The sequence below is a fragment of the uncultured Hymenobacter sp. genome, assembly GCF_964242765.1.
Taxonomy (GTDB): Bacteria; Bacteroidota; Bacteroidia; order Cytophagales; family Hymenobacteraceae; genus Hymenobacter.
The window spans coordinates 1-57,671 of sequence record NZ_CAXTBM010000019.1 but is presented as its reverse complement, the minus strand read 5'-3'; the positions used below and the strand labels follow the sequence as shown (position 1 = coordinate 57,671).

The following is a 57,671-nucleotide window of genomic DNA, read 5'->3' as shown; positions in this document are numbered from 1 at the left end:
GCTCCTATTCGCGTCTGCCGGTTGATAGTTATGGGTTTGCTATTGTTAATAAGCAAGCCAATAGGCGCCGAACCCTCCGCGCCCCGCCTCACGCAAATACAAGCGGCCCGACAGTTTTTGCTAACCCTGTTACGCGGTGAGTTTCAAGCAGCCCACCGCATGCTCGCACCTGAGGTAGGCTCGGCTCTGACACCCGCTCGGTTTCGAGCGGTGGCTCAGCCACTTTACGAGCAAGGGCGTCGTTTCGGACCTGCCATTGACTTATATAAGCTCGGGTTTCGTCTTCGCGACGGACAGGCTCCACAGTCGTTTGTCGCTTTCATGTTTAAAGCGGATACGTTAACTGCCCGCCCCAAAGTGCAACTCGACGTAACGTTCCGTGACTCCACCACTAGGCAGATACTAAGCTTCGGGTTGATACCGCTAGCCACTCCGGTCCGCTGATTTATCCCGGCCAGGAAATTTTACCCATGGTCACGGCTGGCACCCGTTGCCGGCCAACTCCTATTGAAATGGGTTGACCAGCCACCGCCTCGTTGGCGAGAACAGCAAATAAAAGGGCTTCCTTGGCATCGGGTAGGACGCCTAGTTCTTGGGTTGTAGCAAAGCGACAGTCTGGTAAGTGCCGCCGCAAAGCCGATAGTAGAGTTGGATTGTGAGCCCCGCCACCACTGGCGTATACAGCCAAAGCCGGCCGGTTACCAAACGCCTGGGTAACAGCCTGCGCTACGCTTATGGCGCTTAACTCCGTCAAAGTAGCGAGTAAGTCTTCCAACTTTAAACCCGGGGTGCCGCTACTTGCCTGTGCCTCCCTTAAATATAGTGGTCCAAACAATTCGGGACCAGTGGTTTTAGGCAGCGGAGCGGTAAAGAAAGAATGCTTCAGCAGTGCCTTAAGCAATTCCTCATGCACCTGACCAGCTGCTGCCAAGCGACCATCTTCGTCGTAAGCTAGGTCCGGGCGGTAGGCACGTATGGTGGCGTCGAGTAAAGTATTGCCGGGCCCGGTATCAGTGCTGAAGGCAGCGCTAGCATCTTGGGTGGTGCGGGGCAGATACGTAAAGTTGGCAATACCACCTAAGTTCAGCAGCAGCCGCTCCTCACTGGGGCTGCCAAGCAATAGATAATCACCATACGCAGCCAATGGCGCCCCTTCGCCGCCGGCCGCGAGGTGCTTTTGTCGGAAGTCGCTCACGGTGATTATGCCGGTGCGGACGGCTACATGGTCGCCATCACCAAGTTGCAGGGTGGCGTTGAGGGGAAAATCGGGGCGCTGATGCTGATGGTAGGGAGCGTGGTATACCGTCTGACCATGGCTGGCAACCAAGTCGATGGCGGCAGGCTCGATTTGCCAGTTACGTAGGCAGGCTAACACCATATCGGCATGCAGCAAGCCTAGCCACGGATTCAGCAGCGTCACGTACTCCAAGCTTACTTGGCCGCCCGCAAATACCTGCCGGATGCGGTAGCGTACGTCATCGTCATACGGTACCGTTGCAAACTGCTCTAGCGTTAGTTGCGTGCTTAGCCCATGCCCGTGCACATCACACAGCGCCACATCCAGCCCATCTAGCGAAGTGCCCGACATCAACCCAATGATGCGCCGACTGGGCTGTAAAGCAAGTTGGTAAAGCCGAGCGAGATGCAGATTCATATGTTTTGTACTGTTTACTACTGCCTAGCCATAGCCGAAACAATTTATGTACTCTTTATTGCCACTGGCTGGGCATCAGGCCTTGTTGATGGTTACTTACAAGTTAGCAAAGCCCAACAGCAAACCGCCCTGCTAAGTAATAGCAAGGCGGGTAGTAGGATGCTAAATATCCTCAGGCTTCTTAGGTAAATATGCGTCTGTGGAAGTGTTTGAATGCTTCAAGGAATTGAACTTGGCTTATGGCTACTCGATCCTTTTGCCCGTCATGGCCTGCTTGATAGAGATGTTCATTACCCGCTCTGCATAAGGGCTGGTAAGAGCCTCTAATTCGTCTACTGCTTTCAGAATGGTGTCTTTCTCTTTGGTTTCGAGCGCCTCACGTAAGTTTTGAGTGGCGGCCGCAGTAAGTGTTATTTCATCTTCGGTTAGGTGCAAATGATTTTTCTCCACAAACCGCTCCACTTGGTACAGCATCTGCTCGGCCACGGTGCGCGCTTCAATTACCATGCGGGCTGCCACGTCTTCGCGGGCAAACGTGAGCGAATCCATGAGCATCTTTTCCACCTGGTCGTCGGTGAGGCCGTATTGGGGTTTGATTTCAACGGCTTGGCTGGTGCCGGAACGTAGCTCAATAGCTTCCACCTTCAATATACCGTCGGCGTTCAGAATGAAATTCACATCCACCTTAGGCAACCCGGCAGGCATGGCAGGAATGCCGCGCAGGTCGAATTCCGCTAGCTTACGGTTTTCACTCACCAAGTCCCGCTCACCCTGGTACACCGATATCTTCAAGTTCACCTGCCCGTCCACGCTGGTGGTGTACTGACGGCCCGCTTTGGTTGGAATCTTCGAGTTGCGCGCAATGATAGGGTCCATAAGGCCACCCAGCGTTTCAATGCCCAGCGTGAGCGGCGTCACGTCGAGCAGCAACACGTCGCGGCGGTTGCCGCCCAGTATGTCGGCCTGAATGGCGGCCCCCAGGGCGACTACTTCATCGGGATTGAGAGAGTTGTTGGCGGGCTGCTGGAAGAACTCGGATACTGAATCATAAACGAGCGGCACACGCGTAGAACCGCCAACCAGCAGCACGGCATCCAGATCCTTCGGCGTGAGCTTGGCATCCGCAAGCGCCTGTCGGCACGAAACGATGGTCCGGTCCACTAGTGGCCTCACCAAGCCGTTGAATTCCGGTTTAGTGAGGCGCAACACAAGGCCATCGAAGTTGGCGCCAAAGTCATCGTGCTGGCTCAGGTATTTTTTCGCGGCCTCGGCTAACAGCCGTAGCTCTTGTTGCAGCGGCACGTTTTGAGTCAGGGTGGACTCTAGCTGATACTGCGTAATCCAGTGGTTGATAATGGCGCGGTCTAGGTCGTCACCGCCCAAATAGGTGTCGCCGTTGGTGCTCAGTACCTCGAAAATACCTTGCTGAATGCGCAGAATGCTTACGTCGAAGGTGCCGCCGCCGAGGTCGTACACAGCTACCGTTTTTTCTTCGTCGGGGGAGAGACCGATGCCGTAGGCCAATGCCGCAGCGGTGGGCTCATTCACTATACGCAGCACTTCCAGGCCCGCCAGGCGGCCGGCGTCGCGGGTGGCTTGCCGCTGCGAATCGTTGAAGTAGGCAGGTACTGTGATAACTGCTTTGTTGACGGGCGTCTTGAGCGCATGCTCGGCGCGGGCTCGCAACTCTTTCAGAATTTCTGCCGATAGCTCGATAGGAGAGTAGAACTTCTCACCGACCCGGATTTTCACTAGCCCTTCCGAATTGTCATCAATCACCTTGTAGCCGAGGTCGGAAGCATGCCCACCGAGGTCTTTGTAACTCTTGCCTAGCAGGCGCTTCACCGAGTAAATCGTGTTCTGCGGCTCAGTGAGTAGATACTCCTTGGCGTCAGTGCCTACAATAGGGGTTTCACCGCCAACTGGAAAATGCACCACCGACGGGACGATGGTACCACGGCCCTGGTCGTTGATGGCCAGCGGCTGCCGCGTATCAGGATGAATGTAAGCTACCAGCGAGTTGGTGGTACCTAAATCGATGCCGACGATGATTTCTTCCTGCTGTATACTTCCAGTGGAAAGGTTGATTGCAACTTTGGCCATGCGTGAAAAGGCAGAGCGCCGGAGCGCGCTAGGTGGGCGAAACGGAACCCGACAATAACTTAACTATCGGCCCGCGCGCAATCGCAAAAATAGCGAAGAAATAGCGGGGCAGTGGTTTCACTGTCTATGAGCTAGTTATTTCAAGGCTAAGTGCAAACGATTGTGCATAATTTAGGGTAAGCAATCCAAATACGGTTGGGCTTGCGTAAGGCTTAAGAAATTACAACTACCTTTTCAGGGCCTTGAATACTTCTGCGTTTTCACTTCGCAAACCACGCTGATTTTCGGGCTGTTACGAACGGTCATTCGCTCCGCTTTCTTCCTATTGCCTCTTCCTGATTTGCTTTTAAACCTACTGGATTTCTGGTGGGCTGGTTACCTATTTTTTCATCTTTCCCCATTTTTATCATGAAGAAAAGCCTTACCCGTCCTATTCTTTCTTTGGCATTCGCTACCACGGCTGTGGCGGGCATGCTGGCTTGGAGTGGACAAAACACCCACTTAGAAGCAAGTAGCCACCGCGAAGCTCCCCTTATTGCCGATGACCCGCTGGCCGACAACACGGACTTATACGCCTTCCGCGACCCGGTCAACTCGGAGATGATCAATATCATCGCCAATTACATACCGTTGGAGTTGCCCCAGGGCGGCCCTAACTACAATACGTTTGGCGAGAACGTCCGCTACGAGATTCATATCAAGAACTCGACGACGGTTAACCCAACGGGTGACAACATTACCTATCGTTTCACCTTTACGCGGACCAACCAAGACCCGACCACCTTCTTCAACATCCGGCTTGGGCAGCAAAACCTGAAAACCACGTACATCTGCGAGAAAAGCGTAAATGGTGGGGCTTTCACAACTATTGTTACCAACGGTGTGGTGCCTCCGCCCAACATCGGGCCGCGCTCCATTGAAAGCGCCGCTGGCTTGAATTCGCCCTACACTACCTTGATGACCAATGCCATTCAGACGGCAGGTGCGGCAAGAGTTTTCTGTGGCCCCGTAGACGACCCGTTCTTCGTAGACCTGGGCGGTATTTTCGATTTGGGTGGCGTGCGTACGGCTAACGCCCGCGACGGGGTAGCCCGCAAAAACACCCACGCTATTGCGCTGCAAATTCCAATTTCTGAATTGCAGAAAGACGGTAAGACCGGCGCAATGGCTGCTAACATTCTGGATTCGGATTATATAATTGGGGTGTGGGCTTCGGCCAGCCGCCCAGCCATGCGCACGCTCAACGTAGACGGTACGCAAACGCACACCGGCAACTGGGTGCAGGTATCGCGCCTGGGTATGCCACTTACCAACGAAGTAATCATTCCAATAGGTGGCAAAGACGGCTGGAATGCCCGCACCCCCGGCGCGGAGCGGGCTTTGGATGACGACTACTTCACCAACCCTGAGCTAGGCCTCTACATGGCCGATAACGTGCCAGTAGCCCCTGCCGCGCCCAAGCCTGCCGGGCAAACCTACTACGGCGAAGCCGTTCCGGGTCTGGCGGCGTTGCGCATTCAGTCCAACTCGCTGCAACTTGGTTTCGACTTCCGCAACGGTGCCGATGGTGCTTCGGGCCTGACGCCTGCGCAGCGGGCTGGTACCGTTTTCGCTGATCCAACGTTCGGGCCGTACTTGCTGCGCGCTGGCAAGCCTCGTTCGGTGGATATTCTACCTATCTTTCACACGGGGGTGCCTAACCTGCGGCCTTATCAACTGGCCACTGGCAAGGCTGGTAATCCGCTGGCAGCTGGCAAGCCGTTCATCAACAACTTCCTGCCCGTTATCGGGGATATGCTGCGCCTGAACATGGCGGTGCCGACCACTCCGCGCAACTCCGCCGCCTTTAGCTCGGAAGGATTGCTAGCCGCTGCCGTTGCTGGTCTGACTGTAGCGCCTTACAACACAAATTCCGACCTGGAATTCATTCCTAACATGGACGGCTTCCCGAATGGCCGCCGCTTGGAAGATGATGTAACCCGGATTGAGTTGCAAGCCGTGGGGGGAGCCGTATTGGCCGCCGTTGGCTTGTGGTACGACGATTACACCGCCGGTAGTGCGAACCCCGTGACAGCGCAACTTGGCAACGTAGTAGGGTTTCGCACGGGTATCGAGTTCAATGACACTACATTCCGGTCGGCTTTCCCTTACCTACAGACTCCCTGGGCTGGCACAACAGCGCAGCGCGTAGCTCTTTCTCAGCGTTCCCCTACGGGCGGTTTAGGCTTGCAAGTGAGTGCTGTGGCATCGGTGCAGGCGTATCCTAACCCCGTGGTAGATCAAACTACGTTCCGCTACGAAGTAGGGGTGAAGAGCAACCTCTCGCTGGTAATTACCGACCTGACGGGCCGGCAGGTAGCCACGCTCATCAAGCCGAAGGAGCACAAGGTGGGTACCTACGAGTACACTTGGCGGGTGCCGGCATCGGTAGCCGCTGGCACGTACGTGGCTACGTTCTATAGCGGCGCTACGGTATTGCAATCGGTGAAGGTGGTGCGCGAGGCGCGCTAGCGTGAAACTATAAACCTGTGAGATGGTGAGTTTGATGTTCCACTTGCGCACATTGCGTGAAAAGAATGTTGAACTCACCATTTCATTGCTTTACCTCATCGCTCTACCTTTTTCGTAACTCAACTTTTACCTGTCCTTGGCTGTGCGTAAATACTTTTACCCCATTTTGCTGGTGAGTTTTGCGGCGGCAGTTGCTGCTCTGTTTGTTTTTCGCAAACCCGAACGGGTTCCGCAGCTCAAAGCGCGCCACGGCGATTTGGCAATAGGCGGCGAATGGGTGAACACGCAGAATGCCGTGGCCGGCCTGCTAGCCAAACTGCGCACCAACCCCGACGACACCAAGTCGGAACTACTGCTGGCGCAGGCCTACATGCAGGAAGCTCGTGTTACCGGTGACCATGGCTACTACGACATGGCCGCCATGGAATTGCTAAACAAGGTAATTCGGAAGGAGCCCCAGAATTTCGAGGCACTGTGTTGCAAAGCTTCGCTCAGCCTTACGCAGCACCACTTCTCGGAAGGACTAGCCTTGGCCGAGGAAGCGGTGAAGCTCAACCCAAGCAATGCCTTTGTCTACGGCTTGCTTTGTGATGCCAACGTGGAACTAGGGCGCTACCCCGAAGCAGTGCGCATGGCCGACAAAATGAACACGTTGCGCCCCGACCTGCGCGCCTACGCCCGCGTTTCGTACCTGCGCGAAATCTACGGCGACTTGCCGGGCGCTATTGAAGCCATGACTATGGCCGCCAAAGCTGGGTTTCCGGGTTTAGAGCAAACGGAATGGGCCCGTATCACGCTCGGCCATTTGTACGAAAACACCGGCGACCTGCAACGCGCCGAACAACAGTACCGAGAGTCGTTGAGTGAGCGGCCAGGTTACTCGTACGCGCTGGCTGGCTTAGGTCGGGTGGAAAAGGCGCGCCGCAAGTATCCGGAGGCCATTGCTTATTTCCAGAAAGCCCGCGCCACGGTGAAAGACTACGCGTTTGCCGATGAGCTAACCGACCTGTACCGCCTCAACAACGAGCCTGCCAAAGCCCAGGAAATGGCCCGCGAAGCCATTGGTATGCTGGCCAATGACGCCCAGGAGGCCGATGATAACGAGCTAATGGGCCACTATGCCGACCGAGAATTGGCTTATGCGTACTTGAAAACCAATGAGCTAGATAAAGCCCTCGAACACGCCAAAATTGAATACGAGCGACGTCCCGACAACATCGATGTAGAAGAAACCCTGGCCTGGGTGCACTACAAGCGCGGCGAGTATGCAGAAGCTGAAAAGCAAATACAGCGCGCCATGCGTATGAAAACCAAGAACCCCACGCTGCTTTGTCGCGCCGGCCTGATTGCCACCAAAACCGGCCGGACCACCGACGGACAGGCCCTCATTCGGGAGGCACTGGCTCTGAATCCTTACCTGAGCCTCGACCTGGCCGACGAGGGCAAAAAGTTCTTGGCAATTAATTAGATAAGACAGACGCCTAGCCTTTGCAGCAGGCAAACAGCAGGCAAAGCAGGTTGGAGAATTTGTTGCCGGTGGTGCGCCGCGGCTTCTGCACTGTCTTTTGCGCCGCCCGCAGAAAGCAATACCCGAACAACTACCACACCGCCAGCACAAGCTGAAACGTATGCTACCTGTCCGCCCACACGTCCGCTATATGCTGCCGCTGCTGTTGCTGCTGCCTGTCCTAGCGAATGCGCACGTGCTGGATGTGGACCTAAGCAAACTCTCCCGTACCGACATCCTCTGGACGTATCTGCAACTAGGGTTCACGCACATTCTACCCCTGGGCCTCGACCATATTCTGTTTGTGCTTAGTATCTTTTTCCTGGAACCGCGCCTCAAGCCCGTGCTCTGGCAAGCTACCGCCTTCACGGTGGCACACTCTATCACGCTGGGGCTGGCTATCTACGGGTTCATTGCGCCGCCCGAGGCCGTGGTGGAGCCTGTTATTGCCCTGTCTATTTTGTTTGTCGCCATTGAAAACATAGTAGTCAACCAGCTCAACCCCTGGCGAGTGGTGGTGGTGTTTGGCTTCGGGCTGATACATGGCTTAGGCTTTGCCAGCGCGCTAACCGGGTTGGGGCTGCCCCGCAGCATGTTCTTCGAGTCCCTGATTTCCTTCAATGTAGGAGTCGAGCTGGGGCAGACAGCCGTGATTCTACTGGCGTGGCTGCTGGTGGGGCGTTGGTTCAGTCAGAAAAGCTGGTACAAACAGCGCATCGTAATACCTGCTTCCGTTGCCATCGGCCTTGTTGCCGCCTACTGGACTGTGGAGCGGGTTTTCTTTTGAGAATACTTATAAGGCCCTAGTGAGTTTGGGTGCTATTGACGCAAATAGAAATTCAAACTCGCTAAGTCGCTATAAACCAGTTCACTATTTCAAGACTTCACCGTCATGCTCCGTAATTGCTTGGTTCTACTGCTGCTCGTGCACTACCTGTTGGTGGTGGGGGCTGGCTTTGTAGGACGGACGGAGCCTGTGCGGCAGCGCGCGGCAGATTACGTGCACAGCGTTAACTGTCAGCAGCAGCACTATCTACAGCTCGACTGCTTCGACCATTGCAACGGCGAGCAGTACGTGCGCGTGAAACCCAATCAGCGCCAGTCGTTGCCACAACTGCTCGACACGGTAAAAGGGCTCGATGTGCACTGCCTGCGCGATACCCCAGTGATAGTTGGAGTGCCCGTTGGAGTAAGCGCCGAAGCGGAAACGAGCGCCGTAGTTTTGTTTCTGCCTACTGGCTTTTCAGGGACCCTCTACGCGCCGCCGCGCTGGGGATAAGAAAGGCACCGGACCTCTGTGGCCGGGCCGCAATAGGCTGCGCTAAGCGGGCCTACTTTCTTATTCTCAGTTCAATCCTACTCCTGCGTGGCTCGCTAGTTAGCCTGCGCTAGGTGGGGGTATTCCGCGGCTATATGAACTTCACTCCTTTACGAATTCTAGTATTCTTGGTGGCTCTGTGTGGGTTAGCGAGAACAACTTCTTTGCGTGCGCAGAATATTGGAACGGCCACCTTGCGCGGTACCGTGGCCGATTCGCTTTCGGGCCAGCCGGTAAGCGGGGTAAGTGTGGGACTCGAAAACCAGCCTAGCGGTACGGCCACCGACGCCCTAGGCAACTTTCGCCTTAGTGGCTTAGCGGCGGGAACGTACACGTTGCGAGTAAGCGCCTTAGGATACGGGGCCCAGCGCGTACCCGTCAGGCTGGTTGCCGGCGAAACCCAAACGCTCAAAGTGGCGCTACCTACCAGAGCGCTAAGCCTGAGCGAGGTGACTGTACGTCAGCCCCGCGACCCTAATCAAAGCTTGGCTGCCATTTCGCACATCGATCAGGTTCTGCGGCCCTTGAATTCAGCCCAGGACTTGCTCCGGCTCGTGCCGGGCCTGTTCATCGCGCAGCATGCTGGTGGTGGCAAGGCCGAGCAAATCTTTATTCGGGGTTTCGATGTGGACCATGGCACCGATTTCGCGGTGAGCGTGGATGGGCTGCCGGTAAACATGGTGAGCCACGGCCACGGGCAAGGCTACGCCGATTTCCACTTCGTGATACCCGAAACGGTAGAACAGTTGAAAGTGTACAAAGGACCGTACACGGCGCGCTTCGGCGATTTTGCCACGGCCGGCGCCGGGGAGTTCTCAACTAAAACCCGCCTCGATAATAGCCAAGTGAAGCTGGAGGTGGGCCAGTTTGATACCCGTCGGGCCCTGGTCATGCTGGATTTGCTAGGCAACAACCGGCACTTGCTTTCCAAGAAATCGGAAAGCGCCTACCTGGCTTCCGAATACTACTTCACCAACTCGTACTTCGATGCCAAGCAGCACTTCAAGCGCTTCAACGGCTTAGGCAAATACACCGGGCAACTATCCGACAAAACGTCGCTCATGCTACTTGGCTCGCATTTCAGCTCGAATTGGGATGCCAGCGGCCAGATACCAGAACGAGGCGTGCGCCAAGGCCTTATTTCGCGCTACGGCAGCATCGATCCTACGGAGGGGGGGCGCACCAACCGCAGCAATGCTTCCGCCGTCTTGACCACGGCCTTACCCCACGATGCCGTGCTGCGCCAGCAGGCTTACTATTCGCGGTACAACTTTGGGCTGTATTCCAACTTCACTTTCTTTCTCAACAACCCCGTTGACGGCGACGAAATCCGCCAAACCGACTCCCGCAACATCTACGGCTACACCGGCACCTACGACCGGGACACGCAATGGGGAAGCCGCACGCTGCACACCACGTTCGGGCTCGGCACGCGCATCGACGCTACCGATGTGGCCTTGCTGAATGCCGTGCGGCGGACGGTAACGGACACCACCATCAGCGGCCGCGTAAACGAGCAGAACATCAATGCGTACCTGGATGAAACGCTCATGCTAACCAACCGCCTGACGGTAAACGCGGCCATCCGAGCGGATCTGTTCCGTTTTCGGTATCGTGACCAGCGCAACGCCGCGGATTCCGTTTCGGGCCGGGCCACGGCGACCCGCGTGTCGCCGAAGCTCAATTTGTATTACCAATTCGCGCCGGAAGTGCAGGTGTTTGTGCGTTCGGGCTTCGGCTTCCACTCCAACGATGCCCGCGGCGTGGTGCGCGACCCGGAAGCCAACGTCCTGCCCCGCGCCATCGGCTACGAGGCCGGCAGCACCTTCAAACCCGTGCCCAGCCTCGTAGTGAACGTGGCCGCTTGGGCGCTGCACTTGCAAGACGAGTTGGTGTACGTCGGTGATGCAGGCATTACGGAAAGCACTGGCCCGACCCGCCGCTTCGGGTTGGATGTGGCTGCCCGCTATCAGCTAACGACCCGCGTATTCGCCGATCTGGATATGAACTACAACCGCGGCCGGCAGGTAGACGCGCCGGCTGGTGCCAACTACATTCCGCTGGCACCTAGTTTTACCAGCATCGGCGGGCTTACACTCAAGGCCCCTAGCGGTGTCAATGCAAGTTTGCGCTACCGCTACATCGACGGCCGTCCGGCCAACGACGATGGCAGCATTACGGCCCGTGGCTACTTTCTGCTTGATGCCGTGCTCAACTACACCCATGCGCGCTACCAGATTGGGGCCACGGCTGAAAACTTGCTAAACGTGGAGTGGAACCAGGCGCAGTTTGCCACCGAAACCCGCCTGCCTACCGAGCCAGTAGGTATTTCGGTAGACGAACTGCACTTCACGCCCGGCACGCCGTTCTACTTGAAGCTGAACGCCAGCATATTCTTCTAACAGGCTATTCCGATAGGCAATGAATTGTATAGGACGGGTTGTCCTTCCGACGCAGGAGGAATCCGGATCAAGTTCTCCTACGATGCTACTCAGATTCCTCCGGCGTCGGAAGGACAACCCGACAACTTGGTAAGCTTGTAGGCGCAAAAGGCAAAATGCAACGCACCGGAACGGTTTCCAAATGGTAACTTGGCCGAATGTTGCAGCGCTTTCGATTCCTAGGTATTGGCCTTGCACTGGCCGTGTGCGCCAGCGGCTGCCAGCTAGCCGAGGGCAACCCGCAAACGGCGCTGGCAGCCGCTCGATCTGGGGCCGAGGCTTTAGCTACTACACCACTAGCCGCTACTGCAACCGAGCCGGATTCGCTGCGCCTCACGCCCCTGCTACCCTTGCCTGCCGTACCTGACTCGTTGCGCCAAGCCGTGCAGATGCTGTATGCTGGGCTAGGCCCAGCGGCGGCCGACCTGCGCCTTGAGGTGCTGGAGCGTGCCTGTGTGGGCTACCTAACCCTACGCCACGCGGGCCGCATCAAGCACCCCAGCGTGCTGGCTGTGGCGGATATGGATTTGCCTTCCTTTAAGCAACGTCTGTGGGTGCTGGACCTAGAAGCTGTCCGCGTGCTGCACCGTAGCCACGTAGCGCACGGCCGCGGCTCGGGGCATCGGCGGGCCTACCGCTTTTCTAACACCATGAAATCTGCTTGCACTTCGCTGGGGTTCTATCGCACCGAAGACACCTATGGCGGCAAGCATGGCCTTTCGCGCCGCCTCCACGGCCTTGATGCCGGCCAGAACTCCAATGCTGAATCGCGCTACGTAGTGCTGCATGCTGCCGACTACGTGAGTGCCGCGTACTTGCGCGAGCATGGGCAAGCTGGCTACAGCCGGGGGTGTCCAGCCTTGCCGCCGGACCAGTATCGCGCTATTATCAAGAGTTTGCCCCAAGGGTCCTGCTTGTTTCTTAGCGGCCCCAGTATGGAGTCGAGGTGGCTGGATGGCGCAGTGGCAGCCCAGCAATTAGCGGCGCACGGCTGGCATTGAGTAGGGAAGATGGCGTGTATGGCACTTGTCATTCCGAGGCACGAGGAATCTGGGTGATGTAGTGGAGTGGCTTAGCTCAGATTCCTCGTGCCTCGGAATGACAAGCCTGCAAGTAATCAGTCACTAGCGCCCGAGAAACAAAGGTGTTATTAGTCAATGACTAACAACGATTAAATAGTAAATAGGGAATTAAGCTTACGCCAGCTATGTTTTAACACCGCAATGCACGGAAATATCTGTGTCAGTGCACCATTCGCACGCACATTGCGTATACTCTTCCCAGATAGCACCTCTTCTCAAAGAGTATTGATCTAAAAAGCAGGGGTAACCCTTTCAGCGCAGATGGAAAAAACAAGCGTAGTATATCGTCAGCGTTTCAAGCGCAGAGCCCGTCGTGTTGCGCGTCGCGTGTTGCCTTTCATGGCCTCGCTGTTTATGGCTACGCCTTTGGCTAGCCCAGTGCTCAACTCCAAGGTGAAAGCAGCTAGCACGGAAGCTAAGTTGCCTACCAACAAAGAGTTGCAGTTAGCTTTCTATAACCAACGCACCCAAGGTTTATACCAGGAACTCGGCCTTGAAAACCAGGGCTTGCGCTTTGATGTATTCGAGAAGGCCTTGACCGGCTATTACAATTTGCAAAGCGAAGGCCGCTTGGCCAACGACAAGCAGTTGCTAACGGTGGTTGACTTCGGCTTGCCAAGCACAGCCAAGCGCTTGTGGGTAATTGACTTAGCGCAAAAACAAGTGAAGTTTAATACGCTGGTAGCGCACGGTCATAATTCTGGCGAAAACGAAGCCACTACGTTTTCCAACAAGAATGAGTCGAACATGAGCAGCCTGGGTTTCTACGTAACCAAAGGCGAATACACGGGCAAGCACGGCCGCTCCCTCAAACTCGACGGCGTCGACGAAGGCTTCAACACCAATGCTCTCGAACGTTCCGTTGTTATGCACGGGGCTGACTATGTGAGCGAAGACTTCATCAAGCAAAATGGTCGGCTTGGCCGTAGCCTTGGCTGCCCTGCACTACCGATGGACCAGAAAGACGAGATAATCGAGGCTGTGAACGGTGGTACTTGCTTGTTTCTGAATGGTCCCGACGAAACCTACTCGTCGAAGTTCTTGAACGAAGACATTGCCATCAATACAATGCTTGCCAACAACAGCTAGTACCAAAAGCTATAACAGAAAGCCCGCCTCTGGAAACAGGGGCGGGCTTTTTTACAACACGCAGTTTACGCCTCGACACATAAGCTCAGTAAGTAGCCACTAACAGGCGTTTTTCGCCGGTGCACAGGAACCCGTTGTGCTCGTGTGTTGCAGGTTGAGCTGCGTGTTACAGTTTTACGCCAAACTTTGCGCCTACACTCTCTAAGTCGCGAACTACAGGGTCGAGTAGAGGAATACCGTCGAGGAGGCGGCGCGCCGCCGTTTCGCGCTCCGGGTCGCCGGGAATAAGAACGTGTTGTCCTTCGGTGGCGCGGGCGTTGCGAAACGTGGTAATCCAGTTGTCCATGTGGGCTTTAAATTCGTCGGCGGGGCGAAAGGCATCCACGCGCATAGCCCCAAAGAAATGGCCGATGCCCTGGCCCACTGGGTCGGCGGGGGGCTGCAAAAATGCCACGAACGGTGGTACCCACGGCCCGTAGTTCGCCCCGGAAAGCACCGCCGAAAAGACATCGACGATACTGCCCAGGCAGTAGCCTTTGTGCGAGCCGGTTTCGCCACCCAGGGGTAGCAGAGCACCGCCAAGCTTCACGGCATCGGCATCATTGGACCCCTGACCGGTAGCATCCTGCACCCACCCATCGGGCACGGGCAGTTGCTTGCGCTGCGCAATTTCCAGCTTGCCATTGGCCGCCGTGGTGGTGGCAAAGTCGGCCACAAAGTCGGGCTGGTTGGCGGCCGGAATAGCAACAGCAATGGGATTAGTGCCCAGCAGCCGGTCCAGCGAGTGAGTAGGCGCTACCAGGGGAGAAGCGTTGGTCATGGCAATGCCAATCATGTCGTGGGCCAGGGCCTTCATAGCGTGATACCCAGCAATGCCGAAGTGATTGGAGTTGCGCACCGACACCCAACCGGTGCCCACCTGCCGGGCTTTCTCAATGGCCACCAACATAGCTTTCGGCCCTACTACCAGGCCCAAGCCCCCGTCGCCATCCACTACGGCCGTACTGGGCGTTTCGTAGGTCACGCCTACGCGCGGAGTGGCATTGATGCGGCCTGCCTCCCACAGCCGCACGTAGCCCACAAGCCGCGCTACCCCGTGCGAATCGATGCCGCGCAAATCGGCGGAAAGCAGCGTCTCGGTGGCCAGCGTAGCATCTGCCTCGGGGCAGCCGATGCTTTGGAAAACAGCTTCGGTAAAGGCGAAGAGTTGATTGTAGGAAAAAGTCATAGCAAAGCTACCGCAAGGCAGCACGTAAGTTCGGGACTTGAAACGGCAACGGTAGCGTTGAACCGCTCCTCTAATAGGAGCCTAAACTTACGTCACTTTCCAGAACGGCCGCCGGTAGCGGCTACTGTTGCTGCTGTTGTTGCTGTTGCTCCCAGGTTACGTACTTGCGGTAGGAGTTGATGGGCACAATCGGCTCTTTCACCTCCTGCACGTACACGGGGTCTTCCAGTTCGGCAGGTTGCACTTGCTTAACCGGGTCACCGTTCTCGATGTGGACCGATACCGTGAGGGTGTGCGCGCCGGTGCCTTTGTAGGTGCCTTTGATGGGGGTGCAATCCGAGAAATTACGGCCGATGGCGATGCGCACGTGCCCGTCGTTGACGATGCAGTTGTTGGTGGGGTCGAGACCGAGCCAGCCGTAGAATGGGATATACGCTTCCACCCACGCGTGGGTAGCGCCGGCACCGCGCACGCCTTCTTCCTTGGGGCACACATAGCCGCTCACGTAGCGAGCCGGAATACCGATTTGCCGGAGCATAAACAGCAGCATGTGGGCAAAGTCCTGGCATACGCCTGCCCGCAGCCGCCAGATTTCATCGGTCGGCGTTTCCACGTTGGTCACGCCCCGTTGGTAGCCGAAATTGTCGTACACGTATTCCGACAGCACCAGCGCATTCTTCAGCGGCTTGTCGTTGCCGTCGACGATGCCGCGCAAGGCGTCCTGGATTTCCTCTTGCAGCGTTGATGCCTCGGGAGTGAGAAAGTCCATGTACGCCACATCGTAGCGCAGGCTAACCAAGTTGCGCCATTGGTCTTCGGCCGAAGCCTCGTCCATGGGGAACTGGATGGGGGTGGTAACTACCTCGAGGTTGGAATCAATAACCAGCTCCGAGTGCGGACTAATCACCGTAAACACGCCCACTTGGTTGCCGAAATAATCGGTGAAAAACGCTACGTCCGGGTTGAAGGTGATGGAGACGTCGTGGTTTTTCACCATCAGCCGGTCGTCTTCCAACGGATAAATCATCAGCTGATTGGCGCAGTCGATAACCGGCGCGGCGTAGGCGTAGCGGGTTATGTGCTTGATTTTGTAGAAAGGCATTTGTAAGCTGTTAGCTGATGGCTGAGGAAAGTCAGAACGTCCTAGTTGGATCGGCTTCAAGCCCTAAAAACTAGCTATTGCCGAAGTAATACTTGTTTAACGCATTGGTGACTTCCAGCAGCTCGTTTCGGGTTTGCAACAGAAACTGATCGAGTAGCGCCTCATTACCAGCCTGAAGGTCGCTATACGTTACGCTGTTTTTCACTTTGCCTACCAGAAAACGCAGTTGCTCGTAGCTAGCAGGCAAGCTTTTGTCTTTCAGCCGTTCGCAGCAGCGCACCAATTGGCGAAGGCTGTACGACAACGAGTGCGGAAAATCCTGGTCGTAGATAATCATGTGCAGCACCGATTGCGTGTCCAGGATGCCCTTGTAGGTTTTCGAGTACAGCTCGTGGCCGTAGAGGGCGTACAGCACGTAGCGCAACTCCGGGGCGCCCATGGGGTGCTGCTCGGTCTGCGAAAAAGCGTGCTGGTTGAGCCGGATGATGTCGGTTGTCTGGATGGCGCGTTCCAGGTACTTGCCCATGTTCAGGAATACGTACCCTTCGTCGCGCGGCATGGTGTGCTGCACGGTCCCGGTGAACAGCAAACCCTGCCGGAGCAGTATGTCCAGGCCCGAGACGGGGTCCTCCATAGTGGCTTGGCGCGCTACTTCTTCCTGCCGGATCGTGTGGTAGTACTCGTTGAGGCTCTGCCACACCTCTTTGGTGATGTGGTCTTGCACGGCACGAGCATTTTCGCGGCCGTGCATGATGTTGTTGTACGCCGACACTGCATTCGACTTGTCGAACACCAAGTGCCCGATAATTTGGGCGGTGTCGCGCACGGTTTCGTTGATTTCCTCGCGAGTAAGGTCGCCGTAGTTGTTCAGCAACGGTTTCCAGCCCAGGTACCGGTGCTCGTCTTGCGAAGTGATGTAGCTGATGCGAACCACTTGCAGCATGGACTGGGTGCGTTCCATGTAGCGGCCCAGCCAGTAAATAGTGTCAGCAACGCGACTCAGCATAGGTGAAGTTGTGAAATGAGCAGGTTAAATCTTTCAGCGAAAGCGGGTACTAGATTATGGTGTTCGTGTTACGGTTGCGGGCCGAGCACCCAAGTGTCTTTGCTGCCGCCGCCTTGCGAGGAATTCACTATCAAGGAGCCTTCGCGCAACGCTACTCGCGTAAGGCCGCCGGGCACGATATCGATGCCGGAAGGGCCATAGAGGGCGAAGGGGCGCAAATCGACGCGGCGGGGCTGGAGCACGCCATCAATGTAGCACGGGGTGGAGGAGAGGCTGATGATGGGCTGGGCGATGAAGCTGCGCGGATCGGCGGTAATGGCCGCTTTGAAAGCGTCCATTTCCTCTCCCGTGGCGCTGCTGCCAATCAGCATGCCGTAGCCGCCCGACTCGTTGGTGCGCTTGATAACCATGCGCGCCATGTTGTCGAATACTAGCTGGCGCTTGTCGGGGTCGTCGAGTTGGTAGGTGGGCACGTTTTTGAGGATGGGCTCCTCGTTGAGGTAGTAGCGAATCATGTCGGGTACGTAGCAGTACACGGCTTTATCGTCGGCCACGCCGTTGCCCATGGCATTCACAATAGCCACGTTGCCCTTGCGGTAAGCCCAGTACAGCCCCGACACGCCGAGCGCGCTATCGGGCCGGAAAGCCAGTGGGTCGATATACTCATCGTCGACGCGGCGGTAAATAACATCGACGCGGGTTAGGCCGCGGGTGGTTTTCATGTACACAAAATGGTCGTGCACAATTAAGTCGCGGCTTTCCACCAACCGAATCCCCATTAGGCGGGCCAGCGTGCTGTGTTCGAAGTAGGCCGAGTTGTAGATGCCCGGCGACAGCAACACCACCGTGGCCTCGCTGGCCTGGCGGTTGCCGAGCGCTAGCAGATTCCGGAACAGCAGATCGGGGTAATCCTTAACGGGCTGCACGTTGTTTTTGGGCAGCAGATCGGGGAAGATGCGGTAGGTGATGCTGCGGTTTTCCAGCATGTACGACACGCCCGAAGGCGTGCGCAGGTTGTCTTCGAGCACGTAAAACTCGCCGTCATGGTCCCGAATCAGGTCGACGCCCGCAATGTGGGTGTAGATGTCGTACGGGACGTGGACGTTCATCATTTCCCGCAAAAACTGCGGGCACGAGTATACCAGCGCGGCCGGAATGATGCCGTCTTTGATGATGAACTGCTGGTGGTAGATGTCTTTGAGGAAAATATTCAGCGCCTTGAGCCGCTGCTTGATGCCCGCTTCAATGCGCACCCATTCCTCGTAGTTGAGGATGCGCGGAATGATATCGAAGGGAAATATTTTCTCGATGCCTTCCCCGCTGCTATACACCGTAAACGTGACTCCCTGGCTCAGAAACAGCTTTTTGGCTAGCTCTACCTTGCGGGTCATTTCCGTTTCCGGTAGGTTTTCAATGGCCGTCACAAAGTTGCGGTACTCGGGACGAATGTTTTCGGTTTGGAACATTTCGTCCCACACGTTGGCCTGTTCCCGGTAGGAATGAAGAAGCGAGGTGGATTGCATACGGCAGAAGAAAGAAGAAAACGGAAAGCCACGAACCCAAAGACAGCAAACTAGGAAACGGCTGCTCTAATAGCAGTTGCTACGCTTGAGTTTGTGAGGGGCTAAGGCAGGAATTAAGTGAATAAAATGCGAAAAGCCTTTTATTTTCTGGTGAACTTCCTGTTTTTTTATGTGATTTTGACCTGATACTGCCATGTGCTTAAGGGGTTAAGTGAGAAATCATAGATTCTATTAATTACCACGGTGTAGCTACCTGCGCAAGCTGTTTTGGGTGCGATACGCAACTCTCTATCTTGGCTTCTATCCGTTTGCCTCAGCATAGGAAAACAAACTTCCTGGCTACCTAGGCTTGCACCCAGCAGCTTTACGTAAGCATCCGTACACAAGTGCAACTCTTGCCTGACCTTCTCTTCCGACCACATGCAACTTTTCAAGTGTACCCATTGCGGCCAACTGCTGTATTTCGAAAACGATAAATGCGAAAAGTGCCACTATCCACTGGGCTTCGAGAGCCAGCAGTTGCAATTGCTGCCCCTCGTACCGGAGCCCGATGGCTATACCTTCCGGCTGTACGGAGCAACCGAGCATACGGCCCCGACTTATACGTACTGTCCCAATCACGCGGAACAAGCTTGTAACTGGTTGGTGCCTACGGGAAACGCCACGCCCTTCTGTACGGCCTGCGCCCTCAACCATACCATTCCCAACCTAGAGAAACCCGAGCATCGGGCGCGGTGGCGACGGATGGAAGTAGCCAAGCACCGACTCGTCTACAGCTTGCTCCGCATGGGTTTGCCCGTAGTGAGCAAAGCCGCCGATCCAAAGCAGGGCCTCTGGTTCGACTTCCTGGCCGACTCCAATCCGGAGGGGGGCGAAAGAGTAATGACCGGCCACGACGAAGGCCTTATTACCATCAACATTGCCGAAGCCGACGACATCGAGCGGGAAATGGCTCGTAAGGCCATGGCCGAGATGTACCGCACGCTACTCGGCCACTTCCGCCACGAAGTCGGCCACTACTATTGGGACCGGCTCATCGACAATACGCCGCACCTAACCGAATTCCGGGCGCTGTTCGGGGACGAGCAAGAAGACTACGGCGAGGCCCTCAAACGCCACTACGACCAAGGGCCGCCCGCCGACTGGGCGCAGCACTTTATCAGTTCCTACGCCAGCAGCCACCCCTGGGAAGATTGGGCCGAAACATGGGCGCACTACCTGCACATCGTCGATACGCTGCAAACTGCCCACGCGTTTGGATTGAGCGTGAACCCGGTGGTAGCAGAAACCCACCACCATCTGCAAACCGTCATCGAGGAGGAGCCCTACGAGCAGGACGACTTCCACCACATCATGGATCAGTGGCTGCCGCTCACCTTCGCCATGAACAGCCTCAACCGCAGCATGGGCCAGCCCGATTCTTACCCCTTCATTATTCGCCCTGCCGTGGTGGAAAAAATGGCCTTTATCCACCGTGTCGTCAGGAAGTAGACATTGTCTGCTTAAGCTTGGAACGTTTAGCCAAGTTAGTTCTAGAACGAAAAGCGCTGGCGTAGGCCGTTTAGCTCTGTTCCATCATTTCGGCCAGCAAGCCTTCTTTCAAGGCGAATGCGGACGTGCGAATACGGGTGATACCGGAGAAGCCCAACACGAAATCAAATAGAACCGAGGCCACCACGAGCATATCCGCCCGCATGGGCAGGATGCCCGGTATGGCTTTGCGTTGCTCGTGGTTGCCACCAAGTAATTGGCGGTAGCTGTCTTGGAAGCTGCTCATAGCTAGTTCGGTGCACGGCGGCAGTTCCGCTTCCGTGCGCAACTGCCCGATTTGCATATCCGCCAGGCTGTCGAAGCTGCCGGAAGCTCCAATCACCGCCACGGGCTGGTACTGTTGCACAGCAGCCACCAACGGGGCCAGCACCATACTTAAATGGGCTTGCTCCGCTGCCACGGCCGTAGCGGGCATAACACCGCTAGGGTCCGGAAAAAACTTGTCGAGCAGTCGCTGCGCGCCAATCTCAAAGCTCTGCTTCCAGAAGATGGTCGTCTCGTCGGCAATAATAAATTCCACCGAGCCCCCGCCAATATCCACTATCAGGTTGCGCTCGTTGCCGAGTGGTACCGCCTGCCGCACGCCTTTGGTAATGAGTTCCGCTTCTCGTTCGCCCGGAATAATTTCCACCCGAATCCCGGTTTGCTCGAAAATAGCTTGCACTAGCTCAGGACCGTTACGCGCCACGCGTACGGCGCTGGTAGCCGTTGCGCGTACTTCCGTCACTTGATGCAATTCAATTTCTTCCTGGAAAGCATCTAGGGTGTGCAAGGCTCGCGCATAGGCCTGTGGGGTAATCTCGCCTTTGCTGATGCCGCCCTCTCCGAGCCGCACGCCTACTTTGGTACGCAGCAACACGAGCGGTTCGGCGTGCGGTTCTTTGGGCAGCTCCACAATCAGCAAGTGAAACGTGTTGGTGCCCATATCAATCAGGGCGAGGCGACGGTGAGAAGGATGCTGCATTATGTAAGGTATACGCTCAACGTAAGATTGGCACTCCTTTCTGTCCTTCCTAAGAGCCGCGCACAACCTTATCAACCCTCAACAAGACGTACACACGCCTGCTATTTTTTCAGGATAAGGTTGCGCGCGGCTCTTAAGAGAGGATAGATGTCTAGTTATTGAACTTGCTTTACGTGGCAAACCGGCAGAACGTACCGAGTGGCAACTTGCGTGCCCCAGCGTCGTGCAGGTAGATTTCTCCAATCTCGCGTTTCTCGCGCATTGCTGGGAAAATCTCGCCTACGAGGTTATCCAAAATCAAAGCGGAGAAACCTAGCGAGTACAAATTGACAAGAAAGAAATGATCGGTGGGGTCAAGCAGCTCTTTACAGAGCTTAAGCATTTCGTTTAGTTCGTCTTCGAGCTGCCATTTCTCGCCGTTCGGGCCGCGGCCGTAGGCGGGCGGGTCGAGGATGAGGCCTTGGTACTTGCTGCCGCGCTTCACTTCGCGCCGCACGTATTTCATGGCGTCTTCTACCAGCCAGCGCACCCCGTCGAGGTTGCTGGCCTCCATGTTGTCGCGGGCCCAAAAGTTCACTTGCTTCACCGAATCCAGATGCGTGACATCGGCGCCGGCTGCGCGGGCAGCTAAGGTGGCGGCGCCAGTGTACGCAAACAGGTTGAGTACGCGGGGGACGGCCGCTTTGCGCTTGCGGGTTTGCTGGTAGATAAATTGCCAGTTAGGGTCTTGCTCGGGAAACAGGCCTACGTGCTTAAAAGACGACATTCCCAGCCGAAACCGCAGCTTCAAGTTGTCGGGCCGCTCGTAGCCAATCACCCACTGCTCGGGCGTGCCGGGCTTTATTTTCCACTGGCCGCGCTCCTGGCTGCCTTTCTCGCGGGTGAACGTGGCGTGGGCGCGCTGCCATTCGCTGGCGGGTAGGTGCGGGTCCCAAATGGCCTGCGGCTCAGGACGGGCCAACAGGTGCTGACCGAAACGCTCCAGCTTCTCGAAGTTGCCCGCGTCGAGCAGTTCGTAGTCGGACCAGGGGCTGGTGGTAAGGAAAGTGTACATGCAGAAACAGGTTGGGCGGCAAAGGTACGTGGAGTTGCTAGTTGGTAGCGTGGTTTCGGCGTAGCGTGCCGCTCGAAGCGCAAGGTTCGCGCTGCCCCACGCTGGCAATTGTCAGTGGTTATACGCTTTGCCATGCCACTTCTCGTATTTTAGACACCCTGCCTTCGCTTACCACATTCAACAACCAAGCAACCCATGTCTGAACCCGAACGCATTGCCGACCAGCTTCGCCGCGCCTTCGACGGCGATGCGTGGTCCGGGCCTTCACTCCACCAAACCTTGGCTGGTATCACGGCCGCGCAAGCTGCGGCTTATCCATGGGCTGGTGTGCACAGCATCGGCGAGTTGGTGCAGCACCTTACCACCTGGACCGTCACGGTAGCGCAGCGGGTTGAAGCTCGAAAACTCACGGAAATGACCCGTGAAGATTGGCCTTCTTTTTCGGTTGCAGTAACTGAAGTAGCCTGGCCGCAAGCCCGACAAGAGTTGCGGGAAGCGCACCAGCACTTGCTTGGTATCACGGAAGCACTGCCAAGTTCGGAACTGGATACGGTGCTTGGCGATGCGCGGGAACGGGCCGATGGTTCTGGCGTATCAATCTACGTCTTACTGCACGGCACCATTCAGCATTATCTTTACCACGCTGGGCAGATAGCCCTGCTACGCAAATTCGTCTGACTCTTTTCCCGTGACACTTTCCTTTCATAAATACCAGGGCACCGGCAACGACTTCGTGATGGTGGACGACCGCGCCCACCGCTTCGACGAAACCAACCACGCCCTCGTGCACCACCTCTGCGACCGGCGCCGCGGCATCGGGGCCGATGGCCTGATCTTGCTCCGCCAGCACCCGGAATACGATTTCGAGATGGTATACTTCAACGCCGACGGCCATTTAGGCTCGATGTGCGGCAACGGTGGCCGCTGCACTGTCGCCTTCGCCAAGCAACTCGGCGTCATCGAGCGCAATACGCATTTCCTGGCTGCCGATGGTTTGCACGAAGCGCAGATAGAAGCAGATGGCACGGTGCATTTGCGCATGCAGGACGTAACTGGCCATCAGCAAATCGAGGAGCACGGTGGTGTGTTTCTAAACACTGGTTCGCCTCACCTTGTGCGTTTCATGCCTGCCAGCACTTTAAACGACCTGAATGTGTTTGCCGAAGGCCGCGCCATCCGCTACGGCGAGCTTTTCCGAGAGCAAGGAACCAACATCAACTTCGTAGAAGTGCCCGAAACCCCCGATTTGCCTTGGCAAGTGCGTACCTATGAACGCGGCGTGGAAGACGAAACGCTAAGCTGCGGCACCGGCGTCACGGCAGTAGCACTAGCGGCTTCGCAGCACGGCGCGCAGAGTCCCGTGCGCCTGCGCACACCTGGCGGCGAGCTGCGCGTCACCTTTGAAGTGAAGGCTGATGGCGCTTTCACCAACATCTTCCTGATCGGACCCGCGCAACGGGTGTTTGAAGGAACAGTAGAAGTGTAGGCAAGCAGAACCCCGATTAAAAAACGAAAAGCTCAATCCCTTCCACTTTATAACTCTCGTTTTTGTCGTTAACTAAGCAGCCGACCCATGAAGATAGTCTTCACGGGTCGGCTGTTTTCTATAAGCACACGGCTGTTACGGTTGTCGGTCGCCGCCGGTAAATTCCAGCATCCAGCCCGGATATTCGGGACTTAGCTTGCTAACCTCATCCAGCTGTTTCAACTCTTCGGGAGTTAGTTGCACGTCCACCGATTTAAGGTTGTCTTCTAGCTGTTCCATTTTCTTGGCTCCGATAATTACGCTCGTAACCACGGGTTGATGCAGCAGCCAGGCCAGTGCTATTTGAGCAACGGAAACGCCTTTGGTTTCGGCCAGAGGGCGCAATACGTCCAAGATGTCGAAGGCTTTTTCCTTATCGACTGGTGGAAAGTCGAAGTTCAAGCGGCGGGCGCCTTCTTCGCTTTGTTGGTCGCGGGTGAACTTGCCACTCAGGAAGCCCCCAGCCAGCGGGCTCCATACCATCAACCCTACTTTCTGGTCTTGCAGGAGCGGCACCACTTCGCGCTCCAACTCACGGCCGGCAACAGTGTAGTAGGCTTGCAGCGACACAAACTTTTCCACCTGATTGTAGGTGGAGTAGCCGAGCGCCTTCATCAGCTGCCAGGCCGCCAAATTGCTGGCCCCGATGTAGCGCACCTTGCCGCTGCGCACCAGATCATCGAGGGCGCGCAAGGTGTCCTCTAGCGGGGTCAGTGGGTCGTAGCTGTGGATTTGGTAGAGGTCGATGTAGTCGGTTTTCAACCGTTTCAGGGAGCTTTCCACTTGGTCGAAGATGTGCTTACGGGTTAGCCCCGCCTGGTTGGGTCCCTCGCCCATCTTGCCGCGCACTTTGGTGGCCAGCACCAGCGAATCGCGCGAGACACCCAAGTTGTGGATGGATTGGCCGGTTAGTTCTTCCGACAAGCCTTCCGAGTAGACGTTGGCCGTGTCGATGAAGTTGATGCCCGCCTCTATGGCGCGCCGTATTTGCTCGTCCACAGCTTGCTGATCCAGCGCGCCGATGGCGGCAGCCCAGCCTCTGCCGCCATAAGTCATTGTGCCCAAGCACAGCGCCGATACTTTCAAGCCGGTGTTACCCAACAGGTTGTATTTCATGATAAGTAGTAAGAAAAGCTGAGATGAATCCTGCATAAGCTGCCAGGTAGACGGGACGATGAAACAAAGCAGAAACTTCACCTACCACCCCTTCGCCCCGATGCATGTAGGTACATTACGTAAAAACCGCTGCAAAGCAGGTTGTTTCGTGAATAAGTTTGTGTTGTATTACTCACATCTACTCGAACTGCTTCGGTGAGGGTGGTTTTATTCTGTGGCTTTCGGCATTTATGCTTCACGACAACCTTATTTTTTTGCGGGCTCTGGAAGCAGAAGACCTCGACTTTCTGTACACGCTGGAAAACGACTCGTCTTTATGGCCCGTTTCCGACGCCGTGACCCCAATCTCACGCTACACGTTGCAGAAATATTTAGATAACGCTGGCGCCGATTTTCAAGAGGTACGGCAACTACGCCTTGCAATTTGCGTGGTGGCCGACGAGCGGGCAGTGGGTACTGTGGACTTGTTTGATTTCGAGCCACGCCACCAGCGGGCCGGAGTGGGAATTGCCGTCTTGCAAAACGAGCGGGGGAGAGGCTACGCGCAAGCAGCGTTAAACCTGTTGAAAACGTATGCCCGCCACACGCTGCACCTGCATCAACTATTTTGTACCATCGGCGCGCGCAATAGCATTAGCCAGAAGCTGTTTGAAAGAGCTGGATTCCAATTCGTAGGCGTGCGTAAGGACTGGTTGCGCACAGCCGAAGGTTGGCAAAATGTGGTAGAATACCAGTGTTTATTGGACATATAAAGGGATAATTAGTAGAAGCGCTAAGGTTGAGCTTTGTCAGTTATATAGAATTATGTATGTATAATAGCGTTCAGCTCAGAAAGTTGTTATTACACTCTGAATATGAATTTTTAATGTAAATCTTACTAATTATAGGCTTATGTGGTTTTATAGTTGAACTTATCAGCTATATTGATTCTCATAATGGCTGTGTATCCTTTTCTTAAGGACTAGCGTATAATCTAGCATCAACCGGGTAGTGACTTTTTAGGCTGCTTTGTAGACCCGATGATGTAACGCTACTTTTCACTTACTACTACTCTATGTCGCTGAATAACCCAGCGCAGGTGACCTCCTCTGCCTCTGACACAAATCTATCCGCTCCTCAAATACCATCCGGACCTTTTCCGGATTTGGTTTGTTTCGCTCATCTTCACTGGGATTTTGTATGGCAACGCCCGCAGCATTTATTAACTCGGTTTGCGCAGTATGGCCGGGTGCTGTACGTGGAAGATGCCTTTGTTCATCCCGATCAGGTAGAGCCTCACCTGGAAATAAAAGAACGGCAGAACGGCGTGAAAGTGGTTGTGGCGCATCTGCCCCACGGACTGAGCGAGCAAGCTGCTGACGCAGCGCAGGCCAAGCTACTAGCCGAGTACTTCAAGAAGGAAAACTTCAAGCAGTACATTTTCTGGTACTATACCCCGATGGCGCTCAACAAGTCGTGGGATTTCCAGCCTATACTCACCATCTATGATTGCATGGATGAGCTAGCCAACTTCAAGTTCGCGCCCGCCGGTTTGCGTGAGCGGGAACAAGATCTTTTCCAGCGGGCCGACTTGGTATTTACGGGTGGCTACACCATCTACGAATCCAAAAAGCTGCAACACGCCGATGCGCACCCGTTCCCGAGCAGCATCGACAAAGACCACTTCGGGCAAGCCCGTCAGTTGATGGACGACCCCGCCGACCAGGCAGGTATTGCCCATCCCCGCATCGGTTTCTTCGGCGTAGTGGACGAGCGCCTCGACATCGAACTGCTGCGCCAACTCGCCGATGCGCATCCTGAATGGCAATTTGTCATCATTGGTCCGGTTGTGAAAATCAGCCACGATGTACTGCCCCGTCAGCAGAATATCCATTATCTAGGCGGCAAAGACTATCTGCAATTGCCTGCTTACCTGCAGGGGTGGGACGTTGCAACCCTGTTATTTGCCGACAACGAAAGCACCAAGTTTATTTCGCCTACCAAGACCCCGGAATATTTGGCCGCTGGCCGTCCGGTAGTTAGCACGCCCATTCGCGATGTTGTGCGGCCTTACGGGGAGCTAAACCTCGTACACATTGCCGCCAACGCCGATGATTTTGGGCGGGCCATCGAGAAGGCCCTTATTCAAAACCAAGATGCAGATTGGCGGCGCCGGACGGATGAATATTTGGCCACTATTTCTTGGGATCTAACCTGGCAGCAGATGCGGGACCTTATGCTGGCCCGCCTCCAGGCCAAAACCTCTGACGCAGCCAACGAAACGGCAGATTCGTCGCTGGTTTCTGTTTCCTGACTTTCTCTCATCCTCCCTAATCCTTCCAAAACACTCTTAGCTTATGTTCGATTATCTAATAGTAGGGGCCGGTTTTGCCGGCAGTGTGCTGGCCGAGCGCCTGGCAACCCGTTCGAATAAAAAAGTCCTCGTCGTAGACAAGCGCAGTCATATTGCCGGCAACGCCTACGATCATTACAACGAAGAGGGCATCTTAGTCCACAAATACGGACCTCACATTTTCCACACCAACTCGAAAGACGTATTCGAGTACCTATCCAATTTCACTGATTGGCGCCCGTATGAGCACCGCGTATTAGCTTCCGTTGACGGCCAGCTAGTGCCGATGCCTATCAACCTCGATACCATCAACAAGCTCTATGGCCTCTCGCTCAACAGCTTCGAGGTAGAGCAGTTCCTAGAGTCGTTGGCCGAGGAAATTCCCGTTATCAAGACGTCGGAAGACGTGGTAGTAAGCAAAGTAGGCCGCGAATTGTACGAGAAGTTTTTCCGCAATTATACCCGCAAGCAGTGGGGCCTTGACCCTTCGGAGCTAGATAAGTCGGTGACTTCGCGCGTGCCTACCCGCACCAACCGCGACAGCCGCTACTTCACCGATACGTATCAGGCCATGCCTTTGCACGGCTACACCCGCATGTTCGAGAAGATGTTGGATCATCCCAACATCAAGATCATGCTCAACACCGACTACCACGACATCATCGACTTCATTCCGTTCAAGGAAATGATTTTCACGGGTCCGGTAGACGAGTATTTCGACTTCAAGTACGGCAAGCTGCCGTACCGCTCGCTGGAGTTCAAGCACGAGACGCTGAACCAAGAAAACTACTTGGAGGCTCCTGTCGTGAACTATCCCAACGACAATCTCTACACCCGCATCACTGAGTTCAAGGCGCTTACTGGTCAGAAGCACCCCAAAACGGCCATTGTGTACGAGTATCCGAAAGCCGAAGGTGACCCGTACTATCCCGTACCGCAGCCCGAAAACGCCGAGCTCTACAACCAGTATAAGAAGCTGGCCGATAACACGCCAAACGTCCACTTTGTGGGCCGCCTGGCTACCTACCGCTACTACAACATGGACCAAGTAGTGGCGCAGGCCCTGACGCTGTACAAGAAACTAACGGAGAAGAGCGAAGAAGCCGTGAAAGCGGCTACCAAACCTGCCATTACCGGTTCTGCTTCCATCATCGATAAGCTTGTACCGCGCGACCCGGCCAAAGGCAAGCCGTAAGCTAGAGTGGTCTGAAGCGTTTCGCAAGGCATTTGTTTGTCTTGGGCTCGCCACTTCGAGCATTCAACCAGGGGCCTTCTGAGGGTTTCATTCGGAAACCTATAAGGTCTTCTGGCCACATAAATAACTCTCCATGAAAGCTGACGATTTCAGTCGGTTAGCAAGCCTGTCATCTGGTTTCCAGGTAAGACCGTGTACGGTCTTACCTGGAAACCAGATGACAGGCTTGCTTTAGGGCCAGGCAACCTCATCACTTCAAGCAGAGCGAAGTGCCCGGCTTAGTTGACACCAAACAAGCGAAACTATGCCCGATAACAAGGTTGAAATGTGGGGTGGCGTAGAATGTACCATCCGCCGGATCGGCAACGAGTACACGGATCAGCTCGTCAGTAGCGGGCACCGTTACCGTCTCGAAGACCTCGATTTATTTGCCGACCTCGGTATCAAGAAACTGCGCTACCCCGTGTTGTGGGAACAAGTAGCTCCCCATAGTCTCGACGAACCCGATTGGACTTGGACCGACGAGCGCCTGAACCGGCTGCGAGAACTAGGCATTGACCCTATTGTAACGCTGCTGCACCACGGCAGCGGTCCGCATTACACGGCACTCCACCACCATGATTTTGTGCCGGGCCTAGCCCGTTTTGCTGGCATGGTAGCCGAGCGTTACCCTTGGATCAACCACTACACGCCCGTAAATGAGCCTCTTACTACCGCTCGCTTCAGTGGTTTGTACGGCATTTGGTATCCGCACGGGCTCGACGATCAAACGTTCGTGCGAATCCAGCTTAACCACATCAAGGGCGTGAAGGCAGCTATGCTGGCTATTCGGCAAGTGAATCCGCAAGCACAGTTGGTTCAGACGGAAGATCTGGGCAAAACCCAATGCACCCCTGGGCTGACCTATCAAGCCGAATTCGATAACAACCGACGCTGGCTGACTTTTGATTTGTTGTGCGGCCGTATCAATGAGCATCATCCGATGTGGGAGTACCTGCGCAGCAATGGGGCCACCGTGGAGGAACTACTGGAACTGGTTGATCAGCCATTGCCTCCCGATGTGTTAGGCATCAACTACTACATCACCAGTGAGCGGTTTCTGGACGAGAACCACCAGTTTTTCCCAGGTCACCATCGGATCAGCAGCCACGAGCGGCCCGATTATGTGGATGTAGAAGCAGTGCGCGTCCGGGCTGTAGAGCTAACAGGCTTACACGACCTGCTTTTGGAAGCCTGGCAGCGCTATCAACTTCCCTTGGCCGTAACCGAAGTGCACCTCAACTGTACGCGCGAAGAGCAGATGCGCTGGCTACAGCAAGCCTGGAATGCCGCCAATCAGATAAAAGAAGAAGGTATTGATATACGGGCCATTACGGTGTGGTCGTTGCTGGGCGCTTATGATTGGAGCTCTCTACTCACCCAACACGGAGCCCATTACGAGAGCGGTGTTTTTGATATGTCGAGTGGGTATCCCCGTCTTACTGCGCTCTATAAAATGGTGCGCAGCTTGGCACGAGAAGGCCATTATGATCATCCATTGCTGCAATCTAAAGGGTGGTGGGAGCGAGAAGAGCGTTTTCATTTCCACCATCATTGTCCTACCCACCAGACCACCTAAAGCCATGCAAATACTTCCTCCCAATGAGTTGTCAGCGAATCTTTTGCAGCCTGTTCCCCAGCCGCTGCTGATTACAGGTGCTACCGGCACGCTCGGCAAAGCTTTTCAGCGCATATGTTTCACTCGGGGCATTGAAACCGTAATTTTGAACCGCGCTGAGCTTGATATCACCGACGTGCTTTCGGTTGAGAAAGCCCTCGCCAAACACAATCCGTGGGCCGTAGTAAATGCGGCCGGCTACGTGCGGGTAGATGAGGCCGAGAAAGACTTCTTGCGGTGTTACCGCGAAAACGCCACGGGCCCCGCTATTCTGGCCGCTGCCTGTGCCGCTCGCAGCATCCAGTTGCTCACCTTCTCCTCCGACCTCGTATTCGATGGCAACAAGTCGTCGGCGTACGTGGAAAGCGACCAGCCCCGCCCCCTGAATGTGTATGGCAACAGCAAGCGCCTCGCCGAGCGCGACGTGCTACTGCAACAGCCCAACGCCTTGGTGGTGCGAACCAGCGCCTTCTTCAGTTCGTGGGACGAGCACAACTTCGTGTATGCCGCCTTGCGTGCTGGCCAGCACAAGCAAGCTTTCCAAGCTGCCGACGACGTGCTTATCTCGCCCACCTACCTACCCGACTTAGTCAACGTGTCCCTGGACTTACTCATCGACGAAGAGAAAGGCGTGTGGCACCTAGCCAATCAGGGCGCCTACACGTGGGCCGAACTAGCGCGTCTTGCTGCCGACATGGCAGGTATCGATCAGTCGTTTGTGTTGCCGTGCTCGATGCAAGCCTTGGGGCTGCCGGCCGCCCGGCCTTCCTACAGCGTATTAGGAAGCAAGCAAGGCAACCTGCTTCCTGCTGCCGAAGACCGCCTGCACGAGTGCGTCAGCCAAATGATGAACAAACTGAACCAAGAGTCTGAGGAGCTGATTGCCTTGGCTTCGTAGCAGTTGCTGCTAGTTTTGCGCCCTCGATTAGGTGCGAGACGTTGCTTACTACTCTTCTGGGTGAACAACTGAAATTCATCTTTCAGCACTTAGAATCCCATCCAAAAACCTGACAACCTTTCTTTCGTGGAAACCCCGCACTCTTTTTGAGGTAGCGGGGTTTCGTCGTTTTCAGGACTAGCGTGATGCATAAGCAGTATTGCTCCGGGAGTTTCCCGAAAAACGACGTAAATTTGAGGTACGCCCTCGCGTTTCAGCTTAAATAAACTAGCATGTTTGATTTTTTAGGGAAAACCGTCGCCAAAATTTTCGGTACTAAATCGGACCGGGACTTGAAGGAGATTATCCCCTACGTGGCGCTTATAAATGCCGAATATGCCAAACTGGCACAACTATCTGACGACCAGCTGCGCGAGCGTACCAACGAGGTGCGTGCTCGTATTGATGAGCGTTTGAAAGGCATCGACGATCAGATAGCTGCGCTGCACGCTCGGGTCAACGAGGATACAACCCTCGATATCGGACAGAAGGAACAACTCTTCGATCAGATTGATGAGTTGGAAAAACAGCGCAACAAAGACTTGGAGCTGGTGCTCTTGGAGGTGCTGCCCGATGCGTTTGCTATTGTGAAAGAAACCGCGCGGCGCTACAAGGAAAACGGCCAACTCGTAGTTGCCGCCACCGATTACGACCGGGACTATGCCTCGCGCAAGAAGAACGTCCTCATCCAGGGTGACCAAGCCATTTGGTTGAACAAGTGGGTGGCCGGCGGTGCCGAAATCACTTGGGACATGGTGCACTACGACGTGCAGCTGATTGGTGGGGTGGTGCTGCACCAAGGCAAGATTGCCGAAATGGCTACCGGCGAAGGCAAGACGCTGGTTTCGACTCTGCCGGCTTTCCTCAATGCGCTTTCCAAGCGTGGTGTGCACCTGGTAACCGTCAACGACTACCTTGCTAAGCGCGACTCGGAGTGGAATGCGCCCCTGTTCGAGTTCCACGGCATCACCGTGGACTGCATCGACAAGCACCAGCCCAACACCGATGCCCGACGCAAGGCCTACGCTGCTGATATTACTTACGGCACCAACAACGAATTCGGCTTCGACTACCTGCGCGACAACATGGCGCGCGACCCGCAAGAGTTGGTGCAGCGCAAGCACCACTTTGCTATGGTCGACGAAGTGGACTCCGTACTGATTGACGATGCTCGGACCCCGCTCATCATCTCCGGCCCCGTACCGCGTGGTGATGTGCACGAGTTCTACCAGCTCAAGCCCCGCATTCAAATGCTGGTAGATGCGCAGAAGAAACTAGTGCAGCAGTATCTGGTGGAGGCCCGCAAAGGCATCAAGGAAGGCAAAGAAGGCACCAAGGAAGGCGAGCCTGGCTTGGCCTTGTTCCGCGCCTACCGTGGTCTGCCCAAGAGCAAGCCGCTGATTAAGTTCTTGTCGGAAACCGGGGTGCGGGCCGTGCTGCAAAAGGTGGAGAACTTCTACCTGCAAGACAATGCGCGCCAGATGCCGCAGGCCGATGCGCCGCTCTACTTCACCATTGATGAGAAGCATAACCAGATCGAGCTAACCGAAAAAGGCATCGACCTGATTACAGCGCAGGGCGAAGATCCGCACCTGTTTATAATGCCCGATATCGGGATGGAAATTGCGGCGCTCGAAAACAACAAAACGCTCACCAACGAAGACAGGCTGCACCAGAAGGAGCAGCTCATGCAGGACTACCAGGAAAAGAGCGAGCGGGTGCACACCGTGAACCAGCTGCTGAAAGCCTACACCCTGTTCGAGCGCGACGATCAGTACATCCTGACCGACGACGGCAAGGTGAAGATTGTGGACGAGCAGACCGGCCGCGTTATGGAAGGCCGCCGCTACTCCGACGGTTTGCACCAGGCCATCGAGGCCAAGGAAAATGTGCGCGTAGAAGACGCCACGCAGACCTACGCCACCGTGACCTTGCAGAACTATTTCCGCATGTACCACAAGTTGGGCGGCATGACGGGCACGGCCGAAACCGAAGCCGGCGAGTTCTGGAGCATCTACAAGCTCGACGTGGTGGTGATACCCACCAACCGCGGCATCGACCGCAAAGACGAGCATGACAAGGTGTACAAGACTGTGCGCGAAAAGTACAACGCCGTAGCCGAGGAAATTCAGACCTTGGTGCAGGCCAACCGTCCCGTACTCGTCGGTACCACCTCGGTGGAAATATCCGAGTTGGTAAGCCGTATGCTGAAACTGCGCGGTATTCCGCACCAAGTGTTGAACGCCAAGCAAAACCAGCGCGAAGCCGAGATTGTAGCCGGCGCGGGGCAACCCGGCACCGTTACCATTGCCACCAACATGGCCGGCCGTGGTACGGATATTAAGTTAAGAGGCATTGCCAAGGAATCAGGCGGACTGGCTATCATCGGCACGGAGCGCCACGAGTCGCGCCGTGTCGACCGCCAGTTGCGCGGGCGGGCCGGCCGTCAGGGCGACCCAGGTTCTTCGCAATTCTTCGTGAGCTTAGAAGATAACTTGATGCGCCTCTTTGGCTCCGACCGGATTGCTAAGCTCATGGACCGTATGGGTCTGGAGGAAGGCGAAGTGATTCAGCACTCCATGATTACGTCGAGCATCGAGCGGGCGCAGAAGAAAGTAGAGGAAAACAATTTCGGCCAGCGTAAGCGTCTGCTTGAGTACGACGACGTAATGAACGCACAGCGCGAAGTAGTGTACAAGCGCCGCCGCAACGCCTTGTTCGGCGAACGTCTGGAACTCGATATCTGGAACATGATTTACGACGTAGCCGAAGACGTGGTAACCAGCCACAAGATTTCCGGCGACTACGAAGACTTCAAACTGGCCATTCTGCGCATTTACGGCTACGACACCTACATCACCGAGCAGGAGATGAAAGGCTTGGCTGCTGGTCCGCTCACGCAGAAGCTCTATGATGAGGCGCTCGGTTACTACCACAGCAAGAACGACCACATTGCCAGCAACGCCATGCCACTCGTCAACGACTTACTGGCGCAGAATGCCCCGTTCGAAAACGTAGCCGTGCCGTTCACCGATGGCCGCAAGCAGGTTTCGGCCGTAGCCAACCTACGCCGCGCCCAAGCCACGAGTGGACACGAAATCATTCGGAGCATGGAGAAAGCCGTGGTGCTATCGACCATCGACACTGCCTGGACGCATCATCTGCGCCAGATGGACGACCTTAAGCAGGTGGTGCAAAACGCCGTGTACGAGCAGAAAGACCCACTGTTGGTGTACAAATTCGAATCGTTCGAGCTGTTCAAGGGCATGATTGGCAAAGTGAACGAGGAAACGCTGGCCTTCCTGTTCCGTGCCGACGTACCGGTGCAAGCTGGTGCTGAGGGTACCAACGACCCCGAATTCTATATCGAAGACGAACTGCCTACGCCGGCTCCTATGCCTAAGCTGAAAGCCGAAAAGGAGGTGTCGTCGGTATCGTTGGGCGCCGGTCCTGAAGATATTGATCATGAGGCCGCCGTTGCGGAAAAGCAGCAGCCAGTACGGGCTCAGAAAGTTGCTAATCGCAACGAGAAAGTGAGCGTGCAATACATGGACGGCCGCATTCTGCGCGATGTTAAATACAAAACGGTTGAAGACGACGTGCTCAACAACCGGTGCGTATTGGTAGATATAGCCTAGAAACTCGGCTAAATAATTGCTTCAAGCGGGAGCCGGTGAAAGTCGCCGGCTCCCGTTTTATGTTATATACAGTCTGATAACCTGCTTAAGTACGTACATAAGTTGAACTGCCGCGACCTAAAACTCACGGCTAAATCCCTCGTTACATTACCTTTAGTGATATGAATATTGCTCCTCACATCGACCACACGTTGCTTCGGCCTGATGCCACCCCCGAGCAGATCAGCCAACTTTGCGCTGAGGCCGCGGAATACCACTTTGCCAGTGTGTGCGTACCGCCGTGCTACGTACGGCACGCAACCGAGCAACTGCGTGGCTCCGGAGTAGCCGTTTGTACGGTAGTGGGGTTTCCGCTAGGGTATCAACTGGCCAAGGTGAAATTTTTTGAAGCCCACCAAGCCCTGACAGAAGGTGCCATTGAGTTGGACATGGTTATCAACATTGGCGCGCTAAAGGCCGGCCACCTAGAAGAAGTGGAAGAAGAAATTGGGCAACTAGCCGAGTTGTGCCACCTGCGCGGAGCGTTGCTGAAAGTGATTATTGAAACGGCTCTGCTCACCGAAGACGAAATCGTACTGGCCTGTGAACTGTGTGAGGAAGCCGGCGCTGACTTCGTCAAGACTTCCACCGGATTTGCTAGTCGGGGCGCTTCGGTGGATGACGTTATGCTGATGCGTCAGTCATTACCCGCCAGTATTCGTATCAAGGCCGCTGGCGGAATCCGGACCCGCACGGCTGCATTGGCTTTGCTGGCCGCTGGCGCCGACCGAATTGGCTCGTCTAATAGCCTAGTTTTGCTTCACGAAGATGATACTACCATTACTGCGTAACGTGTTGTTGCTTTCCACATTGTTTGCCCTTGGTGCCTGCGCTACCACAGCCCCGGCGGCTAGCAGCACCACAACTTCCGCTGATACTACCAAGGCCCGTACTCCCCAAACAACCCAGGCGGCTCCTGCTGAGGATTTAAGCCGGTATCGGCCTGCTTTTCCCGCCCCTAAGGAGCCTATTGCCCCGGCAGCTAGGCCTGTGATAGCACCTGCCAACCATGTAAACGCGCAAATCGAACAGCGTCTGCGCGACCAGGCTTACACCAACCAGAATGTGAAGTATGCTCAAGGCTTCCGCATTTTGGCCTACGTAGGCTTGGAACGCGAAACGGCTATGGCCGTCCGCCGAGCCATCATCAGCCGCTACCCCGACGAAACAGATTATCTGACTTTCAAGCAGCCTGTGTACCGCTTACACGTCGGCGACTACCTGACGCGCTTGGAGGCCGAGCAAGCTATGTCGCGCATTCGCCCGCTGGCCCCAAAAGCCGAGTTGGAATCGGTACAAGTGCTCTTGAATAAGACGGCTTATTAAGGAAATGGCTACTCTCAGTTGGCAAACTGATGGCGCGGGCTCTTGCGACCAGCCGGGTTAACTTATCTTGCGGCCTCATCCAACTTACTCACCAACCAAGACTTGGTGTTACTAGCTATGCAACACCTGCTTTCTCGCATCAAAGCCCTGGCAACTGAAACGGCCGCCGACACGGTAGCATTGCGCCAGCACTTACACGCCAATCCGGAACTCTCGTTTCAGGAGTTTAATACCATGGCTTTCGTTACGGCCGAGTTAACCAAGATAGGGCTCGCGCCCCAGCCAATTGCTACTACCGGAGTTGTGGCGCTCATCGAAGGACGCAACCCGAGTATTCGCACAGTTGCCTTACGCGCCGACATGGATGCCTTACCCATCACGGAGCAGAACAACGTGCCCTACAAATCCACCAAGCCGGGGGTAATGCACGCCTGCGGTCACGATGTACATACTTCGTCGCTACTCGGCACGGCTCGCATTCTGACGCAGCTACGCAACGAGTTTGAGGGCACTGTGAAGCTGATGTTTCAGCCGGGCGAAGAACTGTTGCCGGGGGGAGCATCTTTGATGATCAAAGAAGGCGTCCTTGAGAATCCTAAGCCTGCTAGCGTGCTTGGTCAGCATGTCTTTCCAATGCTGCCTGCGGGACAGATAGGCATTCGGCCGGGCCGCTACATGGCCAGCACCGACGAACTGTACCTGACCGTTCGCGGCAAAGGCGGCCACGGCGCCATGCCCGAGATGAACCTGGACCCAGTGCTGGTAGCCGCGCACCTCATTGTGGCCGCCCAGCAAATTGTGAGTCGCCGGGCCAGTCCGAAGATGCCTTCCGTGCTTTCCTTTGGAAAGGTTATCGCCAACGGCGCTACCAACGTTATTCCCAATGAAGTTTACATAGAAGGTACCTTCCGCACTCTAAACGAGGACTGGCGCAACGAGGCCCACGAACATCTGCGTCGTCTCTGCGAGGGCTTGGCTGATTCGATGGGGGCAACCTGCGAGTTGGAAATCCGGCGGGGCTACCCGTACCTGGAGAACGAGCCGCAACTAACCGCCCGCGTCCGTGCCGCCGCCGAACAATACCTAGGGGCCGAAAACGTAATTGAGCTCGATCAGTGGTTGGCCGCCGAAGACTTTGCCTACTTCTCGCAAGCCGCGGACGCCTGCTTCTACCGCCTCGGCACTCGTGCCATTGATGGTCGCTTTGCTTCTTCTGTGCACACGCCTACCTTCGACGTCGAGCCTAAATCCTTGGAAACGGGGCCCGGCCTTATGGCTTGGCTTACGTTGCAGGAACTAGCCAGCTAATAGCTTTTCGCGCTGTTTATCGTCCTTAATCTATTTGCAGTGCATTATATATCTAGGTTCCTGTGGGTTGCTGGTGGAGTACTTTTGGCTAGTGCTGCTACCGCGCAACGCCGCGGGGTAAATGACTTGTTGCTGGTGCCGGAGGCGCAAGTAGAACTAGCTCTCAAAGGGGCCGATTATGTGCTGGCAGGGTTCAACCTAATAGCATCGCCCGATGGAGGTGCCACGTTTGCTGGTGGTCAGTTGCGGTTGGGCTACGAACACTTCTGGAGCCAGCAATGGAGTGCCGGCGCTACATTTCGTGTGCTAGGTGGCAGCAATTATAGCTACGGCGACATTTTAGGCTTGGAAGGAAACATCACGCCTGGCTTGCTCGTGCGGCACAGCGGCAAAATTGGAGCCTTTAACTTCGGGCAGCGCCTCGGGTTGGAATACGCCACTACGTTCGACGTATTGGGTAGTAGCAACGAAGATCGTGCCCTCACCCGACTGCGCCTTGATATGGACCGAATGTTTCCGTTGGGCGCGAAGCTGGCTCTGCGGCCCCGGCTTGCCTACGAAGCCGTGACGTATCTGCGGCTACAGCGCGACGAAAACCAACCCAAAGAGCGGGTTATCGACTTCGGTAATTTGCGGGCTGAAGTAGGCGTGCGGGTTTCGCCTCATTTTGACTTCACGCCCTGGGTAGCTTCGCAAACCAGCTACGTTAATTCTTTACCGCAGTACGATGCCAATGGCCAGCAAATCAGAGGTGGCCAAACCAATCTTCTAACGCCCACACTTGGGTTGGACCTACGCTTGACACTGTTTAGCAGTAGTGCAGAAAAGGACCGCTTTCAGTTGCCAACGCAACATTAGATTCTATTTGTGTCATTATGGCATGAGAAGATAGAAGCAATTTTGTCGCTTGGTAGGCTTGTATAGAAGATTGCAGGTAACTAAGCTGAATATAATTTGTAACAAATATTAACTCATTAAGACAAAATGTCTTAATGAGTTTGCCATAAGACTTCTGGTACAGATTTTATAGAAAGAGAGTGTACCCGCAAGGGAAAACATTAACTCTGACTTTAACAGTATCAACACCATGGCAACTCTGCTGTATAATAACCGTCCGGCTCTTCGTTCTACACGTGCTTTCAACTCACTGCTGAATGATATGCTGCGCGACACCTTGCCAGCCGCTACGGAGCCCGCTAAATCTTTTGTGCCTGCCGCCGACGTGCTGGAAGCACAACAAGGTTTCGAACTGCACCTAGCACTGCCCGGCGTAGTGAAAGAAGACGTGAAAATTGATTTTCACGAAGGCCACCTGATTATCAGCGGTGAGCGCAAAACCTCTATAGAGGAAGAGAATGCGCCTAAGTTCCGCCGCATTGAAACCGGTTTTGGTAGCTTCTCCCGCAGCTTCCGCCTCCCAGAAACCGTTGATGTAACCGCTATTGATGCCCAACTCACCGATGGTATCTTACGCGTAACATTACCGTTTGACAGCAAAAAAGTAACGAAGCACCACATCGAAGTCCGCTAAGCGTGCTAAAAGTTAAAAAAAAGGCATCCGGACGGGTGCCTTTTTACTTGCTTCGCGTGTTGTACATACAGTTCCTATTCACTTATTGAGCTGTAGTTGTTTTGAAAAGTGTTGGACAACAACTGCAAGCTCGAAATAGGCAACCAAAAACTCTTCTCTTGGTGCAACCCGATACCAGTTGGTGCGCATCTTTCGTTAACAGCAGAATAGACAAGCAGTTTCATTTGCTTTTCAGGCTGGATTTGTAAATTAGAGTCTCTTCTTTTCCTTCTTCAACTATTATATTACCCATGCAAGCAAAACAAATGATGCTCGGTCTGCTCGGTTCTGCTATCCTTGGCGGCGGTGTCGCAGTGGGTGGGTACAAGCTGCTGGAGCCAGAGCGTGCCATTACGCCCCAATCCGTAGCGGCCGACCCTAACGTTCGGTATACGAGTGAACTACGCAGCAGCAATTACGTGGTACCCGAAGGTCTTAACTTCACAGCAGCAGCAGCATCTGTGACGCCAGCGGTAGTGCACGTAACAACAGAGTACGCTCCGAAGCCTAGCCAAAACGGTAGCGCGCAGATGGACCCCTTCCTGCGACAGTTCTTCGGCGATGATTTCGAGCAATATCATGGCCGTGGCCAAGGGCAAGGTGTACAGCAGGGTTCCGGCTCGGGCGTTATCATTGCGGCCAATGGCTATATCGTTACAAACAACCACGTAATCGACAAGGCTGACAAGATTACGGTCGTCATGGATGACAAGCGTAAATTTGACGCCGAGCTAGTAGGCACTGACCCAACCACTGACTTGGCTCTGCTCAAGGTGAAAGCCGATAACCTGCCTTTCATTCGCTACGGCAACTCCGACCAAGTGAAAGTAGGTGAGTGGGTGCTGGCTGTAGGTAACCCGTTCAACCTCAACTCCACTGTTACGGCAGGTATTATTTCGGCCAAAGGCCGGAATATCAGTATCTTGCGCGACCAGAAAGGCATGGGCATCGAGTCGTTCTTGCAGACTGATGCGGTGGTAAACCCTGGTAACTCCGGCGGTGCCCTCGTAAACCTGAACGGTGACTTAATTGGAATTAACTCGGCTATTGCCTCTCAAACGGGTTCGTTTGTGGGCTACTCGTTTGCTGTGCCTAGCTCTATCGTGAGCAAGGTGATCGACGACTTGCTGAAATATAAAGTGGTACAGCGCGCGCTATTGGGTGTGAGCATTCAGGAAGTTGACGCTACGTTGGCCTCCGAGAAAAAGCTTTCCACCCTCAATGGTGTCTATGTTCAGTCCTTGACGGAAGGCAGTTCGGCGTCTGAGGCAGGCATTAAGCCTGGTGACATCATCACCGAAATCAATGGTACTAAAGTTAATACCTCGTCGCAACTACAGGAGCAGGTAGCCCGCTTCCGGCCTGGCGACAAGATCAAGGTGACTTACTTGCGTGGCAGTGATGCCCGGACGGCTACTGCCACCCTGCGCAATGCAACTGGTACTACCGACATTATTCGCGAGGAGGTTAGCGCGGCCATCAAATACGAAGGTGCCACGTTAGTGCCCGTAAGCAAGCAGGAAATGAACAAGCTCGGCTTGGATGGCGGCGCCAAAATCAGCGGCATCGGCAAATCTAATTTCCGTGAAACTGGTATTGCCGACGGTTTTATTATCACTCGCATCGACAAGAACCGGGTAACGAAACCCCAGGATGTAGAGAAATTTCTTGAAGCAGCTAAGAGCAGCGAAGGCGCCCTTGTGGAAGGGGTGTATCCCGACGGCCGTAAGGCATATTACCCCATCGGGCAGGCCGAGTAACCTTCAGACATTAAAACACAAAAAAGCTTCTGCTACACAGCAGAAGCTTTTTTGTGTTTATTAAGCAGTATAATAAGTAAGGGCGGCACGTTTAAAGCTTGGAGCGAAGCCATTCCATGGCCGAGCCTTCGTCGCCGAACAGGCGCATGAAATAAGGCCGCTCAGGAGCCAAACCGTACGTAAGGTATTGCATCTGCACTGGGTCGCCAGCATAAACGGCCATGCGCGCTGGGGAACACAGTACGCTGATGTGCAACACTTTAGGCGCTAAGCGACTGGCTGCTTGCGGGTAGAAAAGAGTGGTAGTCCAACGACCTAATTCCAGGCTGATACGTTCCCGTCGACGAACGTCGAGCAGCCAGTGTGCCGCGTTGTGTTCCTGAGCGGCAGCCAGCACTGCGGTGAAGTCGGCTTGCAATTGAAGCAAGGCCGCATCATCGGGCCAGCGTACCACCAGAATATTCAGATCTGGGCGATACTGGATGGTGCAACTCACGGGCGACATTACAGCGTGCATATGAATGTTGAACTTAGTAGAGAGATAAGAGTGAAGCGTAGTATAGAACAAAGGGCGACTCAATAATTAGCAGTCGAGCTGCTATAATAAGCTTAGCACGAAGTTATTACCTTTACTTAGCAAGACGCTTATCCCTCTCAACAAAGGACGTCTCTCGAAATTAGACAGCCCACCCGTACTTCACTATCCTTAGGTGATAGGTGTGGCCAACCAACTTTGGGCCTCGCCCTCCTGATCGAAGAGCTGAAAGCAATAAGGAAACATATTTTGCTCGAACCGCTTGAGCAGCGCTGCCATTTCGGCGTCGGTGCGCAGAAGCCGTTGGCTATCAGGTGGTACCATATAGGCCATGCGAAGGGGCTCCCTAAAGCGGGCCGCAAGGGTTGGGAAGAACATGTCGTTCACCCACTGACCAGCTTCTTTGTTTACCCTGAGGGCCCGCGTATCGAGCAGCCAGCGCACCGTGCCCACGCGCTCGGCTTCGTCGGCTAAGGCGCGGTAACCAACTTGTAGTTCCTCTAGAGTTACGGGCCGCTGCCATCGGGCAATGAGTACACCCAAATCGGGGCGGTAGGTAAGCGAGAGGTGGTCAGCGATGGTATGGGTCTGGGGCTGCATTGTGCTTGTCGGATAACACGTGGTGATGAGAGCAAGCTTCCTCCCGACTGACATCATAGTGAGATAGCACCATGAAAGCCGACGACAGAGTAATTATCAGGTACGGTCTCTATTTTCTGTTGCTGAAGTGTAGCTGTTTCTGAGGTGCAAACTGAGTTACCAGTTAACTGTCGAGTAGCCATGCCATAGCAGAGGCTTCGTCTAGGAAGACGCGCAAACGATAGGACTGATTTGTGTGTAAGGCGCGCGCGACGATTGGCTGCATATCCGGGTCGGAATTAATAATGCGCTGCCGGTTAGGAGACATCAAGTAGGCCACTCGAAGTCCGTCTGCCGGTAGCAAGGCCGCGGCCTGTGGTAAAAAATCATCGGTCACCCAACGTGTGTGCATGTTATTAACAGTTAATCGACGACGCACATCCACAAACCAGAAAGTAGCTTTATGGTGCAACGCTAACTCCAGCGCTGCATGATGAGCTACTTGCAATTCAGATAGGGAGGCATCGCGCAGCCAGCGCAACACAACCATTTGTAAATCGGGACGATAGGCCAGGTTCAGGTATTCAGCGTAAGTAGCAACAGGCGAGGTAGCAAAAGCGGGAAACGGCATAATCCAAAGCGTCTTAAAATCCGATGTAATGATAAAAAAAATGATTTGCTATGACAAGCAGAGCTATAACACGATTTGCACGTAATATACGGAGGGATATACTTTATACAATTATTGAAAAAGTACCATAGTAAGGCCTCCCCTATAAGAGGGAGCCGTCTTGTTTCAGACCGTAAAAGGCGCTAGCCGTGCATAGGGCAACTAATCTTATTCAAGAAGGACAGTACTTTTACCAACCCCAACCCATTCTATTCTTAATAGTATGAAACAAGCCTTAGAGGAAGCAGCTGCTACTGGCACCAATGTACAAGCGCACGATCCACACGGCATCCAACAAGTACTGCGCGAACTAGGAGTGCAAGCCGCTAATGGCGCTTGGAGCACTGGTTTGCAATGGAGCAGTGCCACCGATGGCCATTCCAAAACGGTTTACTCGCCTGCGGATGGTCGCCGCATTGGCACGGTGGCTTTAGCTACCGCCGCCGACTACGACCACGTGGTGGCAACAGCGCAAGCTGCATTCACTACCTGGCGCACAGTACCCGCCCCAAAACGCGGAGAAATAGTACGCCAGATCGGCAACAAGCTCCGCGAGCACAAAGAGCCGCTAGGTAAACTTGTGAGCTATGAGATGGGCAAGATCTTGCAGGAAGGTCTGGGCGAAGTGCAGGAGATGATAGATATCTGTGACTTTGCAGTGGGCCTCTCGCGGCAGTTGCACGGCTTCACGATGCACTCGGAGCGGCCCGCGCACCGCATGTATGAGCAGTACCATCCGCTAGGCATAGTTGGCATCATCTCGGCATTCAACTTTCCGGTGGCTGTCTGGAGTTGGAACGCTATGCTAGCGGCTGTGTGCGGTGACGTGTGCATTTGGAAGCCTTCCGAGAAAACCCCGCTTACTGCGGTAGCCGTGCAACATATTTTGGCTGATGTACTGCGCGAAAACCAACTGCCGGAGGGCATCTTCAACCTAGTAGTCGGCGAGGCCGAAATTGGGGCCCGAATGGCCGCTGACAGCCGCGTGCCGCTGATATCGGCTACGGGCAGCACCCGGATGGGCAAGAAAGTAGGCGAAGTGGTAGGGGCCCGCCTCGGCCGGGCTTTGCTGGAGCTAGGCGGCAACAACGCCATTATCGTCACCGAACATGCCGACCTTGATATTGCCATCCGGGCCATTGTGTTTGGCGCCGTGGGCACGGCCGGGCAGCGCTGCACCACTACCCGCCGGGTCATTATTCACGCTAGCGTGTTCGAAGAGGTGAAGGCTCGCCTCTTAAGGATCTACCCGAACCTGCCCATTGGTAACCCCTTGCAGGAAGGTACTTTGGTAGGCCCGCTAATCGACCAAGGCGCCGTACAAAACTTCACGAACGCCCTGGCGAGTGTGCAAGCCGAAGGCGGTAAGCTACTCATCGGGGGCGAAGTGTTGTCGGGTGCTGGCTACGAGACGAGTACCTACGTGCAGCCGGCGCTGGTAGAGGCCGAAAACCATTACCACACGGTGCAGGAAGAAACCTTCGCCCCCATCCTGTACTTGATTCAGTATAGCGGGGAGGTAGAAGAAGCCATAGCGCTGCAAAATGGGGTGCGGCAGGGCCTCTCGTCCAGTATCTTCACCCTGAACATGCGCGAAGCCGAGGCCTTCCTGGCGCACACCGGTTCCGACTGCGGAATTGCCAACGTTAATATTGGTACGAGCGGGGCAGAAATCGGTGGCGCCTTTGGTGGGGAAAAGGAAACCGGTGGAGGCCGGGAATCCGGTTCCGATGCGTGGCGGATATACATGCGTCGCCAAACCAATACCATCAACTACAGCACCCAACTGCCCCTAGCCCAAGGCATCAAGTTCGATATATAGGTAGTAGCTTACTTTCTAGCTCATAGCACAAGGAACAGGCCCGCTTGGTACGACCAAGCGGGCCTGTTCTTTAATTGGCTATTTTGATGTCGCTGTGGCCCTTGAGCAAAAGGATAGAGCCTTAGTGGAAGACATAGTAGAGGCGGTAAGCTTCACCTTCTTCAAACTTTCCAGGCTGTAACAAAGGTGATTTTCATAGTGAGTAGATAAAAGCAAGAATATAAAATTTTCAGATGCTAGCGCTAGCCAATTTTTGCTGATACTGTGCAACCTCTCGCTCGCTGACTAGGTCTTTCGCTTGCATGTTCGCTACCGTCTGGCGGCTTTGCTTGGAAAGTTGGATATTTACGATCATCCATCCACTAATTCGCTGCCTTCGCCCGACGCTATGGAAGCTTTTGCGTATACAGATATCAATGCCCCGTTGGTTGAACGGTGCCGCCTGGGCGACCGACGGGCGCAGGCCGAAATTTACAAGCGCTACTCGAAAGCCATGTTCAACGCCTCATTGCGCATTACCGGTGATTACGCCGAGGCCGAGGACGTGCTGCAAGAGTCGTTTCTAAGTGCTTTCCGGGAACTGCACAGTTACAAAGGAGATTCATCTTTTGGTAGCTGGCTGAAACGGATAGTCATCAACAAAAGTATTAACTGTCTGCGCAATCGGCGTTTGCAGCTAGTGCCCTTAAGCGAACAGCACGATGCAGCCAGCTTCGATCTGCCTGATCATGCTGCTGATATGGAAGGGGTGCAGTGGCGAGCCGATGTGGTGCGGCGCTGCGTACAAGAATTGCCGGATGGCTATCGGGTGGTGCTGACTTTGTATCTGCTTGAAGGCTATGACCACGCCGAAATTGCCAGCATTCTAGGTATCACGGAATCCACTTCTAAGTCGCAGTACAGCCGGGCCCGTAAAAAGCTGCTAGAACTGGCTTGTCAGCGCGGCCTTACTTCCTAAATACACTTTCAACCCTCTTTTTACATCACCTGCCGTGCACCGCCCACCCCAAAACGACGGGGCGCGACGGGTTGATATAAACCACGTGCCTAGTACCACCCCATTATGAACGACAAAGAAACCGGACTGGAGAATTTCATCGAGCGGCACCGCGCCGACTTCGATGCGTTCGAGCCGCGCCCGGATTTGTGGGACAACATTGAACAGCAACTGGCTGCACCCACGGCCAGTACTGTAACTCCCGCCTCCGAAGAAGCGGCAACTGAATCATTGCGCATTGTAAAACTATATCCTGACGTACCGCAGGTGGCGCCGGCAAAGCCAGTGAAAGCCACTGGCAACAAGTGGCTGCCCCGCCCCGGTATGGCAGCAGCTATAGCCTTATTGGTGTTGGCTGGTGCTGGCGCCATGTGGAGCAATGAGCAACAGACAACTGGCTGGGCCAATATGGGCACTTCGCCGCTGGTGCTAGCGGCGCCATCCACCGATATGGACGACGCGAGTGCCGGACTGTACTTCGGTGCCTCACCAGTAGCGAATGCAGCGGAGGCTTCAACTCAGCACTTGGCTGCTGCCGTGCGCCGCATGGAAACCTACTACGCCGCCGAAATCAGTGAGCGGCAAAATCAGTTGCGCCAGCTAGAAGCGGCTACGGCCGTAGCCAGCGTTCCTTCTACTGCTGATTGGCAGCATGAGTTAGCCAGCTTGGATTCCACTTACCGCCAGTTGAAGGTGGAGCTGTATCGTAACCCGGAGCCCGACGTAGTGCTGGAAGCTATGAACCGCAACTTGCAAATCCGCCTCGACATTTTGAATCAGCAAGCTCGCACCCGCGAGCAGGTACAAGATTACAATGCCCAGTCGCTGATGGTTGCCGATAACCGCCCTATGCCATGAGCTATTCCCGCCGCACTTTTCTGTGGGCCAGCCGCGTGCTGGCGCTAAGCTGCTTAGGGGCAGCTAGCAATACCGTGCAGGCGCAGCAGCAAGCGAAGGAGCCAGTTCGCACGCATACTTCAGCCGAAATTCAGTACTATCAGCAGTCTGGTGCGGAAATTCCCGTTTTCTGGCCGCAAGGCGGGGGGCCGGAAGTACCTGATGGGCGTTGCCAGCAAGCTTCGTTGGAGCAGGCACAGGATCCGCAACAAACGCAGCAGAACGAGGATTCAGCTGTGCCGGCCGCCGAACGGACTCGTAAGCTAAGCCGCACCTTTGCGGTGCCCAATGGCAAGCCGTTTCACTTGATTACACGCTACGGCCGAGTGCAGGTGAACGTATGGAATCGGCCGGAAATCCGAACCGATGTAGACATTATCACCCGCGCCGACACCGACGAGAAAGCGCAGCAACTCCAACAAATGATTCAGGTGCAGGTGCTGGAAACAGACCCAACCACCGGGGGCATATTGGCTCGGTCGAAGTTCGGCACGATGCCGCACGGGTGCTGGAGCCGGACCAAGCTATACGAGGTGAACTACACCGTATGGCTGCCCCGCAATACGCCCGTGAACATTCACAACACGTTTGGGGAGGTAAGCATTTTGGGTGACTTGACAGGTCCGACTGAGCTAGCCGTTGAATACGGTACGTTGCGTACCGGGCGCCTCGAAGGAGGGCAAAATTTGCTGCGTATCGGCAACAGCCAGGCGGCTGTGCCGTACGTGCGCCAAGCGGATATCGAGGCTTCGTACTCTCGCCTGCGTCTTGACGGTGGTCAGAACGTGGACTTGCGTAACAACTACTCCGATATCAACATTGGCATCGTGCAGGACCTGACGGTGCACAGCAAGTACGGCGACGTGGCCCTGGGCACAGTCCGCAACTTGCGCGGCACATCGGGCTATTCGAAATTCAGCATTGATAAGCTCAGCAATCAGCTGGACATGACGGTGCAGTACTGCCCTAATTTCGAGGTCCGTAACACCGGCCGCAACTTCCGCCAAATCAACTTGGATGGTGGTTACAGCACCATCCTGTTGAATTTCGAGGATGAGGCCGGGTTCAATTTCGATGTAAATACCCAGCACGGCAAGCTGCTCGTAGACAAGAAGCTGGTACGTGTAGCTGCCGAAGAAACCAGCCCGGTTTCCAGCGACATGCAGGGTACTTTTAACGTCGTGAAAACCCGTACGCCGGCCGCCAGTAATGTTAACATTCGGGTCCGCTACGGCAACGTACGTTTCAATCAGTAAGATCAGGCAGGCTTTGCCAGTATAGCACGTTAAGACAAGCAGTACCAATCTAAACCGGCCGTGGGCTAATGTTGCAATGGAAATCAACCAATGCAGTGTTAATCCACGGCCGGTTTTAGTTGGTACTGCTTGTTCGGTGTTTACAAGCAACCTAACTGCCTGCTTGCTGTGCTTGTTCCTGTTACTGGTTTCATAGCTAGCTGCTCTTGCGCTCAAACCTTCCCTGTTTATGTCTGATGTGCCATTTGCTCAGTCTGTTGCCTCCTCTATGCGCGCCTGTGCGCTGCGCCTGAAACCCGGTCAGGATTTGCGGCAGCAACTCACTGCCTTCGTGGAGCAGCACCAGATTAGGGCAGGAGCCATGATAACGTGCGTGGGCAGCCTAACCCAAGTTACCTTACGGCTTGCCAACCAGGAAAACCCGACCGTGTATCAGGGTCATTTTGAAATAGTGTCGTTGGTGGGTACGCTTTCCATCCATGGCAGCCACCTGCACCTAGCCGTATCCGACTCAATGGGGCACACTTTGGGCGGGCATTTGCTTGATGGCAGCTTCGTATATACTACCGCCGAGCTAGTGGTGGGCGTGTTGGCAGAGCTTGATTTCCGCCGCGAGCCTGATCCTACTTATAATTACCGCGAGCTGATGGTGTACTCGGTTGCACCAGTTGCCAAGCAAAAGAAAACAGCTGGACAGTAGGAGGGGTGAGGCGGCATGGCTAGCTGAAAAAATATTATTTGTGCCAATCCGCCTGATTGTTTCAGGACGAGATGCTGTTGTGTATTATTGCAAGAATGTGTGCCTTGTATTGTTTGTAAGGTCCTTACGCTTTAGTGTTATTTGATTATTTAATTAGATGCAATTTTTATCTCATAGCCCAGCGTATGCTTTATTTAGCGGCGTCAGGGTTGCAATTCCAGGTAAGTTAATAAACGGGAAATTTACTGGAAGCCGTCCGTGTAGGAAGACAAGTAAGGAAATAAGCCGCGCCGTTGCGTTGCTGGTATTTCAACTAGGATTATTGATTGGTTCCGCGCCGGTCCGCGCCCAACAGCCAGCGCAGTTGGTAACGCAAATGCAGGCGCAATTTCCGGGCGAAAAAGTGGTGTACCTGGATTATCGCACCGACCTAACCTTGGAACTGAAAGGGGACTCGGTGGTGATTTTGGCGCGTCATCACCAAGACCTGCTACACCTAGATGCGCAATCGGTGGCTTACGCCAACGAGCGGGTGTTCAATTCGCATTTCAGCCGGTTGCAGAAGCTGGAGGCCCGCACGATGGTGCCCGCTGGCAACGGCTACAAGACGCTAAAAGTCAACGACTTCAAAGAGAAATTCGAGTTGCAGTCGGGTATATTTTACGATGATACCCGGGCCACTACGTTCAGCTTCCCGGCCGTGTCGCCGGGGGCGCGCACCGTCACGGACTATACTGTGCGCCACCCCGACCCGCGCTTTTTGGCGCCCTTCTATTTCGGGGCGCACGTGCCGATGCGGCATGCCGAGCTAACAATTACTGCGCCGCGCAGCATCAAGGTCAGCCACAAGCTGTTCCACGTCGAAAATACGCCCATCAGCTTCACCAAGCAGGAAAAAGGCAGCCTGATAACCTACCGCTGGACGGCCGAAAACCTGCCGAGCCCACCCCGCGACGACGACGGTCCGGAGGCGGCGTACTATCTGCCGCACCTTGTGTACTATATAGAGGAAGTGCCCACGGTGGCCGGGCCGGCGCGCAAGATGCTGGCGGGCGTGCCCGAACTGTATAATCTGTACTCCAGCTTCGTCAACAACCTCGACCCCACGGAAAGCCCGGCCTTGCATAAGGTGGTTGACTCGTTGGTGGTGGGGGCCAAAACCGAGCAGGAGCGGGTGCAGCGCCTCTATTATTGGGTACAAGACAACGTCCGCTACGTGGCGTTCGAGAATGGCATGGGCGGCTTCATCCCCCGCGACGCCGGCCAGGTGTACGCCAAGCGCTACGGCGACTGCAAGGATATGGCCAACCTGACTTGCGAGATGCTGCGCATGGCGGGCATCAAGTCCTACCTGACCTGGATAGGAACCCGCGACCTGCCCTACCGCTACTCCGAGCTAGCCACGCCGGGCGTCGATAACCACATGATAACGACGTACGAGGCCAGCCCCGGCAACTACGTTTTCCTGGATGCCACCAATAAATACATGCCCTTTGGCATGCCCTCGTCTTTCATCCAGGGCAAAGAAGCTTTGCTGGCCATCGACGGCGCAACCTGCAAAGTGGTGGACGTGCCAGTGATGGAAAAAGACCGGAGCCCCATTTCTGATGTGTCGTCGCTGCTGCTGGACAACAAGGGTGGGCTGCGCGGCAAAGGCAGTATGCAGCTCAGCGGCTACGCGAAAGTGCGGCAGAGCTACGCCCTCGATGGCCTCGATCAGCAGCAGGAAAACAAGTACGTGAAGGCGCTGCTGGAACGGGGCAACAACAAGTTCTTCGTGGACAGCTACAAGGTCAGCCACCTCGACACCCACGACAAGCCGCTGACCATCGATTACGAGTACCGCCTGCAAGACTACGTGCAGAAGCTCGACGACGAAATCTACGTGAACCTAAACCTGGAGCAGCCCTACGCCCACGACAAGATTGACGCCGCCAAGCGCCGCCTGCCCCGCGTGAACGAGTATGCTCACCAAAATCGCACCCGCACCGAGCTGGAAATCCCGGCTGGCTACGACGTGGAGTACTTGCCCGCCACCGCCGAGTCGCACGACCCGCTGTTTGGCTTCCGCATCAAATACGAGCGCCAGGGCAACAAAATTGTGCAGGACCGGGAGGTGTATATCAACTACCTGATGCTGGAACCCAAGCAGTTCGGCCAGTGGAACGCCGGCATTGAAAAGCTGAATGCCGCCTACCGCGAAACCGTCATTTTCAAGAAAAAGCGGGTGTAACCGCGTCGGCCGAAACCGTTGTTCGGGCCTCGTTTCTATCAGCTACTATTACTTCTATCACCTATGAAACTATTATCTGCTATCCGCGCCACTGCGGTGGTATTCTTGCTAACAACTGCTAACTCAGTGCTGGCCCAAACGGTGCCGGCTGCGCTGCAATACGCCTCCTACGACTGGGACGCTAAGCGCACCAAGCGCCTAGCCATCACGGAGGAAGAAGTGAAGCACCCAGCTATGGTGCTGCGCGAGTTCACGGCCCACGAATACCTGTATAGCCCCCAAGAAAAAGCCCTGAAGCTGTACTCGACCGGGCACCGCATCATGCGCGTGAATACTTCCGACGGAATTGAGCGGTTCAACAAAATTTATATTCCGGAAGACGGCGGCCAGTTGCTGTCCTTGAAAGCCCGCACCATTAGTCCGCGCGGGGAAGTAGTGGAAGTGAACCAAGGCAACATAAAGGAGCTGAAGGACGAAGACGGCCGCCGCGGCTTCAAGATTTTCGCGGTGGAAGGCGTCGAGAAAGGCTCGGAAATAGAATACGTGTTTTTCCGCGCGCAGGCGCCCAAGTTCTTCGGCCGCGACTATTTGCAGAGCGACCTGCCAGCGCGGGACGTCACGTTCGAGCTGATTTCGCCGGAGGCACTCACTTTCGACGCCCGCGTGTACCACGGCCCCGCTTCGCCCCGCGACACCGTGTTGGCCGGCAAGCACCACCTGCGTATGAAACTGGCCCACGTGCCGGCCGTGCGCGAAGAAGCTTTTGCTATCGTTGAGGCCGAGCGCATGCGCGTGGAATACAAGCTTGCCTACAGCGCTCAGCGCGGCCAGACCCGGCTCTTCACTTGGGACGATGCCAGCAAGTATCTGCACGAAAGCACCTATACGCTGGCCAAGGACGAAGCCAAAGCTGCCGACAAAGTACTGAAGGCCGCCAAGGTGCCGGTTGGCAATCTGGAAACCCGGGTGCGGGCGTTAGAGCAGTATCTCAAAACCAATTTCAACGTTCAGGAAAGTGCTGATTTCAACTTGACCCGGATAGCTGCCACGCACAACGCCTCCGAAATGGGCATGACCCGGCTGTTTGCCGCCCTGCTCCGGCGCCTCGGTATTGAGCATGAGCTGGTGGTAACGTCCGACCGTTCCGATGTCGCCTTCGACGAATCGTTTGATTCCTGGAACTACCTCGACAACTACATCCTCTACTTCCCCGAAACCAAGCAGCTGCTGGCTCCCGCCCGCCCCGATTTTCGTTACGGCATGGTGCCTCCCGGCTGGACGGCCAATAAAGGCCTGTTCGTGCGGACCGTGAAGCTGGGCGCCACTGAATCGGTGGTGGGCACGGTGCGCGACATCCCGACGCTGAGCGCCGAGCAAAGCCCATTCGACTTGGACATCAAGGTGAAATTCTCGCCGGAGCTAGACAAGGCCATTGTGGACCTACATCAAATCCTGGGGGGCTACCATGCACAGGAGATTCAGCCCTACTACTCGTTGATACCGGAAGAGAAGCGCACGGAAGTTCTACAAGCCTTGGTGAAGAATAGTGTACCCGATGCCACATTCCAAAGCGTGAAAGCAACCAACGGCGAGGCCGGATTAAGCCCACTTAACAAGCCGTTCCTGGTAGATGCCAGCGTGGAATCGGCGGCATTGCTCAACAAAGCAGGCCAACGCTACCTGTTCAAAATTGGCGACTTGCTGGGGCAGCAGTCGGAACTGTACCAAGCCGAAACCCGGCAGTATGACGTGGAGAACGACTACAACCGCCGCTACAACCGCATTATTACCATGGAACTGCCGGCGGGTTACCAGATTCGCAATCTGCAAGATCTAAACGCCGACGTGAAAGCTGGCCCCGATGCCAAAGAGCCACTCTACTACTTCAACTCGAAGTATGATGTGCAGGGCCAAACCGTGAAAGTAACCATCACCGAAGCCTACCGCCAGATTCGCTGGCCGAAGAAGGATTTCGAAGTGTTTCGCGACGTAGTAAATGCCGCCGCCAACTTCAATAAAGTGGTGCTGGTGCTGGAAAAAAAGAAAAGCTAAAATTGCGCAACCAGTTTTCGAGCAGCCGAAGGCGCTCGAAAGCAGTTCGTGTCGTTGCTGGCCTACCCCCAAGAATTATTGCTCGTGCCGTTTGAGCGGCACGATAATCACAAAAAAGGTCCTTTCCAAAGCAGGTGGTATCACCTGTCCGGAAAGGACCTTTTAATGAGGTAGCTTATTGAATTAGTTAGCTGGTGATACGGCGCGGAAGGCATTCACGCGGCCGTGGCCATACTGCTCGTCGCGGCCCGGCTTGCCTAGGTCGTCAGAAGAAGCGCGGAGTGCAGCCTCCACCCGAGTCGGGTCCATCTGACCACCATTTTTACCGATGATGAGGGCGGCAACGCCAGTAGCGTGTGGTGCCGCCATACTGGTGCCAGCCATCCAGCTATAGCCACCCGTTCTGTCCGTGCTCAGCACCATGTCGAAAACATAAACTGCGCGATTCAAACCCTTGAAAACAATGGGTTCAGCACCGAAAGCGTAGAAGTAGTCGAAGTCACCGCCTGGAGCTGCGAAATCAATGGCCGAAGTACCGTAGTTGGAGTAAGAAGCCAACTCATCCAGATTGGCGGTTAGCGGAGCCTTGGCCCAACCGAACGGAGCCGTGGCAGAAATCGAAATCACGCCCGTAGCATCCGCCGGGATGTGTACCAGCGACTGGTCGTGGTTGCCGTCGTTGGCGTCGTTGCCGGCCGAAGCAATAATGGTTACGCCCTTGCGGGTTGCGTAGCTCGTTACCTTGTTGATGGCAACAATCAGCTCTTGCGTGGCTTTGGCGTCGTTTACTATAAAGTCGTCCGAAGGATCATTTGGCGTGTTATTGTCGTCGAGGAACTTGCCGTTGCGCGGGAATGCGGCGCCCAAGCTCATATTGATAACGTCGGCGTTCTGCTCTACGGCATACAAAATACCGTTCATCATCCAAGAAAAAGAGCCGGAACCGGCATCACCCAGTACCTTAACCAGCAACAACTTTGCTTTCGGGGCAATACCAATTACGCCGATGTTGTTATCAACGGCAGCAATGGTGCCCGCAGTGTGCGTGCCTTGGGTGGAGCCGGTACCAGTGAATTGAGTTGTCTCGCCCGGCACGAAGGACTTAGAGGCTGCGAGGATGTTATCCCTTAAATCAGGATGCGTTAAATCGAAGCCGCTGTCCAGGTCTGCTACCACAACTCCTTCACCCTTGGCGCCAGTATTCCAAGCTTCGGGCGCCTGAATGGCAGTAGCACCCCACTGATAGCGGAAGAAAGGATCATCGTCGCCGCTGCTAGCCGGATTGGTGTTATCGGCCACGGCTTCTACCGAGCGGTCTTCCCGTGGGTCAACACCCTGGTAGGTGAAGTCGCGCACGACGGAACGAACGCCAGAGATTTTAGAGGCTTTCGCCGCGAAATTCGGATCGTCGGAAGTTGCGGCGGCAATACCTACTTCCGTGAGTAGGGAAGTTACCTTACCATTAGCGGCTTGGGTCTGCTCGGCAATAGTGGTAGGGAGTTTATCGCCGGAGGCAATAATAATGTAATGTTTGGCGCGCAAAGTAACCGTGCCTTGGCCTTGGGTGGCCTCTTGCGTGGCGCTAACGCCAGGATTTTCAGAAGGCGTTAAGTCCTCCTTGCTGCACCCGAACGTGAAGAGCAGCGCTAAGCCGAAAACGGGAAGAAGTGTTTGAGTGGAAAATTTGTTATGCATGTAAAGAAGTTAGGATATGGATGATAGGGTGCCAGACGTAGACGAAAGGCATTTGAGTTCCTAAGAAAGGTAAACCTTCTTGCTAAATCCTAGTTTTTGTTGGGAAAATGTATAAAAATACCTAGGTAATTATACTATATTCAAGTTTATGTATGCTTTGTTATAGCTTGTTATTCAATGTTTTACACTGGATGGGGGGTTGTTATAATATCTACGGTATAAAATTCAGGTTTCTACCCTACGATTTAGTTATCTCACACGATTACAGTATACTTAACGAAAGACAGTAGGATTCTAGCAGTGGAAGTTGCTTGCTGGATTGGGAAGCCAAGGCAGAGGAGTACATTTAGGCTACTGTATGCCCTTGTTATAGCGTTTTCTTACTCGCTCATGACCATTCCCCAACCTGCCGCCCCGCCTGATACGCCAGCAATGGTGGCGTTTCGGCGCACTATTTCCCAGCCTTTGAAACTGCGCCTATTTATGCTGCGCAGTTTGCCCATGGCGTACCTGGCAGGGCTGCGCTTACGCGAGATTACCCCGAAACGAGCCGTCATCACGGTGCCATTCAAGTATCTTACTAAGAACCCGTTTCGCAGTATCTACTTTGCCTGCCTGAGCATGGCCGCTGAAATGGCCAGCGGCATGCTGGCCATGATGTACACCCAAGGCGCCGGCCGCGTCTCGATGCTGGTCGTAGGTTTGGAAGCTGATTTCACCAAGAAAGCCGTTGGTCTCATTGCTTTCACCAGCGAAGATGGTCTGCGCATTGCCCAAGCCATAGCCGACAGCCGCGCCAGCGGCGAAGGCCGCATAGTGGTTTGTACCAGCACCGGCATCGATCAAGCCGGCGACACAGTAGCCACTTTCCGCATTACGTGGTCGTTCCGGGCGAAATAAAGTTGCCAGGTAATCTATTGAAAATCAAGTATACTGAACCGCGGCTTGCCTTTATGTAAGGCTACAGGAGCATGGGCTAGCTGTTCATCTGCTGCAGCGCCCATGCAGTCCTCTTTATCTATTGCTATGAAACGGTTCTTCTTACCTGCTGTATTCCTACTGACTCTGGCGCTTACCAAGACTAAAAGCAAGCCTCGAAGGTTGCCGTCAACCTTGAGAATCGGAAGGAATTACCCTCAACAATAGCCTTAAACTCGTTCTCTCAACTGTATGAAAACAATAGTTACTTACGGAATTGCTTGTTTGCTACTAGGTTCGGCAGCGTCTTCTAGCTACGGTCAACAATTACAAGCGGCCGGAATAAGTGGCAGCTTCAACATCGCTCGGCTGCACACGGGGCAGCGTGAATTTAAGATGGGCTCTGTTACGATTGACCCGCAGGCCGACCAAAACAATGACGAAACTGGCAACGGAATCACGCTGTTTGGGCGTTGGCAGTTGGGCCGGGGCGGCTGGTACACCCAGCCCGAAGTAGGCTACGTATCGACTTTGGAAACCCCAGTCGGTATAACATGCAGTTCGGGGTCTATACCTTACTCAGGCCGCCGCATCCGCCACCTAGATGCACGTTTGTTGGGTGGCTATCAGTCCGGGCCGCTGCGCTTGTTTGCGGGGCCGATCGTGGGGTACTACCTCTATAACTCCACCAATTCAAGTGGAGCAAGCTTCACGAATTCCGACCTGCGCGAGGCCGCCACTGCCCTTGACGCAGCTCCGCCCCGCCTTCAGGCTGCCATTCAGGTAGGTACCGGCTTTAGTGTCTGGCGGCTTGATGTGAATGCCCGCTACGAATGGTGGCTGACGCAGTACAGCACGGTTGTTAGTTTGCAACAGCAGACGCATTACCTAAACCGAAACCTCCAGCAAGTAATCTTGGAAGTAGGATTTCAACTGTATAAGCGGCCTTTGCAAGCATATTGAGTTGGGCTGTGGCTCGAATAGTTTACGCTGAAGCGGTTGTGAGTAAACACAAAACGCCCGCCTAAAGACTAGACGGACGTTTTGTTGTTGAATCGAAAGCGAGTGTACGGCTAGTGCTGAATTACCACCCGCTTGGTGAAGGTGCCGGCCGAAGAACGTAACTGCACAATGTAGAGGCCATCAGCCACGTCGCTTGTGTTCAGATGAGCGCCTTGTTGCAACTGCCCGGAAGCTACGGCAGTGGTTTGCACCGTCTTGCCCAATACGGTCAGCAACGAAATCTGCACGGGGGTTTTGCTGCTTACGGGCAGGCGCACCGTTAGGTCGTTGCTGGCGGGGTTCGGATATAGCTCCAGTAATTCGTCGCGCTGCTGTTGTGGCTGGGTAGCCAGCACCCGCGTTGGAATCAGGTAGCCGGCCACTTGGTCGGTGAGCAGGTTGCTGGAGCCCTGAACAGCATCGATGCCCATGCCGCGGCGGGCAAATACCTGCCAGATCAGGTAGCTGTTGGCTTTGTTGTTATAGATGGAATCGGCTTTGAGGATGGCGTCGCGGCCATCGAGGAAGCCCGGCCGGCACACTTGCAGCTTCAGCCCATCGATTACCAGCTTCAGGGCAATGTTATTGCCGCCCGTGGTAGCCTTCAGGTTGCGGTTGTAGCCGTATTTCTCTACCAGCTTCCAGTTCAAATCCCAGAGCGTGGTGGCCCACACCGAGCCAACAGCGTGCACGGCCGTGTAAGGCGCCACCCCGATGTTGGCATACGTCTGGTTGTTAACCGCGAAATCCGTCGAGTAGCGCTGGGGCCGGATGCCGTAGCCATCGGTGGCCGCGCCGGTCACGTAGTTGCCGATACCGCGCGGGGTAAAGCCTTGGTCGCCGGGCTTGGTGGTCATCCAGAGGCCGAAGAAGTCGCTCCATCCCTCGCCCATTTGCTCGGCGTTGTTAAGGCAGTTTGCAACGGCCGGACCACCGGTGAGGCGGTTGGAGATGCCGTGGCCGTATTCGTGGGCAATTACGCCGTTGTCGAAGTCGCCGTCGCGCGTGATGCCGCTAACGGTGATGCTAACGCTGGTGCCAGAAGTAAGCGCCCCTCTGATTTTGTCGCCATCGGCTTTGGAAATAGCAACCGAAGGGATGCGCAAGCCCACCGTGTCGGTTGCCCCGCCATAGTTGGCAATGGCCGTATTCGGGATACTGTCGGCAATAAGTACCAGCCGGGCGCCGGCATTTTGCGCATTTCGGATTTTAGCGGGAGTGGAGCAGGTGCCGCCCCGGTACACCAAGGCAATGTTGCCGTTGATGGCGGCAGCGTTCAGCAATGGGTTGCAACTCCGCGGCGGATTGGCCGAGCCGTCGTTGGCTAGCACCACGCTGCCCGTAATAGGTCCGGCCGCGGTCAAAGTCCGGCCATACGCCGTGCCGCGCATGGGCAAAGAGCCGGCAATAGTAGCGGGGCCCGTAATGCTGCCAGCGCCACCGGGCCAGAGATACATCTGCATGCGGGGCCGCGACCCATCAACGGGGGTCGAGAAGTTGGCGTTGTTGGTGCCGCCGCCATCCTGCGCTTCCGCCCGCACATCGTCGTTGCCAAGGCCGGTGCCGGTGTAGTTGGTGACCTGAAAGTTGCCGCTCACTTCGTTGAAGCCCTTGTGGGCCATTACGTCGTGCATCAGGTTGTTCCAAACGAACAGGTTGGTGATGGCCGCATCCTGATACGCCTGGGGAGCATCCGTTTGATTGAAGGGAAAATCGAAAGACAGGTCCGGGCCGCCGTCGGGGCTGTAGCCGAGCGGGTTGCCGTTGCGGGCGGCGCGG

46 protein-coding genes (1 of these 46 running past the window's edge) are annotated in these 57,671 nt (G+C 55.1%); 32 read left to right on the top strand and 14 right to left on the bottom strand.

The window, feature by feature from the left end; genetic code table 11:
- Window positions 1-444, top strand: partial view of a hypothetical protein gene (locus tag ACFE7X_RS10235; RefSeq protein ID WP_375435587.1) — the 3' portion only. Its footprint begins 24 nt before the window's first position; the window shows 444 of its 468 coding nt (coding positions 25-468); its start codon lies beyond the left edge, outside the window; the stop codon is at window positions 442-444.
- Between the two features lies 1 nt (window position 445).
- Here ACFE7X_RS10235 and ACFE7X_RS10230 read toward each other — a convergent pair whose 3' ends face one another.
- On the bottom strand, window positions 446-1,654 hold the full coding sequence (locus tag ACFE7X_RS10230) for an anhydro-N-acetylmuramic acid kinase (protein ID WP_375435586.1): 1,209 nt from the start codon (window positions 1,652-1,654) through the stop codon (window positions 446-448).
- Window positions 1,655-1,897: 243 nt separating this feature from the next.
- The gene (gene hscA / locus ACFE7X_RS10225; RefSeq protein ID WP_375435585.1) at window positions 1,898-3,757 is read right to left on the bottom strand and encodes a Fe-S protein assembly chaperone HscA; all 1,860 of its coding nucleotides are present in this window, start codon (window positions 3,755-3,757) and stop codon (window positions 1,898-1,900) included.
- 408 nt (window positions 3,758-4,165) lie between these two features.
- Here hscA and ACFE7X_RS10220 point away from each other — a divergent pair, with 408 nt between their 5' ends.
- The 7 genes from ACFE7X_RS10220 to ACFE7X_RS10190 all read left to right on the top strand — a co-directional run bounded on the left by ACFE7X_RS10220 (window position 4,166) and on the right by ACFE7X_RS10190 (window position 13,705).
- On the top strand, window positions 4,166-6,268 hold the full coding sequence (locus tag ACFE7X_RS10220) for a DUF4331 family protein (RefSeq protein WP_375435584.1): 2,103 nt from the start codon (window positions 4,166-4,168) through the stop codon (window positions 6,266-6,268).
- Between the two features lie 142 nt (window positions 6,269-6,410).
- On the top strand, window positions 6,411-7,736 hold the full coding sequence (locus tag ACFE7X_RS10215; RefSeq protein WP_375435583.1) for a tetratricopeptide repeat protein: 1,326 nt from the start codon (window positions 6,411-6,413) through the stop codon (window positions 7,734-7,736).
- Window positions 7,737-7,896: 160 nt separating this feature from the next.
- Window positions 7,897-8,562: a HupE/UreJ family protein gene (locus tag ACFE7X_RS10210; RefSeq protein WP_375435582.1), complete on the top strand. Its 666-nt coding sequence runs from the start codon at window positions 7,897-7,899 to the stop codon at window positions 8,560-8,562.
- A 105-nt stretch (window positions 8,563-8,667) separates the two neighbouring features.
- Window positions 8,668-9,054, top strand: a complete 387-nt coding sequence (locus ACFE7X_RS10205; RefSeq protein WP_375435581.1) for a hypothetical protein — start codon at window positions 8,668-8,670, stop codon at window positions 9,052-9,054.
- 203 nt (window positions 9,055-9,257) lie between these two features.
- Entirely contained in the window at window positions 9,258-11,495 is a 2,238-nt protein-coding gene (locus tag ACFE7X_RS10200; protein WP_375435580.1) for a TonB-dependent receptor, read from the top strand.
- Between the two features lie 197 nt (window positions 11,496-11,692).
- Window positions 11,693-12,535 carry a murein L,D-transpeptidase catalytic domain family protein gene (locus ACFE7X_RS10195; protein ID WP_375435579.1) on the top strand — a complete coding sequence of 281 codons (843 nt, stop codon included), beginning with the start codon at window positions 11,693-11,695 and terminating at the stop codon, window positions 12,533-12,535.
- 342 nt (window positions 12,536-12,877) lie between these two features.
- Window positions 12,878-13,705 (top strand): murein L,D-transpeptidase catalytic domain family protein, encoded by an 828-nt coding sequence (locus ACFE7X_RS10190; protein ID WP_375435578.1) that lies wholly within the window; start codon window positions 12,878-12,880, stop codon window positions 13,703-13,705.
- 166 nt (window positions 13,706-13,871) lie between these two features.
- On the opposite strand, the gene ACFE7X_RS10185 is transcribed toward ACFE7X_RS10190, so the two are convergent.
- The 4 genes from ACFE7X_RS10185 to ACFE7X_RS10170 all read right to left on the bottom strand — a co-directional run bounded on the left by ACFE7X_RS10185 (window position 13,872) and on the right by ACFE7X_RS10170 (window position 18,564).
- Window positions 13,872-14,933: an Ldh family oxidoreductase gene (locus tag ACFE7X_RS10185; RefSeq protein WP_375435577.1), complete on the bottom strand. Its 1,062-nt coding sequence runs from the start codon at window positions 14,931-14,933 to the stop codon at window positions 13,872-13,874.
- A 121-nt stretch (window positions 14,934-15,054) separates the two neighbouring features.
- The gene (locus ACFE7X_RS10180) at window positions 15,055-16,035 is read right to left on the bottom strand and encodes a transglutaminase domain-containing protein (RefSeq protein ID WP_375435576.1); all 981 of its coding nucleotides are present in this window, start codon (window positions 16,033-16,035) and stop codon (window positions 15,055-15,057) included.
- 70 nt (window positions 16,036-16,105) lie between these two features.
- The gene (locus tag ACFE7X_RS10175; RefSeq protein WP_375435575.1) at window positions 16,106-17,041 is read right to left on the bottom strand and encodes an alpha-E domain-containing protein; all 936 of its coding nucleotides are present in this window, start codon (window positions 17,039-17,041) and stop codon (window positions 16,106-16,108) included.
- Between the two features lie 68 nt (window positions 17,042-17,109).
- A complete protein-coding gene (locus ACFE7X_RS10170) occupies window positions 17,110-18,564 on the bottom strand; it encodes a circularly permuted type 2 ATP-grasp protein (protein WP_375435574.1) in 1,455 nt (484 codons plus the stop codon).
- 420 nt (window positions 18,565-18,984) lie between these two features.
- Here ACFE7X_RS10170 and ACFE7X_RS10165 point away from each other — a divergent pair, with 420 nt between their 5' ends.
- Window positions 18,985-20,055, top strand: a complete 1,071-nt coding sequence (locus ACFE7X_RS10165) for a putative zinc-binding metallopeptidase (protein ID WP_375435573.1) — start codon at window positions 18,985-18,987, stop codon at window positions 20,053-20,055.
- A gap of 70 nt (window positions 20,056-20,125) precedes the next feature.
- On the opposite strand, the gene ACFE7X_RS10160 is transcribed toward ACFE7X_RS10165, so the two are convergent.
- Window positions 20,126-21,079 (bottom strand): phosphatase, encoded by a 954-nt coding sequence (locus ACFE7X_RS10160; RefSeq protein WP_375435572.1) that lies wholly within the window; start codon window positions 21,077-21,079, stop codon window positions 20,126-20,128.
- 169 nt (window positions 21,080-21,248) lie between these two features.
- A complete protein-coding gene (locus ACFE7X_RS10155; protein ID WP_375435571.1) occupies window positions 21,249-22,133 on the bottom strand; it encodes a class I SAM-dependent methyltransferase in 885 nt (294 codons plus the stop codon).
- Window positions 22,134-22,328: 195 nt separating this feature from the next.
- Between ACFE7X_RS10155 and ACFE7X_RS10150 the strand changes: the two genes are divergently transcribed.
- The gene (locus ACFE7X_RS10150) at window positions 22,329-22,811 is read left to right on the top strand and encodes a DinB family protein (RefSeq protein ID WP_375435570.1); all 483 of its coding nucleotides are present in this window, start codon (window positions 22,329-22,331) and stop codon (window positions 22,809-22,811) included.
- 10 nt (window positions 22,812-22,821) lie between these two features.
- Window positions 22,822-23,619, top strand: coding sequence for a diaminopimelate epimerase (gene dapF / locus ACFE7X_RS10145; RefSeq protein ID WP_375435569.1), 798 nt, complete (start codon window positions 22,822-22,824; stop codon window positions 23,617-23,619).
- A gap of 135 nt (window positions 23,620-23,754) precedes the next feature.
- Here the strand turns inward: dapF and ACFE7X_RS10140 are convergent, their stop codons facing one another.
- Window positions 23,755-24,774: an aldo/keto reductase gene (locus ACFE7X_RS10140; RefSeq protein WP_375435568.1), complete on the bottom strand. Its 1,020-nt coding sequence runs from the start codon at window positions 24,772-24,774 to the stop codon at window positions 23,755-23,757.
- A gap of 230 nt (window positions 24,775-25,004) precedes the next feature.
- Here ACFE7X_RS10140 and ACFE7X_RS10135 point away from each other — a divergent pair, with 230 nt between their 5' ends.
- From ACFE7X_RS10135 to ACFE7X_RS10080, 12 genes are all read left to right on the top strand, one after another.
- Complete coding sequence (locus tag ACFE7X_RS10135; protein WP_375435567.1) at window positions 25,005-25,526, top strand: GNAT family N-acetyltransferase; 522 nt, start codon at window positions 25,005-25,007, stop codon at window positions 25,524-25,526.
- Between the two features lie 302 nt (window positions 25,527-25,828).
- Complete coding sequence (locus ACFE7X_RS10130; RefSeq protein WP_375435566.1) at window positions 25,829-27,067, top strand: glycosyltransferase family 1 protein; 1,239 nt, start codon at window positions 25,829-25,831, stop codon at window positions 27,065-27,067.
- 43 nt (window positions 27,068-27,110) lie between these two features.
- Window positions 27,111-28,301 (top strand): UDP-galactopyranose mutase, encoded by a 1,191-nt coding sequence (gene glf, locus ACFE7X_RS10125; RefSeq protein WP_375435565.1) that lies wholly within the window; start codon window positions 27,111-27,113, stop codon window positions 28,299-28,301.
- A 304-nt stretch (window positions 28,302-28,605) separates the two neighbouring features.
- Window positions 28,606-29,919: a family 1 glycosylhydrolase gene (locus ACFE7X_RS10120; protein ID WP_375435564.1), complete on the top strand. Its 1,314-nt coding sequence runs from the start codon at window positions 28,606-28,608 to the stop codon at window positions 29,917-29,919.
- A 4-nt stretch (window positions 29,920-29,923) separates the two neighbouring features.
- Complete coding sequence (locus tag ACFE7X_RS10115; RefSeq protein WP_375435563.1) at window positions 29,924-30,856, top strand: SDR family oxidoreductase; 933 nt, start codon at window positions 29,924-29,926, stop codon at window positions 30,854-30,856.
- Window positions 30,857-31,128: 272 nt separating this feature from the next.
- Window positions 31,129-34,533 carry a preprotein translocase subunit SecA gene (secA, locus tag ACFE7X_RS10110; RefSeq protein ID WP_375435562.1) on the top strand — a complete coding sequence of 1,135 codons (3,405 nt, stop codon included), beginning with the start codon at window positions 31,129-31,131 and terminating at the stop codon, window positions 34,531-34,533.
- A gap of 161 nt (window positions 34,534-34,694) precedes the next feature.
- Window positions 34,695-35,363 (top strand): deoxyribose-phosphate aldolase, encoded by a 669-nt coding sequence (gene deoC, locus ACFE7X_RS10105; RefSeq protein ID WP_375435561.1) that lies wholly within the window; start codon window positions 34,695-34,697, stop codon window positions 35,361-35,363.
- Window positions 35,341-35,898 carry a sporulation protein gene (locus tag ACFE7X_RS10100; RefSeq protein WP_375435560.1) on the top strand — a complete coding sequence of 186 codons (558 nt, stop codon included), beginning with the start codon at window positions 35,341-35,343 and terminating at the stop codon, window positions 35,896-35,898. Before deoC ends, ACFE7X_RS10100 begins: the two co-directional genes overlap by 23 nt.
- Before the next feature lie 117 nt (window positions 35,899-36,015).
- Window positions 36,016-37,206 (top strand): M20 family metallopeptidase, encoded by a 1,191-nt coding sequence (locus ACFE7X_RS10095; RefSeq protein ID WP_375435559.1) that lies wholly within the window; start codon window positions 36,016-36,018, stop codon window positions 37,204-37,206.
- 39 nt (window positions 37,207-37,245) lie between these two features.
- Window positions 37,246-38,064, top strand: a complete 819-nt coding sequence (locus ACFE7X_RS10090; RefSeq protein ID WP_375435558.1) for a hypothetical protein — start codon at window positions 37,246-37,248, stop codon at window positions 38,062-38,064.
- A gap of 229 nt (window positions 38,065-38,293) precedes the next feature.
- Window positions 38,294-38,737 carry an Hsp20/alpha crystallin family protein gene (locus ACFE7X_RS10085; RefSeq protein ID WP_375435557.1) on the top strand — a complete coding sequence of 148 codons (444 nt, stop codon included), beginning with the start codon at window positions 38,294-38,296 and terminating at the stop codon, window positions 38,735-38,737.
- Window positions 38,738-39,027: 290 nt separating this feature from the next.
- Window positions 39,028-40,536: a Do family serine endopeptidase gene (locus ACFE7X_RS10080; protein ID WP_375435556.1), complete on the top strand. Its 1,509-nt coding sequence runs from the start codon at window positions 39,028-39,030 to the stop codon at window positions 40,534-40,536.
- Between the two features lie 91 nt (window positions 40,537-40,627).
- Here ACFE7X_RS10080 and ACFE7X_RS10075 read toward each other — a convergent pair whose 3' ends face one another.
- The 3 genes from ACFE7X_RS10075 to ACFE7X_RS10065 form a co-directional block, all read right to left on the bottom strand.
- Complete coding sequence (locus tag ACFE7X_RS10075) at window positions 40,628-41,053, bottom strand: hypothetical protein (protein WP_375435555.1); 426 nt, start codon at window positions 41,051-41,053, stop codon at window positions 40,628-40,630.
- Between the two features lie 189 nt (window positions 41,054-41,242).
- The gene (locus tag ACFE7X_RS10070; RefSeq protein ID WP_375435554.1) at window positions 41,243-41,671 is read right to left on the bottom strand and encodes an STAS/SEC14 domain-containing protein; all 429 of its coding nucleotides are present in this window, start codon (window positions 41,669-41,671) and stop codon (window positions 41,243-41,245) included.
- 163 nt (window positions 41,672-41,834) lie between these two features.
- A complete protein-coding gene (locus ACFE7X_RS10065; protein ID WP_375435553.1) occupies window positions 41,835-42,281 on the bottom strand; it encodes a hypothetical protein in 447 nt (148 codons plus the stop codon).
- A 262-nt stretch (window positions 42,282-42,543) separates the two neighbouring features.
- Between ACFE7X_RS10065 and ACFE7X_RS10060 the strand changes: the two genes are divergently transcribed.
- The 7 genes from ACFE7X_RS10060 to ACFE7X_RS10030 all read left to right on the top strand — a co-directional run bounded on the left by ACFE7X_RS10060 (window position 42,544) and on the right by ACFE7X_RS10030 (window position 52,277).
- A complete protein-coding gene (locus ACFE7X_RS10060) occupies window positions 42,544-44,142 on the top strand; it encodes an aldehyde dehydrogenase family protein (protein ID WP_375435552.1) in 1,599 nt (532 codons plus the stop codon).
- Window positions 44,143-44,530: 388 nt separating this feature from the next.
- Window positions 44,531-45,100 (top strand): RNA polymerase sigma factor, encoded by a 570-nt coding sequence (locus ACFE7X_RS10055; protein ID WP_375435551.1) that lies wholly within the window; start codon window positions 44,531-44,533, stop codon window positions 45,098-45,100.
- Window positions 45,101-45,205: 105 nt separating this feature from the next.
- Entirely contained in the window at window positions 45,206-45,997 is a 792-nt protein-coding gene (locus ACFE7X_RS10050) for a hypothetical protein (protein ID WP_375435550.1), read from the top strand.
- Window positions 45,994-47,292 (top strand): hypothetical protein, encoded by a 1,299-nt coding sequence (locus ACFE7X_RS10045; RefSeq protein ID WP_375435549.1) that lies wholly within the window; start codon window positions 45,994-45,996, stop codon window positions 47,290-47,292. Before ACFE7X_RS10050 ends, ACFE7X_RS10045 begins: the two co-directional genes overlap by 4 nt.
- A 229-nt stretch (window positions 47,293-47,521) precedes the next feature.
- On the top strand, window positions 47,522-47,992 hold the full coding sequence (locus ACFE7X_RS10040; protein WP_375435548.1) for a PPC domain-containing DNA-binding protein: 471 nt from the start codon (window positions 47,522-47,524) through the stop codon (window positions 47,990-47,992).
- Between the two features lie 298 nt (window positions 47,993-48,290).
- Window positions 48,291-50,225, top strand: coding sequence for a DUF3857 domain-containing protein (locus ACFE7X_RS10035; RefSeq protein ID WP_375435547.1), 1,935 nt, complete (start codon window positions 48,291-48,293; stop codon window positions 50,223-50,225).
- A 63-nt stretch (window positions 50,226-50,288) separates the two neighbouring features.
- Entirely contained in the window at window positions 50,289-52,277 is a 1,989-nt protein-coding gene (locus ACFE7X_RS10030; RefSeq protein ID WP_375435546.1) for a DUF3857 domain-containing protein, read from the top strand.
- Between the two features lie 183 nt (window positions 52,278-52,460).
- Here ACFE7X_RS10030 and ACFE7X_RS10025 read toward each other — a convergent pair whose 3' ends face one another.
- Window positions 52,461-53,972, bottom strand: a complete 1,512-nt coding sequence (locus ACFE7X_RS10025) for a S8 family serine peptidase (RefSeq protein WP_375435545.1) — start codon at window positions 53,970-53,972, stop codon at window positions 52,461-52,463.
- Window positions 53,973-54,362: 390 nt separating this feature from the next.
- On the opposite strand from ACFE7X_RS10025, the gene ACFE7X_RS10020 reads away from it, so the two are divergent.
- Together ACFE7X_RS10020 and ACFE7X_RS10015 are read left to right on the top strand one after the other, a co-directional pair.
- Complete coding sequence (locus ACFE7X_RS10020) at window positions 54,363-54,872, top strand: DUF4442 domain-containing protein (RefSeq protein ID WP_375435544.1); 510 nt, start codon at window positions 54,363-54,365, stop codon at window positions 54,870-54,872.
- A 270-nt stretch (window positions 54,873-55,142) separates the two neighbouring features.
- Window positions 55,143-55,853: a hypothetical protein gene (locus ACFE7X_RS10015; RefSeq protein ID WP_375435543.1), complete on the top strand. Its 711-nt coding sequence runs from the start codon at window positions 55,143-55,145 to the stop codon at window positions 55,851-55,853.
- Window positions 55,854-55,963: 110 nt separating this feature from the next.
- On the opposite strand, the gene ACFE7X_RS10010 is transcribed toward ACFE7X_RS10015, so the two are convergent.
- Window positions 55,964-57,671 (bottom strand): M36 family metallopeptidase (locus ACFE7X_RS10010; protein WP_375435542.1); only part of this gene is annotated, 1,708 nt, incomplete at its 5' end.

Bases quoted from the DNA above. Each gene is read 5' to 3' on its own strand.
- ACFE7X_RS10210 (WP_375435582.1), top strand. From the start codon at position 7,897: ATGCTACCTGTCCGCCCACACGTCCGCTATATGCTGCCGCTGCTGTTG.
- ACFE7X_RS10150 (WP_375435570.1), top strand. From the start codon at position 22,329: ATGTCTGAACCCGAACGCATTGCCGACCAGCTTCGCCGCGCCTTCGAC.
- ACFE7X_RS10085 (WP_375435557.1), top strand. From the start codon at position 38,294: ATGGCAACTCTGCTGTATAATAACCGTCCGGCTCTTCGTTCTACACGT.
- ACFE7X_RS10130 (WP_375435566.1), top strand. From the start codon at position 25,829: ATGTCGCTGAATAACCCAGCGCAGGTGACCTCCTCTGCCTCTGACACA.
- ACFE7X_RS10030 (WP_375435546.1), top strand. From the start codon at position 50,289: ATGAAACTATTATCTGCTATCCGCGCCACTGCGGTGGTATTCTTGCTA.
- ACFE7X_RS10075 (WP_375435555.1), bottom strand. From the start codon at position 41,053: ATGCACGCTGTAATGTCGCCCGTGAGTTGCACCATCCAGTATCGCCCA.
- ACFE7X_RS10140 (WP_375435568.1), bottom strand. From the start codon at position 24,774: ATGAAATACAACCTGTTGGGTAACACCGGCTTGAAAGTATCGGCGCTG.
- ACFE7X_RS10185 (WP_375435577.1), bottom strand. From the start codon at position 14,933: ATGACTTTTTCCTACAATCAACTCTTCGCCTTTACCGAAGCTGTTTTC.
- ACFE7X_RS10170 (WP_375435574.1), bottom strand. From the start codon at position 18,564: ATGCAATCCACCTCGCTTCTTCATTCCTACCGGGAACAGGCCAACGTG.
- ACFE7X_RS10040 (WP_375435548.1), top strand. From the start codon at position 47,522: ATGTCTGATGTGCCATTTGCTCAGTCTGTTGCCTCCTCTATGCGCGCC.
- ACFE7X_RS10175 (WP_375435575.1), bottom strand. From the start codon at position 17,041: ATGCTGAGTCGCGTTGCTGACACTATTTACTGGCTGGGCCGCTACATG.
- glf (WP_375435565.1), top strand. From the start codon at position 27,111: ATGTTCGATTATCTAATAGTAGGGGCCGGTTTTGCCGGCAGTGTGCTG.
- ACFE7X_RS10050 (WP_375435550.1), top strand. From the start codon at position 45,206: ATGAACGACAAAGAAACCGGACTGGAGAATTTCATCGAGCGGCACCGC.
- ACFE7X_RS10120 (WP_375435564.1), top strand. From the start codon at position 28,606: ATGCCCGATAACAAGGTTGAAATGTGGGGTGGCGTAGAATGTACCATC.
- ACFE7X_RS10015 (WP_375435543.1), top strand. From the start codon at position 55,143: ATGAAAACAATAGTTACTTACGGAATTGCTTGTTTGCTACTAGGTTCG.
- deoC (WP_375435561.1), top strand. From the start codon at position 34,695: ATGAATATTGCTCCTCACATCGACCACACGTTGCTTCGGCCTGATGCC.
- hscA (WP_375435585.1), bottom strand. From the start codon at position 3,757: ATGGCCAAAGTTGCAATCAACCTTTCCACTGGAAGTATACAGCAGGAA.
- ACFE7X_RS10100 (WP_375435560.1), top strand. From the start codon at position 35,341: ATGATACTACCATTACTGCGTAACGTGTTGTTGCTTTCCACATTGTTT.
- ACFE7X_RS10155 (WP_375435571.1), bottom strand. From the start codon at position 22,133: ATGTACACTTTCCTTACCACCAGCCCCTGGTCCGACTACGAACTGCTC.
- ACFE7X_RS10065 (WP_375435553.1), bottom strand. From the start codon at position 42,281: ATGCCGTTTCCCGCTTTTGCTACCTCGCCTGTTGCTACTTACGCTGAA.
- ACFE7X_RS10135 (WP_375435567.1), top strand. From the start codon at position 25,005: ATGCTTCACGACAACCTTATTTTTTTGCGGGCTCTGGAAGCAGAAGAC.
- ACFE7X_RS10160 (WP_375435572.1), bottom strand. From the start codon at position 21,079: ATGCAGCATCCTTCTCACCGTCGCCTCGCCCTGATTGATATGGGCACC.
- ACFE7X_RS10020 (WP_375435544.1), top strand. From the start codon at position 54,363: ATGACCATTCCCCAACCTGCCGCCCCGCCTGATACGCCAGCAATGGTG.
- secA (WP_375435562.1), top strand. From the start codon at position 31,129: ATGTTTGATTTTTTAGGGAAAACCGTCGCCAAAATTTTCGGTACTAAA.
- ACFE7X_RS10205 (WP_375435581.1), top strand. From the start codon at position 8,668: ATGCTCCGTAATTGCTTGGTTCTACTGCTGCTCGTGCACTACCTGTTG.
- ACFE7X_RS10115 (WP_375435563.1), top strand. From the start codon at position 29,924: ATGCAAATACTTCCTCCCAATGAGTTGTCAGCGAATCTTTTGCAGCCT.
- ACFE7X_RS10180 (WP_375435576.1), bottom strand. From the start codon at position 16,035: ATGCCTTTCTACAAAATCAAGCACATAACCCGCTACGCCTACGCCGCG.
- ACFE7X_RS10165 (WP_375435573.1), top strand. From the start codon at position 18,985: ATGCAACTTTTCAAGTGTACCCATTGCGGCCAACTGCTGTATTTCGAA.
- ACFE7X_RS10055 (WP_375435551.1), top strand. From the start codon at position 44,531: ATGGAAGCTTTTGCGTATACAGATATCAATGCCCCGTTGGTTGAACGG.
- ACFE7X_RS10195 (WP_375435579.1), top strand. From the start codon at position 11,693: ATGTTGCAGCGCTTTCGATTCCTAGGTATTGGCCTTGCACTGGCCGTG.
- ACFE7X_RS10095 (WP_375435559.1), top strand. From the start codon at position 36,016: ATGCAACACCTGCTTTCTCGCATCAAAGCCCTGGCAACTGAAACGGCC.
- ACFE7X_RS10060 (WP_375435552.1), top strand. From the start codon at position 42,544: ATGAAACAAGCCTTAGAGGAAGCAGCTGCTACTGGCACCAATGTACAA.
- ACFE7X_RS10190 (WP_375435578.1), top strand. From the start codon at position 12,878: ATGGAAAAAACAAGCGTAGTATATCGTCAGCGTTTCAAGCGCAGAGCC.
- ACFE7X_RS10045 (WP_375435549.1), top strand. From the start codon at position 45,994: ATGAGCTATTCCCGCCGCACTTTTCTGTGGGCCAGCCGCGTGCTGGCG.
- ACFE7X_RS10220 (WP_375435584.1), top strand. From the start codon at position 4,166: ATGAAGAAAAGCCTTACCCGTCCTATTCTTTCTTTGGCATTCGCTACC.
- ACFE7X_RS10080 (WP_375435556.1), top strand. From the start codon at position 39,028: ATGCAAGCAAAACAAATGATGCTCGGTCTGCTCGGTTCTGCTATCCTT.
- ACFE7X_RS10230 (WP_375435586.1), bottom strand. From the start codon at position 1,654: ATGAATCTGCATCTCGCTCGGCTTTACCAACTTGCTTTACAGCCCAGT.
- ACFE7X_RS10025 (WP_375435545.1), bottom strand. From the start codon at position 53,972: ATGCATAACAAATTTTCCACTCAAACACTTCTTCCCGTTTTCGGCTTA.
- ACFE7X_RS10070 (WP_375435554.1), bottom strand. From the start codon at position 41,671: ATGCAGCCCCAGACCCATACCATCGCTGACCACCTCTCGCTTACCTAC.